This is a genomic window from Moorena sp. SIO3I8 (genome assembly GCF_010692325.1).
GTDB lineage: Bacteria > Cyanobacteriota > Cyanobacteriia > Cyanobacteriales > Coleofasciculaceae > Moorena.
The window spans coordinates 1-57,671 of sequence record NZ_JAAHHW010000037.1; the positions used below are offsets into that span (position 1 = coordinate 1).

At 42.8% G+C, this 57,671-nt stretch carries 47 protein-coding genes and 1 pseudogene; 14 read left to right on the plus strand and 34 right to left on the minus strand.

The window, feature by feature from the left end:
- Nucleotides 1-218 precede the first annotated feature (218 nt).
- The 8 genes from F6K51_RS16115 to F6K51_RS16150 all read right to left on the minus strand — a co-directional run bounded on the left by F6K51_RS16115 (nt 219) and on the right by F6K51_RS16150 (nt 7,037).
- The gene (locus F6K51_RS16115; protein ID WP_293021772.1) at nt 219-554 is read right to left on the minus strand and encodes a XisI protein; all 336 of its coding nucleotides are present in this window, start codon (nt 552-554) and stop codon (nt 219-221) included.
- A gap of 10 nt (nt 555-564) precedes the next feature.
- Nucleotides 565-987: a DUF29 domain-containing protein gene (locus F6K51_RS16120; RefSeq protein ID WP_293021774.1), complete on the minus strand. Its 423-nt coding sequence runs from the start codon at nt 985-987 to the stop codon at nt 565-567.
- Between the two features lie 83 nt (nt 988-1,070).
- Nucleotides 1,071-1,706 (minus strand): heme-copper oxidase subunit III, encoded by a 636-nt coding sequence (locus F6K51_RS16125; RefSeq protein ID WP_293021776.1) that lies wholly within the window; start codon nt 1,704-1,706, stop codon nt 1,071-1,073.
- Nucleotides 1,693-3,381, minus strand: coding sequence for a cytochrome c oxidase subunit I (gene ctaD, locus F6K51_RS16130; protein WP_293021778.1), 1,689 nt, complete (start codon nt 3,379-3,381; stop codon nt 1,693-1,695). The genes F6K51_RS16125 and ctaD overlap by 14 nt, the downstream gene beginning before the upstream one ends.
- Entirely contained in the window at nt 3,378-4,319 is a 942-nt protein-coding gene (locus F6K51_RS16135) for a cytochrome c oxidase subunit II transmembrane domain-containing protein (RefSeq protein WP_293021780.1), read from the minus strand. The genes ctaD and F6K51_RS16135 overlap by 4 nt, the downstream gene beginning before the upstream one ends.
- Nucleotides 4,320-4,327: 8 nt before the next feature.
- On the minus strand, nt 4,328-4,933 hold the full coding sequence (locus F6K51_RS16140; RefSeq protein ID WP_293021782.1) for a DUF2231 domain-containing protein: 606 nt from the start codon (nt 4,931-4,933) through the stop codon (nt 4,328-4,330).
- Nucleotides 4,930-5,430 carry a DUF2231 domain-containing protein gene (locus tag F6K51_RS16145; protein ID WP_293021784.1) on the minus strand — a complete coding sequence of 167 codons (501 nt, stop codon included), beginning with the start codon at nt 5,428-5,430 and terminating at the stop codon, nt 4,930-4,932. The genes F6K51_RS16140 and F6K51_RS16145 overlap by 4 nt, the downstream gene beginning before the upstream one ends.
- A gap of 1,109 nt (nt 5,431-6,539) precedes the next feature.
- Nucleotides 6,540-7,037 (minus strand): IS630 family transposase, encoded by a 498-nt coding sequence (locus F6K51_RS16150; protein WP_293021785.1) that lies wholly within the window; start codon nt 7,035-7,037, stop codon nt 6,540-6,542.
- Nucleotides 7,038-7,324: 287 nt separating this feature from the next.
- On the opposite strand from F6K51_RS16150, the pseudogene F6K51_RS16155 reads away from it, so the two are divergent.
- Nucleotides 7,325-8,502, plus strand: a pseudogene (locus F6K51_RS16155) (ISAs1 family transposase).
- A 32-nt stretch (nt 8,503-8,534) separates the two neighbouring features.
- Here F6K51_RS16155 and F6K51_RS16160 read toward each other — a convergent pair.
- Nucleotides 8,535-8,918: an IS630 transposase-related protein gene (locus tag F6K51_RS16160; protein ID WP_293021787.1), complete on the minus strand. Its 384-nt coding sequence runs from the start codon at nt 8,916-8,918 to the stop codon at nt 8,535-8,537.
- An 810-nt stretch (nt 8,919-9,728) separates the two neighbouring features.
- Between F6K51_RS16160 and F6K51_RS16165 the strand changes: the two genes are divergently transcribed.
- Both F6K51_RS16165 and F6K51_RS16170 read left to right on the plus strand, forming a co-directional pair.
- The gene (locus tag F6K51_RS16165; protein WP_293021788.1) at nt 9,729-11,150 is read left to right on the plus strand and encodes a transposase; all 1,422 of its coding nucleotides are present in this window, start codon (nt 9,729-9,731) and stop codon (nt 11,148-11,150) included.
- A 26-nt stretch (nt 11,151-11,176) separates the two neighbouring features.
- Nucleotides 11,177-12,685, plus strand: a complete 1,509-nt coding sequence (locus F6K51_RS16170) for an Ig-like domain-containing protein (RefSeq protein ID WP_293021789.1) — start codon at nt 11,177-11,179, stop codon at nt 12,683-12,685.
- 18 nt (nt 12,686-12,703) lie between these two features.
- Here the strand turns inward: F6K51_RS16170 and F6K51_RS16175 are convergent, their stop codons facing one another.
- The gene (locus F6K51_RS16175; RefSeq protein ID WP_293021790.1) at nt 12,704-12,886 is read right to left on the minus strand and encodes a hypothetical protein; all 183 of its coding nucleotides are present in this window, start codon (nt 12,884-12,886) and stop codon (nt 12,704-12,706) included.
- Nucleotides 12,887-13,243: 357 nt separating this feature from the next.
- Here F6K51_RS16175 and F6K51_RS16180 point away from each other — a divergent pair, with 357 nt between their 5' ends.
- The 3 genes from F6K51_RS16180 to F6K51_RS16190 all read left to right on the plus strand — a co-directional run bounded on the left by F6K51_RS16180 (nt 13,244) and on the right by F6K51_RS16190 (nt 15,507).
- Nucleotides 13,244-13,621: a VOC family protein gene (locus tag F6K51_RS16180; protein ID WP_293021792.1), complete on the plus strand. Its 378-nt coding sequence runs from the start codon at nt 13,244-13,246 to the stop codon at nt 13,619-13,621.
- Nucleotides 13,622-13,648: 27 nt separating this feature from the next.
- A complete protein-coding gene (locus tag F6K51_RS16185; RefSeq protein ID WP_293021794.1) occupies nt 13,649-14,965 on the plus strand; it encodes a recombinase family protein in 1,317 nt (438 codons plus the stop codon).
- Between the two features lie 308 nt (nt 14,966-15,273).
- Nucleotides 15,274-15,507, plus strand: coding sequence for a hypothetical protein (locus F6K51_RS16190; protein ID WP_293021796.1), 234 nt, complete (start codon nt 15,274-15,276; stop codon nt 15,505-15,507).
- 56 nt (nt 15,508-15,563) lie between these two features.
- On the opposite strand, the gene F6K51_RS16195 is transcribed toward F6K51_RS16190, so the two are convergent.
- Both F6K51_RS16195 and F6K51_RS16200 read right to left on the minus strand, forming a co-directional pair.
- Nucleotides 15,564-15,824 (minus strand): MoaD/ThiS family protein, encoded by a 261-nt coding sequence (locus F6K51_RS16195; RefSeq protein ID WP_293021797.1) that lies wholly within the window; start codon nt 15,822-15,824, stop codon nt 15,564-15,566.
- 852 nt (nt 15,825-16,676) lie between these two features.
- The gene (locus tag F6K51_RS16200) at nt 16,677-17,219 is read right to left on the minus strand and encodes a tachylectin-related carbohydrate-binding protein (protein ID WP_293021798.1); all 543 of its coding nucleotides are present in this window, start codon (nt 17,217-17,219) and stop codon (nt 16,677-16,679) included.
- 545 nt (nt 17,220-17,764) lie between these two features.
- Between F6K51_RS16200 and mutS the strand changes: the two genes are divergently transcribed.
- The 3 genes from mutS (at nt 17,765) to F6K51_RS16215 (ending at nt 22,711) form a co-directional block, all read left to right on the plus strand.
- Nucleotides 17,765-20,893, plus strand: a complete 3,129-nt coding sequence (gene mutS / locus F6K51_RS16205; protein WP_293021800.1) for a DNA mismatch repair protein MutS — start codon at nt 17,765-17,767, stop codon at nt 20,891-20,893.
- Nucleotides 20,894-21,241: 348 nt separating this feature from the next.
- Nucleotides 21,242-21,511 carry a hypothetical protein gene (locus tag F6K51_RS16210; RefSeq protein ID WP_293021801.1) on the plus strand — a complete coding sequence of 90 codons (270 nt, stop codon included), beginning with the start codon at nt 21,242-21,244 and terminating at the stop codon, nt 21,509-21,511.
- A 318-nt stretch (nt 21,512-21,829) separates the two neighbouring features.
- Complete coding sequence (locus F6K51_RS16215; RefSeq protein ID WP_293021802.1) at nt 21,830-22,711, plus strand: hypothetical protein; 882 nt, start codon at nt 21,830-21,832, stop codon at nt 22,709-22,711.
- 349 nt (nt 22,712-23,060) lie between these two features.
- Here F6K51_RS16215 and F6K51_RS16220 read toward each other — a convergent pair whose 3' ends face one another.
- Nucleotides 23,061-23,378: a DUF4359 domain-containing protein gene (locus F6K51_RS16220; RefSeq protein ID WP_293021803.1), complete on the minus strand. Its 318-nt coding sequence runs from the start codon at nt 23,376-23,378 to the stop codon at nt 23,061-23,063.
- Nucleotides 23,379-23,893: 515 nt separating this feature from the next.
- Here F6K51_RS16220 and F6K51_RS16225 point away from each other — a divergent pair.
- Together F6K51_RS16225 and F6K51_RS16230 are read left to right on the plus strand one after the other, a co-directional pair.
- Nucleotides 23,894-25,060, plus strand: a complete 1,167-nt coding sequence (locus F6K51_RS16225; protein ID WP_293021805.1) for an AAA-like domain-containing protein — start codon at nt 23,894-23,896, stop codon at nt 25,058-25,060.
- Nucleotides 25,061-25,285: 225 nt separating this feature from the next.
- A complete protein-coding gene (locus F6K51_RS16230; RefSeq protein WP_293021806.1) occupies nt 25,286-26,590 on the plus strand; it encodes a family 10 glycosylhydrolase in 1,305 nt (434 codons plus the stop codon).
- A 516-nt stretch (nt 26,591-27,106) separates the two neighbouring features.
- Here F6K51_RS16230 and cobN read toward each other — a convergent pair.
- From cobN to F6K51_RS16285, 11 genes are all read right to left on the minus strand, one after another.
- A complete protein-coding gene (gene cobN / locus F6K51_RS16235; protein WP_293021808.1) occupies nt 27,107-31,429 on the minus strand; it encodes a cobaltochelatase subunit CobN in 4,323 nt (1,440 codons plus the stop codon).
- 271 nt (nt 31,430-31,700) lie between these two features.
- Entirely contained in the window at nt 31,701-32,630 is a 930-nt protein-coding gene (locus F6K51_RS16240; protein ID WP_293021809.1) for an abortive infection family protein, read from the minus strand.
- 344 nt (nt 32,631-32,974) lie between these two features.
- Nucleotides 32,975-34,099, minus strand: coding sequence for a DNA (cytosine-5-)-methyltransferase (dcm, locus tag F6K51_RS16245; protein WP_293021810.1), 1,125 nt, complete (start codon nt 34,097-34,099; stop codon nt 32,975-32,977).
- Nucleotide 34,100: 1 nt separating this feature from the next.
- Complete coding sequence (locus tag F6K51_RS16250; protein ID WP_293021811.1) at nt 34,101-34,844, minus strand: hypothetical protein; 744 nt, start codon at nt 34,842-34,844, stop codon at nt 34,101-34,103.
- A 202-nt stretch (nt 34,845-35,046) separates the two neighbouring features.
- Entirely contained in the window at nt 35,047-35,250 is a 204-nt protein-coding gene (locus F6K51_RS16255) for an SDR family NAD(P)-dependent oxidoreductase (protein ID WP_293021812.1), read from the minus strand.
- A gap of 44 nt (nt 35,251-35,294) precedes the next feature.
- Nucleotides 35,295-35,543, minus strand: coding sequence for a type II toxin-antitoxin system MqsA family antitoxin (locus F6K51_RS16260; RefSeq protein WP_293021814.1), 249 nt, complete (start codon nt 35,541-35,543; stop codon nt 35,295-35,297).
- Nucleotides 35,533-35,814 (minus strand): DUF4258 domain-containing protein, encoded by a 282-nt coding sequence (locus F6K51_RS16265; protein WP_293021816.1) that lies wholly within the window; start codon nt 35,812-35,814, stop codon nt 35,533-35,535. The genes F6K51_RS16260 and F6K51_RS16265 overlap by 11 nt, the downstream gene beginning before the upstream one ends.
- A 98-nt stretch (nt 35,815-35,912) precedes the next feature.
- Nucleotides 35,913-36,188, minus strand: coding sequence for a hypothetical protein (locus F6K51_RS16270; protein ID WP_293021818.1), 276 nt, complete (start codon nt 36,186-36,188; stop codon nt 35,913-35,915).
- 80 nt (nt 36,189-36,268) lie between these two features.
- A complete protein-coding gene (locus tag F6K51_RS16275; protein ID WP_293021820.1) occupies nt 36,269-36,481 on the minus strand; it encodes a type II toxin-antitoxin system HicA family toxin in 213 nt (70 codons plus the stop codon).
- Nucleotides 36,478-36,678 (minus strand): type II toxin-antitoxin system HicB family antitoxin, encoded by a 201-nt coding sequence (locus tag F6K51_RS16280; protein WP_293021822.1) that lies wholly within the window; start codon nt 36,676-36,678, stop codon nt 36,478-36,480. The genes F6K51_RS16275 and F6K51_RS16280 overlap by 4 nt, the downstream gene beginning before the upstream one ends.
- Before the next feature lie 504 nt (nt 36,679-37,182).
- Nucleotides 37,183-37,692: a hypothetical protein gene (locus F6K51_RS16285; protein ID WP_293021823.1), complete on the minus strand. Its 510-nt coding sequence runs from the start codon at nt 37,690-37,692 to the stop codon at nt 37,183-37,185.
- A gap of 210 nt (nt 37,693-37,902) precedes the next feature.
- On the opposite strand from F6K51_RS16285, the gene F6K51_RS16290 reads away from it, so the two are divergent.
- Complete coding sequence (locus F6K51_RS16290) at nt 37,903-40,443, plus strand: UvrD-helicase domain-containing protein (RefSeq protein WP_293021824.1); 2,541 nt, start codon at nt 37,903-37,905, stop codon at nt 40,441-40,443.
- A gap of 400 nt (nt 40,444-40,843) precedes the next feature.
- Nucleotides 40,844-41,398, plus strand: a complete 555-nt coding sequence (locus F6K51_RS16295; RefSeq protein WP_293021843.1) for a choice-of-anchor E domain-containing protein — start codon at nt 40,844-40,846, stop codon at nt 41,396-41,398.
- Nucleotides 41,399-41,448: 50 nt separating this feature from the next.
- Here F6K51_RS16295 and F6K51_RS16300 read toward each other — a convergent pair whose 3' ends face one another.
- From F6K51_RS16300 to F6K51_RS16345, 10 genes are all read right to left on the minus strand, one after another.
- On the minus strand, nt 41,449-42,933 hold the full coding sequence (locus tag F6K51_RS16300; RefSeq protein ID WP_293021825.1) for a glycosyltransferase family 39 protein: 1,485 nt from the start codon (nt 42,931-42,933) through the stop codon (nt 41,449-41,451).
- A 22-nt stretch (nt 42,934-42,955) separates the two neighbouring features.
- Nucleotides 42,956-43,816, minus strand: a complete 861-nt coding sequence (locus tag F6K51_RS16305) for a sulfotransferase family 2 domain-containing protein (protein ID WP_293021826.1) — start codon at nt 43,814-43,816, stop codon at nt 42,956-42,958.
- A gap of 229 nt (nt 43,817-44,045) precedes the next feature.
- Entirely contained in the window at nt 44,046-45,311 is a 1,266-nt protein-coding gene (locus F6K51_RS16310) for a lipopolysaccharide biosynthesis protein (protein ID WP_293021828.1), read from the minus strand.
- Nucleotides 45,311-46,453, minus strand: coding sequence for a hypothetical protein (locus tag F6K51_RS16315; protein WP_293021830.1), 1,143 nt, complete (start codon nt 46,451-46,453; stop codon nt 45,311-45,313). Before F6K51_RS16315 ends, F6K51_RS16310 begins: the two co-directional genes overlap by 1 nt.
- Before the next feature lie 160 nt (nt 46,454-46,613).
- The gene (locus F6K51_RS16320) at nt 46,614-47,573 is read right to left on the minus strand and encodes a glycosyltransferase family A protein (protein WP_293021831.1); all 960 of its coding nucleotides are present in this window, start codon (nt 47,571-47,573) and stop codon (nt 46,614-46,616) included.
- A gap of 107 nt (nt 47,574-47,680) precedes the next feature.
- Entirely contained in the window at nt 47,681-49,174 is a 1,494-nt protein-coding gene (locus tag F6K51_RS16325; RefSeq protein WP_293021833.1) for an O-antigen ligase family protein, read from the minus strand.
- A complete protein-coding gene (locus F6K51_RS16330) occupies nt 49,158-51,377 on the minus strand; it encodes a polysaccharide biosynthesis tyrosine autokinase (protein WP_293021834.1) in 2,220 nt (739 codons plus the stop codon). Before F6K51_RS16330 ends, F6K51_RS16325 begins: the two co-directional genes overlap by 17 nt.
- Before the next feature lie 84 nt (nt 51,378-51,461).
- A complete protein-coding gene (locus F6K51_RS16335; protein WP_293021835.1) occupies nt 51,462-52,907 on the minus strand; it encodes a glycosyltransferase family 4 protein in 1,446 nt (481 codons plus the stop codon).
- 141 nt (nt 52,908-53,048) lie between these two features.
- Nucleotides 53,049-54,275, minus strand: coding sequence for a glycosyltransferase family 4 protein (locus F6K51_RS16340; protein WP_293021837.1), 1,227 nt, complete (start codon nt 54,273-54,275; stop codon nt 53,049-53,051).
- 528 nt (nt 54,276-54,803) lie between these two features.
- On the minus strand, nt 54,804-56,255 hold the full coding sequence (locus F6K51_RS16345; RefSeq protein ID WP_293021839.1) for a phospholipid carrier-dependent glycosyltransferase: 1,452 nt from the start codon (nt 56,253-56,255) through the stop codon (nt 54,804-54,806).
- An 832-nt stretch (nt 56,256-57,087) separates the two neighbouring features.
- Between F6K51_RS16345 and F6K51_RS16350 the strand changes: the two genes are divergently transcribed.
- Complete coding sequence (locus tag F6K51_RS16350) at nt 57,088-57,606, plus strand: hypothetical protein (RefSeq protein WP_293021840.1); 519 nt, start codon at nt 57,088-57,090, stop codon at nt 57,604-57,606.
- Nucleotides 57,607-57,671 lie beyond the last annotated feature (65 nt).

A 57,671-nucleotide genomic window follows, 5' to 3' on the forward strand; every position in this document is an offset into this window, starting at 1 on the left:
GATCGCTTTCGGATCATCTCCTATTCCCTTACCTTTTATCTCAGCTAGATTCAAGGGTTGATAACGAGATTTTTCTAACGCATCATCAGAGGGATTACAACCCATTAGGATTAAGCTAATAGTCAACCCTACTCCTATAAGCGGTAACCTGTCTTTTCTATCCATGGTCATTTGAAATTAAATTTGTTATAGCCTTGATTTTATCAAACATATCAATTTTAATTGACGGCAAATTCAGTTTGCTGACGCATTTCGGGAGGATAGAAAGCTAAAACAATATTTTCTTTCTTGATGCCAGCATTAATTAAATCAGTAGTGATACCCGTTTCTATTCCATCATATTCAATATAAATTTTCGTATTTTTTAGAGTAATATATATTAGGTTTACTCTGATTCTTTTTCCCTGTGACCATCCTACCTGCATTAATCCATAGTGCTCTCGTGTTTCGTCAAAAATGGGATCAAGTCGGATGTCTCCATGAGAGGGACGAAATTGAGCGTATTTTAGAATAACTTGTTTTATTATTTCTCGATAGGTCGTTTGGGTATCCATTGTTTGACTTCTAATTTGGAGGAAACCAATCCGATTGGATTTGCTCAGGGGAATAGGGACATTTGTCAGGAAAGTCCCAATCGGAAATTCCGGTTTCATTAGCAGCATCGGCTCTCGCATCACCATAAACCTTTGATAAATCTGCCCAGTATCGCTTTAAACTAGGAGTATCTCTGAGATAGCGTTTAAGGTTATTGCGCTCTCGTTTGATGGTTATTTCCCAAGACCTAGACCGTTTTTCAGGTTGATATTCCCATTTCAACAGATGTTGAATCGTTAAACGAATAGAAGATAAAAAGCGGTCTCGCTCTCGTTTACCCAAGTCTTCAATTTCTTCTAGGAGATTAATCCAGTCTACTTCACTATATCGTTGTTCTTTGATCAGATAAACTTGTTGTTCAACCCATTGGATGATATCAGTTTCATAGAGCATTTTGTTCTTGGAAATCTAACTAAACATGACAAAAGCCTTACCTGGTTGGGTTACGCTCCTGCTCACCCAACCTAGGAATAAGGCTACTGCCAGATGTAAATCAGCACAAACAAAATAATCCAAATGACATCGACAAAATGCCAGAACAGGGAGGTGGCAGCAACCCCAAACTCACCGTTGTCGTAGTTACCGGGAATGAAGGAGCGTCCCAGCATAATCAATTGCAACAAGACTCCTGTCAGCACGTGCAAACCATGAAACCCGGTGAGCAAATAAAAGGTGCCGCCAAATACGCCATCGGTAAACCCAAAGGGGAGACTGCTCCATTCCACTGCCTGACCATATAAAAAGTAGCTCCCCATTGCCATGGTCAGGAGCCAAAATGCCCGAAAGCCCCACAGATTGTTGACATGGAGATATCGTTCGGCAATATAAATTACGAAACTACTAGACACCAGCACTACAGTATTAATAGCTGGCTCTTTGATCTCTAGCCCTGTGACACCGGCAGGGAGCCAGTCGGCTGTGGTAGTCTTGTAAACAATGTATCCAGCAAAGAAGCTCAGGAAGATCACACTTTCCGAAAGCAAGAAAATGATGAAGCCAAACATGCTGTTGCCTGCTTCATCATGGCTATGTTCTGCTGTCCCATCAGAGGTATGGGTCTGACTCGGTATTACACCAGAGGTGAGTGATGGATCGATTTCAGTTGGGTTCATGGATAACTTCTAGCGCATCAGGGTTAGAAATCAAAGCTTCAGATTTGCCATAGCCATAGGGTTCGGCAATCACCACAGGCAACTGTTCAAAGTTCTCGTGACTGGGCGGGGAGGAGACAAGCCATTCTATCCCGATCGCCCGCCAGGGATTGGCTGGTGCTTTTTCTCCTTGCACCCAGGAACCGACCATATTGAGGATAAAGGGCAAAGTAGACATGCCCAACAGGAAGGCTCCAATGCTAGCAATCACATTCCAAAAGGCAAATTCGGGATCGTAGGACGCAACTCGGCGGGGCATGCCTTGCAGTCCTAATGGGTGCATGGGGAAAAAATTGAGATTGGCTCCAATAAAGGTCAGGGCAAAGTGGAGTTTTCCCAATCCTTCATTATACATGCGCCCTGTCATTTTGGGGAACCAATGGTAGAAGGCGGCATAAATCCCCATAACTGTTGCGCCATAGATAACGTAGTGAAAGTGACCAACAACGAAATAGGTGTTGTTGACGTGAATATCTACTGGAACGGCTGCTAACATAATGCCAGTAATGCCTGCAAATACGAACATCACTAAGCCACCTAGTCCGAAAAGCATAGCGCTGGTTAGTCTGAGTTTGCCTCCCCAAATGGTGGCTACCCAGGCAAAGACTTTGATGCCAGTTGGCACGGAAATCAGCATGGTGGAGAACATAAACAGCATCCGCATCCATCCGGGGGTGCCACTAGCAAACATGTGATGCACCCAGACTATAGCGCTCAACCCAACAATAATTAGGGATGAAATAGCAACTACTTTGTAACCAAAAAGGGGCTTGCGGGCGTAAACTGGGAATATTTCTGAAAAAATGCCAAAAATCGGCAGGATAATTACGTAAACGGCTGGGTGAGAGTAGAACCAGAAAAAGTGCTGGAACAGAATGGGATCGCCCCCTTTGGCAGGGTCAAAAAAGCTGGTGCCTAGGGTTAAATCAAACAACAGCATGATGGCTCCAGCAGTCAGGGCAGGTAAGCCAAATAATTGAATAATCTGGGCACTGAGTACAGCCCAGACAAACACAGGCATTCGGAATAAGGTCATTCCGGGCGATCGCATCCGAATAATGGTGGTTACGATGTTGACGGCTCCCAGAATAGAGGATACTCCCGAAAGCGCCACGGCTAGTAGCCACAGAAATTGACCGCTAATCAAAGCACCAGTAGGATTTTGCAGGCTCACGGGTGGATAAGACCACCAACCTGCCTGGGCTGGGCCTCCTGGAGCTAAAAAGCTTCCCATCAGGACAATCCCAAAGACGGGCACCATCCAGAAGGCCAGGGCATTTAGCCTGGGAAATGCCATATCCCGTGCCCCAATCATCAGCGGTACTAGGTAATTGGCCAGCCCGGCCAACACTGGAAAGGTCCACAAGAACAGCATTACTGTTCCGTGGAGGGTAAACATAGCATTGTAGACGGTGCGATCAACCAGATCGGCCTCTGGGGTAATCAGTTCACCCCGGACGATCATGGCAAAGATTCCACCAATGAGAAAAAAGAAAAAAGAGGTGACAATATACTGAATCCCAATCACTTTGTGATCGGTGCTGAAGCTGAAAAACCGTTTCCAGTCTTCAGGGGTACCTGGCGAGGGCTGTTTGCCCAAGGATGCGATCGCGTCAACCGAAGAAAGATTGGTCATAACCCTTTGTTTTGCTGATTTGAACCAGAGTAATTAACCATAGGAGGCGCAGCTGGAACCACCGTTTTCCAGCCTGCATTAATTGCTGTTTCAGAGGCTCGACGATATTCCTCGAAGGCTTGATTGTAGGCTGCTTTGGGGGGTTGAACCGCTGCTTGAGCAAGCCACTGCTGATAGGATTCCGGGGATTGTACCACCACATCCGCCTGCATTGCTGCAAAGTAAGTTCCACTGTATTGAGAATCCCGCAACCGATAGTTGCCTTCGCGAATGGGAGTAAATTCAAACTCGATCGCCTGATTTGGGATAATATCCTGCTTGACTCGAAAGGCGGGTATATAAAACCCATGTATCACATCCTCTGATTTCAGGGTAAGCTTGATGCGATGGTTGTTGGGTAAATGCAGTTCTGTGCTGCTGATACTTTGCTCGGGATAGCGAAATTCCCACGCCCACTGACGAGACAAGACTTCAATACGCTCTATTGGTTCGTTGGAGTCAGGCATTTGTGAGTCAGTACTTGGTTCAATTGGTGCAGCCTCAGCGGTTGCCATTTCTAGATGAACATGCTCCATCGGACCGAGAATCGACATCTGGTCGTAGACCTGGTAGCTGTAGGCTGCAATCCAAATTACTAAGGCTAAGGGAATCGCTGTCCAGACGATTTCCAGGGTGATGTTTCCTTCAATTGCTGGACCATCACTGATGTCATACTTGCCTGCTTGCTGAAACAAGACTGAATAGGTTAGGGTTCCTACTACTCCTAAGAAAATAAAGGTTCCCAGTGTCACTAGGAAACTGAATAAATCGTCAACTAGCAGGGATTCAGCTGAAGCTTGGGGAGGAAACCAAGAGTAAGCCTGTTGACCCATCCACAGACTAATCCCGGCTAATGCGATCGCAACGACAACCAAAGTCAAAATCCTGCGAATATTCATGAGCTTATTTATTTCAAGAGTAAGTTTGGATCTTGCCCCAGTCTCAACAGGCGATCAGCGCTAATGTGTAGGCCAAAATCTGCCGCCAGTTGCGCTCCCAGGGTACCGTGAACAAACATCAGTGCAAAAATCCCTAGTCCCGCTAACAAATAGGTCCATTGTACTTGTCTGGCCCTATCCTTATTCCAAACAAATCGCTGAAATCCTCGCCATACTGTCATTGCTACAATCAGCAGCAGCAGCAAGACTCCGCCAACTCCATGCCAAAGCATGGTTTCCATGGCTTGTAATCCCCAGGCACTTGTAACCTCTGTGGGTGGGTCTGCCAGCATGATTTCATAGAAACCCGCTGCAACGGTGAAGAAAGTAACCACTGCTGCTGCCAGCATGTTGTACCAGCCGACATCAAAAAAATTGGATCTTGTGGCAGGAATTGCCAGTATCTTAAAGACTGGCTTTTCCAGGGGAAACAAGACCCCAACAATATCAAAGCCGATGGCCACGATAAATAAACCAAGGGTTAGATGTACCAGATTGGGATGAATCGGAATCGGGTAAGGCAAGCCATTGGCTCCCAATTGGCTCCCCAGTTGGTCAATTAGGTTTGAACTCATTGCAACAAGCCCTCCCTAGTCCCTTCTACTACCGGAACAGTATGTAATCCATAGACCCAAACGAGTAAGTCACCCAGGTAGACCTGGACAAACACTAACCCTACTAACAACGCCCCCACCCCCAAAAAAGGTATGGGTAACTCTTTGGGATTGCGAGAACGAATAATGTAGCGCCATGCTGTCACCGCTGCAATGATGCCAGATAGAGACCAGCCAATCAGCGTATGCAGGTTCAATGTTGCCTCTGCTGCTGTGTAAGGCTCTGCTAATCCGGCTTCAATTTGCCCAAAAATAACAGCAATAAAGATAGAAATAGTCGCAAAAAATAAATTCCACCAACTTACCTCATACAGACGATAATTACGGCTAAAGTAGCCGACAGCGTCACACAAGACGGCAAACAATACCATGGCAATCACAAAATGAACCACGATCGGATGAATTGTATCGGGATACGGCAAGTTGTGATCGTTGAGTGGGGGGAGATACTCTAGCATATTGTTCTCAATGAGGTTTCAATGAGGAATTGTTGGTAGTGGTAAACAAGTAGTGATTTTCACACCCGAAACCTTCACGCTTACCGTAGCAAAATCACTACATATTTACCACTAACTTACTAAGTTTGAATTATACTACTCAAATAATAGTAAAATAATAGACTAACTAAAACGCTAGTATCAAATTATTAGGCATCTTTGACATTAGAGCCATAAAAACAATTATATTCAGGCTGAGCAGCAATAAAATAACATAAAATTGTTGGGGCTTTATTCCTTTCAAAAAAAACACTGCGATTCTCCTATTTTTTAGTTTTTACCTAGATATAAATCCTCATTAACTGAGGATTTACTTAGACTTGATCAGATATCTAGTTAGTGACTGCTAATTTTTAAGCAAACAACTAACTTTGTCAAATTGATTGACTCAAATTACAGGGTTTACAAAGCAAGCAGCTAGCTCCAGTTAGTAGATATAGCTACTAACTGGAGCAAGGATAGCGATACCTGACTTTAGATATATCACCTGGTTTTAGTATAGCCAGCTAACCCTTAGTATTAGTATATTTTCAGAAAGTTTTAAGATTTATTACAAAGCCAAAAAGGTTGACAATTTGTCTTATCTGACTTTGACGATTTGTATTGTTATAGCAAAGGTAAATTTGGCTCAGGTAAAAGGGAACAGGGAGTAGGGAGTAGGAAACTTTGGAATAGGGAATAGGTAAAAAAATGTATCCATAATTACTATTATAACCGCTAGATAAAGTATTAACTGTATAAATTGAAGGGGATTGGCTTTGGAAACTATAGGCTAGAACTGTTGAGTAATTTTACTTATGGTTTTCCTTCGATATCGTGCCAACGTGATTTCGACATAAGCAACGTTATCGAGGTGCGACCCGTGGCGAATTTAATTCGCCTAGCGATGCAGCGCGGTCTTGGGGAGGCAGCGCGGTCTTGGGGGTTTCCCCCATGAGCGACTGCCGTGGTTCCCCCCATGAGCGACTGCATCAAGACACGGAAAGCGCACCTCAGGAGTCAGGAGCTTCGAATCAGGAGCTTCGAGTCAGAAAAACTTAATTTTTTACTTATAGCGGTTTGCACTTAAGTTAGTTACAATAACAACAATAAGAAAACAATTTTTTTATGTCTTCTTTAGTCAAAGAATCACAACACTCTACTAGACCTTGTTCTAACTCATCTCTAGTCATCGGGACTAATGAACGCAAATATTCTTTCAAAATAAACCAAAACTTTTCGATGGGATTAAAATCGGGAGAGTAAGGAGGTAAAAAGAAAACACTAGCTCCAACTGTAGATAATATTTCTACAATTTTTTGACTTTTATGGGTGGGTAAATTATCCATAATTACCATAGCGCCAGGCCATAATGATGGTGCTAAAACTTGTTTTATATAAGTTAGAAAACTTTGAGTATTCATTGAACCATTTAACGTCATAGTCCCTAAGATACCTTCCGAAGAAAGAGCACTAATTATTGTAATATTTTCTCCTCTATAATAAGGACGATAATCGACAACTCTAGTTCCTCTTTGAGAACGGCCATAAATGCGTTTTTTGCCTAAATTAAACCCTGTTTCATCCAAAAAAACTAGGTTCTTTACTAAAAAATTAGTAATTTTTTGCCAATAAAGATATCTTAAGTTACCAGGGTAAGCGCATCTAATTTTGTATAAAAAAGTACAGATTTATTGATTAATATATGTATAAGTGCCAGTTTGAGTATTAATGATGTTAAGTAGTATCGTGATTAGCATTGTGTCTACTTTAGATTAGGGTTAGTCTCATGGGTAATGGTTTTCAATCTCGAACAGTTTCGAAATTAAACTCGAAAGCTTTAAGTGTAGCTAAAGCGACTGCGTTAACTGAAAAAATGGCATTAATTTTCAGCGAGATAGAAGACCCCCGTGTGGCTAGAACACGTGTCCATTTGTTAACAGATATTTTAATCATCGCAATACTATCAGTAATTGCAGGAGCCAAGGGATGGGAGGATATGGAAAATTATGGATTAAGTAAATATGAATGGCTAGAGCAATTTTTAGCAAAACCGAAAGGTATCCCAAGTGCAGACACATTTCGCCGAGTGTTTGTTCGCGCAGCGTCTCCGTTGGAGTTGCGTATCAACCCAAAAATATTCGAGAGATGTTTTAGACGTTGGGTCCAATCGATAGTTGAGACAGTAGAAGCACAGGTAATTCCCATTGACGGTAAAACTATCAAAGGCTCTTATGATAGAGTACTGGGAAAAACCGCTTTGCACTTAGTCAGTGCATGGAAAGCGTGAATATCGTCTTGTTTTAGGACAAGTAAAAGTAGCTGATAAATCAAATGAAATCACGGCAATTCCCGCCTTATTAGAATTACTAGATTTAGCTGGATGTATCGTAACAATTGATGCTATGGGTACGCAAACTGCCATTGCCTCTCAAATTATCAGTGCCAAAGCTGATTACGTTTTAGCTCTTAAAGCCAACCATCCTACCCTTCATAAACAAGTAAAAGATTGGTTTTATAAAAACCTAGAACAGGGATTTAAAGGGATTACTCATAGTTATGATAAACGGATAGAAAAAGGTCATCATCGGACTGAAACAAGGCAAGTGTGGTGTGTTCCAATATCTGAAATATCACCTCTACATAACCAAGATGATTGGGTCGGACTTAAGTGTATTGTCATGGTGATAAGAGTACGTCATCTGTGGAACAAAACTACACGCGAAGTTCAGTTTTACTTAACGAGTTTGGATTGTGATGCTCGTAAAGAGCGGGAAAGCTATCCGTCTCCACTGGGGTGTAGAAAATGGGTTGCATTGGACTTTAGATGTCACTTTTCATGAAGATGCTTGCCGTGTTCGTACTGGCCATGCTCCACAAAACTTATCATTGCTGCGACGAATTGCACTTAACGCATTGAATTTAGAGCAATCGTTCCGGCGTAGTAATCGTCAAAAATCGAATCGAGCTGCCATGGATAATAACTATATGTTGACGATTATCGCTGCTTGTTTATCTCATTATCATGATGCCTCAAAACCTTTATGTCAATAGGTTTTGAGATGCGCTTACCCTGCTTAAGTTACCTACCCTTTCCGTTTTGGCTTGAGTGGCATATAAAGTTTTTTTTTTCGGGTTATATTGAGTTTTTTTAAGAATCTACTTAAGGTAGTTATGTGGACAGTAATTTTTTTTTCGTTTTCAAGTATTTCCACTATTTCGGATAGAGTTAATGAGGGATAATCTGACAACATAGATTTGATAAATTCTGTGAATGGTTCTAATTTAGAGGCTCGGTTATTCCCTTGTTTACCTGGTGATAAATCTCCGGTATCTTTAAATTTTTTAATAATTATAAATACAAAATCACGACTCACTTTAAACCTTTTAGATAACTGCGTAATTGATCCTTCACAGTCTAGATAAGCTGTGATAATTTTAGTTCTTATGTCAACAGAATAGGCTTTCATAATTGGGATATATATATTATACTTTATTTAAACGCAAACCGCTATAATTTGCAATTAATCAAAGTTTAATCCTCTGATAAAATTAGCGATTGGCCGTAGGCCACGCTACGCGAACGCACTTTCGTTTTTCTACTTTGACTAGAAAATGCGATAAGTCTAAAATTACCAATTTTTGAACTTATATCCGATTTTTTGGGTCAATTACCCTGTTAGTGAGGATTGGACTGACTAATACTGGGGTATTGGCTTGAGGCGGTGACAGATTGGCTATCAAAACATCCAGAAATCTGAGAACCCTGCGTCTTTAGACCGGCTTAGAAGTTACCCCAGCGAGCAATCCCTCCCTGGGGCAGTCTTTATAGTTGGTCGGCTATGCATAAAAGAGGTGCAGAGACGCGCGCCAAGCGTGTAGGGTCGCCTTTATAAGTGACTGGCTATGAAGATGCATGGTTAAAACTATTGTATTAAGGCTCCACTACACTTACGGTAACTTCAAGACCCGTGGCGAATTTAATTCGCCTACGGAAAGCGCACCTTTGGTTAAAACTTATTCATTAAGGCTGCCCTATTCTAAGGTTTCGTCTCCCGGATGAAACAGAGCCACGGGGTAAACCCCGCCGTATCTCTTCGTGTGGGTTCAGGCAGTCTGGCTATCAAACTCCTAATCAACTCAGACTGAGTCATTCCCAGCCGTTCAGCCTCCTCCTTTAACTGCTGCTTCTGGCAAACTTGTGATCCTAATTTGTTTTCATATTTATATATGACAATATAGGCAGACATTTGTTATGATTATAGTAGGAGGTGATGAAGTTGTACAAAACCATTCCGGTAAGAGCAGAATTTACAGACGAAGAGGAGGCTTTTTGGGTCTTTCAGTGCCAGCGAGCGAATAGCTTGATAAATTGCGCTATTTATTACATCAAGCAGAAACATTACGATTGGTTAAAAGAGCAGCTAGAAGCTTATTCCACTTATTGGAGAGGTGACGAGTTAAGGCTGGGATGGAAGACTTACAAGTGTATTACAAAGTATCCAGAGTTAGACAAAGTCTTGAAGATGAATCCTCATTACAAGGCTATGGCGGCTCAATCAGCTCAACAGACTTTAAAATCAGTAGGAGAATCAATTTCTAGCTACAACCAACTAGTAGGTTCTTATTACAAAGGGGAAGTCGATAGGCCAAGGCTGCCTAGATACAGAAAAAAAGGTGGATTAGCTGGTGTCACTTTTCCAAGACAGTCACTTACCTACAAAGAAGGCATTTTTTACCCTTCAATCAGTAAAGAATCTAAGCCAGAACTAATTTGCAAGATAACGTTAACTCCGCCTGACTTTATAGATCCAGATTGGGTGAAAGAGGTAACCATTCGTCCTAACTTAGGGCAGTTGTGGATTGACTGGGTTATAGATGACGGGAAGCAGGCCGTTGAACATAATCCAGATCTGGACTACTCTCAAGCTTGGAGTTTTGATCATGGCGGAGACAACTGGCTAACTGGTATTTCGACCAAAGGAAAAAGCCTGATAATCGACGGTCGAAAGCTTAAATCAATGAACCAAGGCTATTCTAGGTTGGTCGCTAAGTACAAGTCAGGGAAATCCGAATCTTATTGGGATGCTAATTTGGATAGAGTGCAGCGTAAGCGCAACAACCAAATGAGAGATGCGAAGAACAAAGCTGCCAGGTTTATTATTAACCGTTGCCTTAACGATAAAATTGGAAATCTGATTATTGGATGGAATGAGCGGCAAAAAAATGCATCTAATATGGGTAAGCGAGGTAATCAAAATTTTGTTTTAATTCCCACTAAAAGATTAATCGAAAGATTAAAACAACTTTGCTATGAATACGGAATTAAATTGACAATTACTGAAGAGTCATACACTAGCAAAGCGTCTTTTCTGGATGAGGATCCATTACCTAGACACGGTGAAAAACCCAGTGAATGGAAGCCATCAGGAAAAAGAGTGAGACGTGGGCTTTATAAGACTTCTTCTGGATGCTTAGTAAACGCTGATTGCAACGGTGCCGGAAACATTGCAAGAAAAGTAGCCACACAGTTAGGTCTTGATCTAACCAAGGTGAGTAGGGGATCCTTGACAGTCCCACACCGATATGACGTTTTTAGTTCCTTGAAAAAATCATATCGAAAAAGAAGTGTTGGCGTTCGCGTAGCGTCGGCGAAAGCCGATAGAGGCTCGGTTTCAACCAGCCTCCTAACAACCTTTTAGAATCCCCCGTGTTTTAACCGGGGGAGATGTCAACAGTAGCAGCTCAAACCGTGAAGATTCAAACCTTTGTTCAACCCATTGACCGTACTGCTGGGGTAGTCATAGTTATACTGAGTCTACTGATTGGTATATTACTGTGGACTGGCGATCGCACTGCCCCCAGGGTACGGGAATTTTCCTGGCAAGATAAACAAATCGGTGCGGAGGATAAAGCATTTATCCTAACCTTCAGCCGTCCTATGGATCAGACTAGTGTGGAAGCGAATCTGAACATTGTTCCACCCATCCCGGGCAAAATTAGCTGGGCTGGACGCAAAATGGCTTATACTCCGCTGCTCCCTTTACCCTATGGCACCGAGTATCAATTCCAGCTCACTGGGGCAGTAGAGCAATTCGCTAAGCCTGGCAATAAGACTGCCATCGAACCGTTTAAGGCATCCTTCCGTACCCGTGACCGAGCCTTTGCCTATGTGGGTGTTAAAGCAGAAGAACAGGGGCGATTAATTTTCTATAATCTCACTCGCCAACAAAAAACTATCTTAACGCCTCCAGATTTGCTGGTTATGGACTTTAAGTTCTATCCTGATGGCAGCCGAATTCTTTTCTCTGCTGTTAGAAGTCAGAATAAAGAACAGGACTTGCTCTCTGCAAAATTATATACTGTGACCACGGGCATATCTACTCGTGCCCCAGCTCAAGAGACCGTATCCTCAGACTCTGGTGGTAAAGTTGAGCTGGTTCTCGATAGCAAAGACTACCAGAATCTGAAGTTTGATTTGTCTGCTGATGGTAAAACGATTGTGGTACAGCGGGTCAGTCGCAGTAATCCTTCGGAATTTGGGCTGTGGACCATACAAACTGGTACTAAACCGAAACCATTAGACCATGAACCAGGAGGAGATTTTATGATTACTCCTGACAGCAACGCTATTGCGATGGCTCAAGGTCAGGGAGTGGGCATTTTACCCTTGACACCAAATGCTCAACCCCTAGACTTTTTACCGAAGTTTGGCATGGTCCTAAACTTTGCTAAGGATGGTTCAGCAGCAGTGATGGTGAAGTTTAATAGTGACTATACGCGATCGCTATTTTTAGTCAAAAACCAGGGCTCTGAGCAAGAGATACTGCGCACCACTGGTTCTGTCCATAGTTGTGAATTCTCGGCGCAAAACCATATTCTCTATTGTCTGCTCAGCCAACTCATTGCTGGGGAAGAATTCAAAGAAGAACCTTTCCTAGCAGCGATTAGCCTTAAACCTAATGACAAGAATGAGTATACCTTAAAGCGCTTGGTACTTTTACCGGAGCAACAGGAAGTTCATATGAGTTTGTCCCCAGATGACTTAGGTATACTCTTTGATCAAATAGTCCCTGAACGGTCATCTGATGAAGGTTTGATCACTGATGAAGGACAAATAATTGCCAATGCTAGACTCTGGCTATTACCTTTAGTGGATGATACATCTTCAGATACTCCAGTGAAGCTGGAAGCGGAACCACTCCTAACTGGATTTAATGCTCGTTGGCTACCTTGAAGGTTAGCAGGTTTAAGGTTAGTAGGTTGAACGCGATCGCGTGGCCAATAGGCCAAGGTTAGTAGGTTGAAGGTTAGTAGGTTGAAGGTTAGCTGGTTGAAGGTTAGTAGGTTGAAGGTTAGTAGGTTGAAGGTTAGCTGGTTGAAGGTTAGCTGGTTGAAGGTTAACAGGTTGAACGCGATCGCGTGGCCAATAGGCCAAGGTTAGCTAGTTGAAGGTTAGCAGGTTGAACGCGATCGCGTGGCCAATAGGCCAAGGTTAGCTGGTTGTAAGCATTCAGCCTTCAGCGGTCAGCTGTCAGCAGATGAATAGCACTAACCTTAATTGGTAGTGCTATAACCTTAAACCTGTCGCCTTAAACCATCAAACCTTAAACCTGTAACCAAACAACCTTCAAACCAAACAACCTTCAACCTTCAAACCAAACAACCTTCAACCTTCAAACCAAACAACCTTCAACCTTCAAACCAAACAACCTTCAACCTTCAAACCTTCAACCTTCAACATTAAAACCTTCAACATTAAAACCTTCAACCTGTAACCTTAAAGTAAAAGATTATGGAAATTAATCAGTGTCTTCATGTTGCTGTTTTAGTTTCTGATTTGGAAAAGGCAGAGGATTTTTACGGTAAGATTTTGGGATTATCTAAAGTTGAACGAGAGCTGAGATTTCCTGGTGCTTGGTACCAAGTTGGTCAATTCCAAATTCACTTGATGGTTAATCCTAATGCTAAAGTTGACCTAAAAAATCCTGAAAAATGGGGTCGTAATCCCCACATTGCCTTTAGTGTCGTAAATTTAGATGAAGCGAAGGAATGTCTACAAGCTCATGGTTACCCGATTCAATTGAGCTCGTCTGGTCGTGCGGCATTATTTACCCAAGATCCAGATTGTAATATTATTGAGCTTAGTCAGATTAGTAAGATTAGCACTTAGGGGTTAAGGTCGGTATGGGGAAAATAGATGAAAACCATTGCCTACCTGTACAGCAATCCCCTACTTGACCCAGTGCCCGACCCAGAAGTTTGGGGTTTGGAGGTGGATCAGATCTATCTAGATTTAGGAGGACGTCAGCAGTGGCAGCAGTTAGTTGCGGATTGCCAAGCTCAACCCCCTGATTACTTGCTAATTCGTCGTCTGGAAGAACTGGGAGAGTGTTTAGCTGAAATTAGCGATCGCATTACCCAAATTGAAACCCTCGGTATTTGTTTGATTGCCACAGAGCAATCTTACAATTCTGCTCAGCTAACGGATGCTACCAACTACACTACGATTCGCGCTAGTTTACTGAAGCTCTTACACGAAATCCAGCAGGAAGTCAACAGCCGCCGCCTTCGGCAAGGGCACGCTCGTAATCGCCTCAAAGCCTTACCCCCACCAGGAAAAGCCCCCTATGGCTATCGGCGGGGCAAAGACCGCTATCTAATTGACCGCAGTACGGCACCGGTGGTTAAGGATTTTTTTGAACAGTTTCTGCTTTATGGTTCCTTGCGGGGTGCAGTACGGTATTTAGAGCAAAAATATGGTAAACGGATTTCCGTGACTACCGGGCGTCGTTGGCTAACAAATCCGGTTTATCGGGGAGACCTTGGCTATCAAAAAAATGGTGAGGTTATTTCCGATACCCATAGTGCTATTTTGAATCGGGAAGAAGCGGCACAAATTGACCGACTGCTCAGGCGCAACCGACAATTACCTCCTCGAACCGCTAGTGCTCCCCGTTCTTTGGCCGGGTTGGTGGTTTGTCAGGAATGTCAGTCGGGGATGACCGTTGTTAGTGTTACTCAATATCGTAAAAACAAACAATATCTCTACCTACGTCCGATCAATTGTCCTAAGCATCCCAAATGCCGTGCTCTTAGTTATGAACAGGTCTTGGAGCAGACTATTCAACTGATCTGTCAGGAATTACCCCGTGCTGTTGCTGCTATGAATGCTCCCAGCTTGGATGGGGTCAAGGAATCCCTTCAGGGTAAAATTACTCAAAAAAAAGATAATTTAGAGCAGCTAACCCTGTTAACGTCTAGTGGGGTGCTTGATCAAGAAACTGCTGATTTACGAGCATACAAACTACGGACAGAAATTTCCCAATTGCAGCAGCAGCTAGCTGCTTTGCCGCCAGTGAATTTAAAAGCGATCGCTCAGACAGTATCCATTCCTCAATTCTGGATTGATTTATCAGAATCAGAGCGTCGGTTTTACTTTCGGGAGTTTATTCAAAAAATTGAAATCTTGCGTCAGGTAAAAGAATTGCAGCTGCAACTTGTGTTTATTTTTTAAGTAAGCTATCAGCTATCAGCTATCAGCTATCAGCTATCAGCTATCAGCTATCAGCTATCAGCTATCAGCTATCAGCCATTTGCCACCGACACATTACTCCTACTTTAAGCAATGCCCTTTGGCGAGGCATCCTGTAAAGTTATCCAAAGATAAATTACATTAGCTCTCACAACGCTAGTGCTGCCCAGTTATTTTTGTAAAATTAAATACAGAAAATAGTTAAAGTTTACCCATTGTCTGGGAAGATTTTGGCTCGAAGCAGTCTCAGCTAGGGTAGACGGGAATTTTTTTACCTTGATGAGAGAACCATGAAACTTTTAGAATCGCAGACCCAAACCCCGACTTGGAACAGCTCCCCTAATCCCAACTTAGATCAGTCCCAGGAACCGTTCCAACCTGGGACTTGGGTACGTCTGTTAGAGCTACCTAATCCCTATAGCTTTGATGAAGCGCTACTGCTTTGCCAGATTTCACAAGACCAGTGGGTATCCTGGATTCCTGATCATGGCGAAGCAACCCTACATATCAGTCAATTTTTCTGAGTTTTTACTAGAAACACAGCCCTTGGAGGCAAAAGGCTTGCAGGCACAATAATCGATTAGCCACCGCTAACAGGAGGAATCAGAACCACTTCATCCCCATCTTGCAAGGGGGTATCGGGGGGAACGAATTGGAGATTGATGCCAAAGCGCGTCACTTCACGCCATTGCTCCAGCTCTGGGTGTTCACTCAGTAAACGGTCTAGCACGGCTGATACTGATGTTTGAGGGGGAAATCCTAACTGGAGTTCTGGCAAGCCATAGGTTTCTTGATAGGCAGCAAAAAGCTTGACTGTAATAGTAATTGATGATTCAGACATAGATTAATTTGTTATTGAGCTCGATAATTGCTATGAATTTGCTATTTTTTTGTGTGAAATGCTGTTTTATTATCTTCTCCCTGACGAGACTCAGATCCAAAAACTTGACCAATAAGATCAAAGAAAATCCAATAATATAGATGCACCCTGAGGATCAAAGCAGTATGTACCCTAATTCGGGAGTATTATAAAACCTAAGTGGCATTTTTGACCAAAATAATGGGTCTCAAGCCTTGCCCTTCTAGGGCGACTTTTCCAGAATTTATTAGAAAAAGGTGTATAATATATTAAGTGTGTAGCCTAGCACAGGTAGGATTCGTCGGTACTACCTCAATTAATAACGACGTAAAGCGATGCTAGTACACGAGGCGCGAAAAACCTCTAAAACGCATGGATCTTAACAGATACCGAAAACCAGTAAAGTAGCAAATTCAAAATATATAACGTACCGTGGGGCACACGGGAACGGGGAAATGCCCAACGCTTAGGGAGATAAGCCCACTGGGATTAGTTAAATTAGGCTCGATACTTGGTTATGCATGAACGGGTATTTGGCTTAAATATTGCCTTTCAGGATAGCTAATTTTAAGGCGTGTCGTAGAACTAAGAATCCCCGTCCTTCAAGGGCGGGGAGTGTCAATAGAGTAGAATTTATTAGTCCAGCGGCATTCGCATCTTATTTTTGTACATGCTGGCGGGGTGAGGATTTCAGCGATCGAGTCCTACCCATGAATCAATTGATGAAATCCTTACTGGATCAGGGTTTTGCAATTTAGATGCGAATGCCGCTGGTTCCTTTTGTCAAGCGTGTGATTGAGATGCTCTTACCCTGAGCTATAAACCTGGCTGACCCTAGAAGATATTCTGGTATTGGTTCCAACCGTCTGAAATAACCGTCTCCGCACCCCGATTCTGAAAGTTATTAGGATCCGGTAGACCACTATAGCTATAGTAGGACAGTTGACCATTGGGTTTTAGAGCAAACAGAACTCCAGAACCTCCAGAAAAAACTTTACTATATTCGTTCCAACCGTCTGAAATAACCTTCTCTGCACCCCGATTACGAAAGTTGTTAGGATCCGGTAGACCACTATAGCTATAGTAGGACAGTTGACCGTTGGGCTTTAGAGCAAACAGAACTCCAGAACCTCCAGAAAAAACTTTACTATATTCGTTCCAACCGTTTGAAATAACCTTCTCCGCACCCCGATTACGAAAGTTGTTAGGATCCGGTAGACCACTATAGCTATAGTAGGACAGTTGACCATTGGGCTTCAAGGCATAAAGAATCTGAACACCAGACTGACCTTGAGTCAAAACAGGGGTCAAGGTTGTTAGCCCGGTCATGGTAGCGAGTACAACCAAAAACCTTCGACGTCTGATGACACTTTTCATTTGTATAACACCTTTTAATTTGTATAAGTGTGATTCGATTCCCTCCCAACCTCTTAATAAACAGAGAAGATTTTAAATAAACACAATACTGTCATCAACAGCTCTTTAATTTCTTCCAACTTATAGGGGCATCAGCAAGGGAATTGCTTAGTATTAAACATACACATAATTAATTTAGAATAATTTAGTTCTAATAATTTAGAATAATTTAGAATAATTTAGAATAATTTAGAATAATTTAGACATTCTGGCTAGGCTATACAATGCCAGGGTAAGCGCATCTTGTCAACAAACTGGGGGTAGTTCTCAATAAACCCGGTATTATTGTGCTTATTGACAAGATATTTTCTACATATAGTGTTCAGGGAAATAAATAAACACTATATGTATGAATCAATCCATTAGATGTGTTTACTCTACTCCCTAGTATTTAAAAAAAACTATTGCGATAGAGTAATGTAAGCCCAGTGGAAATGAATCTAACAAACCGAGGGTGACTTGGATTAACCTCTTACTATAGAGTATTGGTATTTCTAGCTTAGTAAATGAGCAGATCCCCTCAAGCATCTACTCCCGAATCCAACGATAACCTTCCGAAAAGGGCAACTGAAGCAGCAAGGAAAGTTGCGCCTGAGAATACTGACCATCGGACAGTGGACCGCAGTAAGCTGACACCGATGATGCAGCATTTTGCTGAAGTAAAAGACCAGTATTCCCATGCTGTGCTGCTCTACCGAGTTGGGGACTTCTATGAAACCTTCTTTCAGGATGCCAGGATAATTGCTGAAGCCCTGGAACTGGTCTTAACCAGCAAAGAAGCAGGTAAGGGAGTGGGACGGGTGCCAATGACGGGGGTTCCTCACCATGCTTTGGACCGCTACAGCACCATGCTAGTGGAAAAAGGCTATGCGATCGCAATATGTGACCAAGTGGAAGATGCCTCAGTGGCAGCCAAAGAAGGACGTCAGGTGCGCCGGGAAGTCACCCGTGTCCTTACCCCCGGTACCTTGATGGAAGAGGAGATGCTCCATGCTCGTCGTAACAATTTCCTGGCAGCAGTAGTGATTGCTAAGAATCATTGGGGTTTAGCCTATGCAGATATTTCCACTGGGGAATTTCTGACTACTCAAGACCGAGAGTTAGACCTGCTGGTTCAGGAATTGATGCGCTTGCAGCCCTCTGAGGTATTAATTCCCACCAATGCTCCCGATTTGGGGAGTATGCTACGACCTGGTCAGACTTCTGAGAGTTTACCGGATTGTTTACCAAATTCATTTTGTTATGCACTCCGTCCCCAACGACACTTTACCTTGGCCGAAGCCCGACAGCGACTGTTGGAACAGTTCAGAGTGCGATCGCTTGAAGGGTTAGGGTGTGAACATCTCCCCCTTGGTGTCCGTGCTGCTGGTGGGTTGTTGGAATATCTCAAAGATACCCAAAAAGAAAATTATGTAGCGTTACAGATATTACGTACCTATACCATTGCTGATTATTTAATTCTCGACCACCAGACTCGTCGCAATCTGGAAATTACTGCTACTGTCCGAGATAACACCTTTAATGGTTCCCTGCTTTGGGCTCTAGATCGAACCAGTACAGCCATGGGAGGTAGAGCATTGCGGCGCTGGCTACTGCAACCATTACTAGAGATTAAGGGAATCCGGGCACGACATGATACGATCGCGGAATTGGTGGAAAATACTGGACTGCGCCAGGACTTACAGCAGCTGCTTCGGAAAATTTATGACTTGGAGCGGTTGACAGGTAAAGCAAGTTCTGGTAGAGCTAATGCCAGAAATTTAGTCGCCTTAGGGGATTCTCTGTTGAGGTTACCGGAATTAGCTGACCTAGCGGCTTATGGCTCTTCTCCCTATCTGAAAGTGATGCAGAATGTACCGCCACAATTGGAAGAGTTAGGGCACACAATCCAGGAGCATCTGGTAGAGTCACCACCGTTGCATCTGACTGAGGGGAAATTAATTCGGCCTCAGGTCAACCAGCAGTTGGATGAAATGCGTGCTCAAGCCGAGGAGGATCAACAGTGGATTGCCAATTTGGAAGTGACGGAGCGGGAAAAGACAGATATTCCCAAGCTGAAGGTAGGGTTTAATAAGACTTTTGGATATTACATTAGTGTCCCTCGTGCTAAAACAGCTCAGGTACCAGATAACTATATTCGGAAGCAGACCTTGGTTAATGAAGAGCGCTACATAACCCCAGAGCTGAAGGAAAGGGAAGCACGGATTCTGACGGCCCGGGAGGATTTGAATCGTTTAGAGTATGAAATTTTTGTAGGTTTGCGCCATGAGGTAGCGCTGGAAGCTGACAGGATTCGGGGTGTGTCTCGGGCAGTAGCAGCATTGGATGTGTTGTGTGGATTAGCAGAGGTCGCTGTTTATCAGGGATATTGTCGTCCCGATATGGATCAAAGCCGGGAAATTCGGATTATAGATGGACGGCATCCAGTGGTAGAGCAGTCCTTGCCCAGTGGTTTGTTTGTCCCGAATTCCGCGTCTTTAGGTCAAAACAAGTTGAAGGTTGACGGGGAGTTGAAGGTTGACGGGAAGTTGAAGCTTGAAGAGGAGTTGAAGGTTGACGGGGAGTTGAAGGTTGAAGGTTATTCTGAGTTGAACGTTGAAGAGGAGTTGAAGGTTGAAGAGGAGTTGAAGGTTGGAAGGTTGAAGGTTGAAGGTTCTTCCGAGTTGAACGTTGAAAATTATAACCAGCAACTAGATAACGAGCAACTAGATAACGAGCAACTGGATAACGAACAACCTGCTAACCTTGGCCAAAAGGCCACGCTACGCGAACAACCTTCTAACCTTGGCCAAAAGGCCACGCTACGCGAACAACCTTCAACCGTTCCACCTTCTAACCTTCAACCTTCTAACCTTCAACCTGCAACCGTCCAACCTTGGCCAAAAGGCCACGCTACGCGAACAACCGTCGAACCTGCCACCGAAACGGATAATCCTGATTTGATTATTTTGACCGGACCTAACGCCAGTGGGAAGAGTTGTTATTTGCGTCAGATAGGATTGATTCAGTTGATGGCACAGGTGGGAAGTTTTGTGCCAGCATCGGAAGCAAGTTTGGGGATATGCGATCGCATTTTTACCAGAGTCGGTGCGGTGGATGATTTAGCAACAGGCCAGTCTACGTTTATGGTGGAAATGAACGAGACAGCGAATATTCTCAATCATGCTACGGATAAGTCTTTAGTGTTGTTGGATGAGATTGGTCGAGGTACAGCAACCTTTGATGGTCTTTCCATAGCTTGGGCAGTGGGGGAGTATCTGGCCATGGAAATTAAGGCACGGACGATTTTTGCCACCCATTATCATGAGTTGAATGAGTTAGCCTCGATTTTGCCCAATGTCGCTAATTATCAAGTGACGGTAAAAGAGTTACCCAATGAAATCATCTTTTTGCATCAGGTACAGCCAGGAGGAGCTAACCGTTCTTATGGCATTGAGGCCGGACGTTTAGCGGGTTTACCAACCTCAGTGATTAAGCGGGCGAAGCAGGTGATGAAGCAAATTGAGAAGCACAGCAAAATTGCCCTGGGGTTGCGCAAGGGGATTGGCAAACAATTGTCAGCTAGGAACACAACTGGCCAAAAGGTGAGCGACCAAGAGGTGACCATCGAGCAGTTGGATATTTTTGATGACTAAGCCACCATGATTGTGATCTGATTAACAACTACACAGTCAACACAGCTGATCAGTTAACGCGGATGGGATGGGACCTAGGAGCCGCTACGCGAAAGCATTCCCGCCCCTGCCCTTACGGAAAAAAGATCCGATTGCATAAATTTTTAAGCTAGCCCTGATTAGTATATAGACCTTAACTAATCAATTTTGGGAGCAGCTCCGTGACTATAGACTACGCCACCTGTAGCTCTTGATAGGGATAAACCTTTAGTTTCTAAAGGGTAGCATCGTCGATTATAGCGCCATGTGAGCTATAAGTTTTGTGGATTTGTATTTTTTTTTTAAGTTATTGGATGAGCGAGGAAACTTATGAAAGTTAAAAACGTCTATCAAGATGAACAAGGAAATTGGCATATCGACTATGGAATCGATCATCTGATGGGGCTATCCATTAGGACTTATTTAGGACAGACACTGATCGGATTTATTATTTCGATTCCCATGAGTTTCTTGTTTTTTATGTTTTTACTTTCCGTTTTCGATGCCTTAATTGAATCAATACCGCAGGTAGATACCAGTATTCAACAGATAGTTCCTCAAGAAAATGGCTCTCCTAAAATGATTATAGTAAATGAGTAGTTTAAAGGAGCGATTACCCCTTAAATAGCCAGGGATTCAATAAACTAAAAATAAATTGTCTTGATGCCAGGGCTATTTCATTGTAAAAAGTTGCCTAAGCGTGTCTATACCAAAATAACAAAGTCGTTGTCTTGATGCAGCGTGGTTTCCCCCATGAGCGACTGGATCAATAGATAGATTGGTTTTTTATAAATAACCAGTCCCATCAGACCTAGTCAGCAATAAGCGTGGTTTAATACAAACTATGTTTCGTAGAGCTATTAAATCACAGATAATTTAACGTTTTGATTCTAAATAAATTTTGAGTAAACAGTCACTATGAATATTCTCTCTAAACTTAAAAACCGGAAACTCGGATTAATAGAATTAATGTCAATGGGGTTTGAGGTTTATATAAAAAACTTAAAACCTATCCTACTGATATTTTCTACAATATATTTACCTTTCCTGATAATTCTGTCAGGTAGGCAATTTCTGCTTTCAAATAATCCTTTAGAATCAATATTTGTTTTTAGTTTATTTATATGGAAAAACATCTATTTTATACCCATAGCTATTATTACCAATAATTATGTTTATGGAAGACATTATAACTATCAGAGTGTATTCAAAAAAATCTTAGCAAGCTTAGTTCCGTTATTATTGATGAGTTTGGAATTTATTATTGTAGTTTTTCTGATAGAGCTGCGAGCATTTATAACTGTATTATTAAAAATAATAATAATATCAATTATATCATATTTTGTATTTTTTTTATTATTAGATTTTCTATCTCATAATTACTTTTTTACGGTATCTATAGTCCTTGTATATCTGGTACTTATCCTTAGACTTATTGTACTTAAAAACCCTGTTATCCCTGTTATAATTTATATTATAAATAATCAATACTATGGGCTTGCTTTTATTCTGAGAGACCAATGGGGAGAAGACGCTTTCGCTTACAGTCGCTCTATAGTTAAAGATAATTGGTGGAGAGTATTCTTCTTCAGTTTTTTAGTTATGGTTATTGACTTTGGATTACAATTATTCAATATTATTCATTTCATATTACAATTCTTTAATAATATTCCTTTCATAAACGATTTTTGGTTTTCCTTACTTTCCCAAACCTTAGCCCAATTTATCGCAATAGGTATTGTCATTGGGAGTACACTGCTATTTCTCAACTTAGATTTCCACAAAAAATTAGATAACTAATGACAGTGTCATCATGATTAGTTTTAACTAAGTTTTTCTTCAATTTTCTCAATCTTTAATTCAAGTTAATCAAGTTGACATGCTCCCAGTTACCGTCCTATTCGCTAATTATTAGAAAGGTCACGAACATCGTAAACCAATTTACTGAGTGGTGTTGATAATTAACTATTCCTTCCCTAATAAACTGGTGATAAAACGTAAGCATTCAGCCGTGAGCCTTGCCCAAAGGCCACCCTAGGCGAATGGCTCACCCTAATTGAGGTGTTTTGTAGCGTGCCCATAGGGCATCAGCTGATAACTGAGAGCTGAGAGCTGAGAGCTGAGAGCTGAGAGCTGAATGCTTACATAATTAAAACACCAAAAATTTGCCCCCTAGCCCAACAGTGTGAAATTTTTTACCCCAGAAGTTGGTGGTATAGATACTGAAAAGGAAATAGTTTTGGTGACGAGTGTAGCTTTCGATCACTGGCTTAACTGCATCAGGTGGTAAAGGTTTACCGACAAAACAAGCTGCTTTTACCCCAAGAGGAAGGGATTTCTGCTGGCAGTAAGTATCATGTAAGTGCCATGACGCATGATCAAGATAAGCGTCTTTAGTGGGATTGGTGAGTGCCATAATGCTGGACACTAAAGCTAAGAAAACTGTGCTATTGATGCGCTGATACATAATTTTCTCTTAAAAAATCGATTATTAGTAATCAGTAATTAGGACTTGGTAATTAGTAGTTGACCATTACCCATCACCCATTACCTGCTCAGCCATAGGATGATTAGTCAACCAGATTTGGCTTGGCTGGCTATCCTCGACTGATGGGAAGCCCAGTTAAATTCCTTGGTTAAATATTTTTTTCGTTATGTTGTGGGTCTATTCCGGAAAATTTAACCTATTGATTGCTATTGCTGCTAAATCTGCTATTTTACAAATGATTAACGGGACTTGATCTAATTCTCTTTTCCGAGAGCCGAAGTTATCCTTTCCCTAGCTGAAATCTGAACGCGCACGCGTGCGCGTAGCGCATAAGCTGACAATTCCACTACCTATGATATTTTCACACTTTCTTCACAAGCTATGATTATATTTTTTATCTAGTAGCGTTATAGTAATTCGGTTATTTTTGTTTAAAACAAACTTAAATTATTTGCTGAATGTCTGTAACCTAAACCATAATTACTAACAATTTTATGATTGACAATTACCTTCTATACCAAGTCGGTGGTAGTCTAGCCAGTGATGCGCCTAGCTATGTAGAAAGACAAGGCGATATCCAACTCTATAACGCCTTAAAAAGGGGTGAGTTTTGTTATGTTATGGCTCCCCGACAAATGGGTAAGTCTTCTCTATCGGTGCGAATCAGACATCAACTACAACAAGAAGGTATAAGATGCAGCACTATTGATATGACGCGCATCGGTAGCGAAATAATTACCCCAAATCAGTGGTACAAAGCAGTGGTGGCTGAGTTAGTACGAGGTTTCAAGTTATTCGGTGACTTTAATTTCCAATCCTGGTGGCACCAGGAAGAGTATCTCTCACTGCTTCAGCAATTGAGTTATTTCCTGGAAGATATCCTGCTGGTCAAATTTCCTAATGAACGAATTGTTATCTTCATTGATGAAATTGATACTATTATCAACTTACCTTTTCCCGTTGATGATTTTTTTGCCCTAATCCGATTCTGCTATAACCAAAGAGTAATTAATCCCAACTATAATCGCCTTGTCTTTGCTTTATTCGGGGTAGCTAAGCCAAGGGATTTGATGACTGGCAAAAAGCCGACACCGTTTAATATCGGGAAAGCCATAGAACTAAATGGCTTTGAATTCGATGAAGCATATCCCCTTGCCAAGGGATTAGAGGAAACAGGGGGTAATGCTAAAACGATTCTCAAGGAGATACTGGCTTGGACAGGAGGACAACCTTTTCTGACCCAAAAACTATGTCAGTTGGTGGTAGACTCAGTAAAGGTCGGGTTGAGTATTCCTCCTGGTAATGAGGAATCTTGGGTTAGCAAAATCGTACATAATCAAATTATTGATAATTGGGAATCCCAGGATCAACCCGAACATTTGCGGAGCATCTCGGCTCGCCTTTTGAGTAATAATTTGACTAATAAATATTATGCTGATAAATTGCTGGGACTTTATCAGCAGATTTTAGCTGGAGATGATGTACCGATGGATAACAGCCAAGAGTGCAAGGAATTGCTGCTATCGGGTTTGGTGGTTAATCAACAAGGATGGCTGAGGCTGAACAACCCTATATATAAAGCAATTTTTAATGCTGAATGGGTTACCAAACAACTAGGGAATCTGCGTCCCTATGCTCAAAAGCTTGCCTCTTCCGGATAAAGTATGCTACACTATTAGTTTAAGCTGCTAAAACGCTAGCTATATCGTTTATCGCAGTTATGAGGTACGCTTCTCAACCTCAAAGTCCCCCTTATTAAGGGGGATTTAGGGTGATAATAGGTACCTTATGGGATATAGAATTGCTATATATCTCGATTTTCGGCTTCAGCCGCTTAAAATAACTTAAAATAATGTCCCAAACTCTTGCTAGGCAAGAATTTGACGATGTCGAATAAAAATAATGAAAACAGTGGATGTGGATGCGCAAATATTCCTATTTCTCTAATCTTACTGGTTTTAGGCGGTGGTTATTGGTGGTTGAACCATCAAGGAGGTTTCGCCATGATTAGCAAATTACCTCAAAACCTACCAATAGCTATTCCTAAAAATCTACCAATAACTATTCCTGGATTAAATTCGACACCAGCCGAACCACAACCTTCGGCTCCTACTCAGCCTTCTGTAACCACTGCACCTTCCTTACCAAATTCGCCAATTGTTAAACCTAATCATCAGCCAGCTTCATCAACACCTCAAACAGCTCAAAAACCTCAAACACCTCAAACAGCTCAAAAACTTCAAAAACCTCAAACACCAATTGTTAAACCTAATCATCAGCCAGCATCACCAACAACTCAAACTCCTTTGGATAAAAAAGCAATCAGAGGAATTTATATAAGTCGTTATAAGGTAACTAATAATGCTAGTGAAGAGAAGATTAGAAAACAAGTTCGTCATTATCATTCTCAAGGAATTAATACGATTATTCATGGTGTATGGGGTAATATTTGTCCTATGTACACTAGTGAAGTGATGCAAAAAACGTTTGGTTATAAAAGTTGTCCTAATCAGTTTCGCGACCTCTGGTTAACTTGGCTAATTGATGAAGCACACAAACACGGCATGGAAGTTCATGCTTACTTTGAAAAAGGTATCAAAATAGATAAAAATAGCCCGATTTTTGATTTAGCTATTGAACGAAAATGGGTTGTACCCGGCGTTGACCGCACCTATCCAGGAATCGAGCATTATATTCTTGATGTAGAAATTCCTGAAGTTGCTAATTTTTTTAGAGATATTTTAGTAGAGTTTGTCCAAAAATATCCTAAAATTGATGCAGTCCAATGGGACGATTATCTGGGTTACCATGCCGAGTTGCCAGGTAAAGTAAATCGCACTAATAAGCTAACCGCTTTTTCACAAGAAATGATCGGTGCTATGAAACAAGCTAACCCAAAGGTTAGTTTTGATCTTTGTCATCATAATCCTTATTGGGCTAAAAAATATTTTGCTGCTGACTGGCCAAAATGGAATGTAGATCGAGTTTTTATTCAAGCTTATAATGATAAAAATTTTACCAAAGAAGTAGATTATGCCGAAACCTATGATGGAATTGCTATTACTGATAAACAATTCCATCGCTTGCCAGAAATAGTTGCTAACAACAAAATTAAGGCTATTTTAGTATTTCCTGATCGGACAAATCCAGAAGACGTAGCGTCTAAGTTAAAGCAATTTTATGTTAAATAGACGTAAGCTCATATAGCGTTTATCATAGGTATGATGTACAGAATTTCGGGATTTTAGGGAACAGGGAACAGGGAACAGGGAACAGGCAAGAGAGAAGAAAGAAGAGGGAAGAGGGAATAGGGAATAGGGAATAGGGAATAGGGAATAGCGATGGGCTGCATCAAGAGGTGCGACCCGTGGCGAATTTAATTCTTAATAGGTCAAGCGCACCTAACAGGGAATCAACGTCAAAGAAGACTATACCTCATAACTGGCATAAACGCTATATAGCGATTTTTAATTAGGTGAGGTACAAATTTTTTGGTATTTTAGGGAGCAGGGAGCAGGGACTGAGGCCGTAGGCCAGGCTACGCGAAAGGAGCAATCAATTCATAAGAGGGAAGTCGGAAGTTGAAAGTCGGAAGTGGTAAAAAAATTTATGTACCTCATTAGAATAGAAATGCTATAGTAGTCGAAGTAAAGGTTAAAACATATTTCTGTTCCCTATTCCCAGATCCGCTGTTCCCTGTTCCCTAGCTATACAATGCCAAAATTTTCTCCTTCAATCACTGCTTCTGCTTGTAATGCGATCGCTCTCAATTTCTCTAAGGTCTCTGGTGCAACTGACTGCCACAATCCCCGCTGATTAGCTTCCAGTAACCGTTCTGCCATATCTCGCAATGCCCATGGATTCTTTTGTTGGACAAACTCTTGGACGTCTGGGTCAAATAAATACCCCTGAGCTACTCCTTGATACATATGGTCTGCGACACAATTAGCGGTAGCATCATAGGCAAACAAATAATCTACCGTTGCTGCCATTTCAAATGCTCCCTTGTAACCATGGCGCATCACTCCCTCAATCCACTTAGGATTCACGACACGAGAACGGTACACTCGGGCAATCTCTTCCTTTAGCTGTCGAACTTTGGGCTTTTCAGGGATAGAATTATCACCAAAGTAGGTTTGAGGATTTTTGCCAGTTAACCCCCGCACCGCTACGGTTAACCCCCCCTGAAACTGGTAATAATCATCTGAATCGAGTAAATCATGTTCCCGATTATCCTGATTGTGTAATACAATTTGCATCTGTTTCAGACGCTGCTCAAAGGCTTCTGGGGCTCCCTTGGGGGAAGATGAGCTGTAGGCGTAACTACTCCAGTTAATGTAAGCGCGAGCTAAATCCTGCTCATCTTGCCAGTTTTGAGATTCAATCAAACCCTGTAACCCGGCACCATAGGCTCCTGGTTTTGAGCCAAAGATGCGGTAGTGCGATCGCATTTGGGCTTGGGACTGACTCAACCCTACCTGTAACCAATCGTCTGTTTCCTGTTTCACCTGGGCTGCTAGAGGATTGTCTGATGGTGATTCATCCAGGCTTGCCACAGCAACTACTGCATTGTGAAATAGGTCGATTAAATTGGGGAAACTATCTCTAAAGAAGCCAGAGATGCGCAGGGTCACATCCACTCGGGGACGTTGTAACACAGACACTGGCAATATTTCAAAGTCTACCACCCGCCGTGAGGACCCATCCCAAATCGGTCGCACTCCCAACAACGCTAGAGCTTCGGAAATATCATCTCCCCCGGTACGCATGGTCGATGTGCCCCATACGGAAATTCCTAGGGTTTTGGGATACTCACCATTTTCCTGGGTATAGCGCTCCACTAGCACCTCAGCTGCCTTTCTGCCTACATCCCACGCTGTTTCTGTGGGTATGGCACGGATATCAACAGAGTAAAAATTCCGACCTGTGGGCAGAACATCCGGTCGTCCTCTAGTCGGCGCACCAGATGGCCCACTCGGTACATATCTCCCCTCTAATCCCCGTAACAATTGGGTAAGTTCTTGATTAGTTTGTTGTAGTGCTGGTAAAAGGCGATCGCGTATCCAATCTAATTCTTGTTTTGTTGTTTTAGTAATCGGTAATCGATCATCAGTAATCGCTAATGGATAATTAGTGATGATTTGTTCTACTAATTTAGACGCTTCTTCTTCTAATACTTCAACCAAATCACCAACAGTATATTTACCACTATAGCATTCCTCTGTTCCCTGTTCCTTATTCTCTGTTCCCTGTTCCCTTTCTATACTGCTTTTTGCTATCTCCTTAACCACTGAAAACTCTTCCGTTAGGGGGTCAAAACCCCAACCTAAATCCTGAGCTAAAGCACGAGTTAAGCCGATGCGATTCTTTCCTGGATGACGAGCAATTGCTACTATTAAATCCTGCAATTGACGTCCTTGGGGACATTGACTAAAGACATGTAATCCATCTCGAATTTGAGCTTCTTTCAATTCACAAAGATAAGCATCAATTTGATTAGTAATTTCCGATTCTCCAGCTTCGATGTCGTCTACTTCAATCCCCAAATCTTCGTGCAAGTGCTCATCAAGGATAAGTCTAACAATGCGATCGCGAATAATTGGCAAGCGAGACAAATCCAAACTCTGCGCTTCATAATACTCATCAACCAATCCCTCCAACTGTTGCAGAGGACCATAAAGTTCAGCACGAGTCATGGGAGGGGTTAAATGATCAATAATCACCCCTTGAGCGCGACGCTTTGCTTGAGCACCCTCCCCCGGATCATTGACAATAAATGGATACAAATGAGGCATGGCTGCCAACGCTACTTCTGGATAACAGCACTCTGACAAGGCCACACTCTTACCCGGTAACCACTCCAAATTCCCATGCTTGCCCACATGAACAATTGCTTGGGCACCAAAACACTTCCGCAACCAATAATAAAATGCCAAATACCCATCAGTGGGTTCCAAATCGGGAGCATGATAATTCAAAGCTGGGTCAAGATCATAACCCCGAGAGGGTTGAATCCCTACAAACACATTTCCCAACTGAATCCCTGAAATGGGAAATCCCGAAATCTCGGTTATCTCTCCCTGGCCATTTTTGCGGTCTTTACCGTTAAGATCAAACTCTCCCCAACGCTCACGGATTCCCTTTTGAACCCCTATCGGTAACCCTTGAAAATAGTCCCAATACTCCTGCCAACTCAACTCCTGTCGTACCAAACGTAACTGCCATCCTTCCGGATCATTGGTCACCCCAGCGGTCAACCACTCAATCAACTCATCCCCAGTTTCCGGAATCTTCTCAACCCAATACCCAGCATCCCGTAACCCTTTTAAAATCTCCACACAACTGGCCGGGGTATCTAATCCTACGCCATTGGCCAGCCTGCCATCTCGATTGGGGTAATTCGCTAAAATCAGAGCAACCTTTCTCTGATTCGGTAGGGTTTGCCGTAACCGTAGCCAATTCATGGCTAAATCTGCTACAAACTGAATGCGATCGCATACTGGTTCATAAACCACCACATCCGTTTCCAGAGCAGGATTCCACCGTTGCGCCGACTTAAAGGAAATCGCACGACTAATAATTCGCCCATCCACCTCTGGCAACGCCACATTCATGGCAGTATCCCTAGGCATCAATCCCTGAAACCCAGACTCCCACTGTTCCACCGTGCCACTACTTAAAATAACCTGCAACACAGGCACATCCAGCCCTTCCCACAACTCCAACTGATGTACCTCAGCATCCAACTTAGCCACCGAGAAACTAGTCGTATTCAGCAACACTGCGATCGCGTAGCGTGAGCAAAGCTCAATCGCACTACTAGAGCTATCGGGAGTTTGGAAATAGCCTAACAATTCCCTTTGTACCTCTAGATCCCGTAAAGAAGACACAAACACTGGCACCGGTTCCAAGCCCCGTTCTACCAAAGCCTGACATAACCCATCAATCGGTGCTGTATTTCCCGCTAAGTAATGGGCACGGTAGAACAGGATACCTACTTTAAGATTGCCAGCAGCTTGAAGGTTAGCAGGTTGAAGGTTTGTTTTGGTTGAAGGTTGTTTGGTTGAAGGTTGAAGGTTTATGTTGGTTGAAGGTTGTTTGGTTGAAGGTTGAAGGTTTGTTTTGGTTGAAGGTTGAAGGTTGGTTTTGGTTGAAGGTTGAAGGTTTGTTTTGGTTGAAGGTTGTTTGGTTGTTTGCCTTTGGCCTTCGAGTAGGGTAGGTTGTTCGCCCTTGGTGTTGCCTTCGGGTAGGTTATTTGGTTCCTGGTTATCCTCCCAACCTTGGCCAATAGGCCACGCTTTCGGCAAAGCCGACGCTGCGCGAACGCGAACAACCTTCAACCTGCTAACCTTCAACTTTTCAACCAACCTGCTAACCTTCAACCTGTTAACCTTCAACCTGTTAACCTTCAACCTGCTAACCTTCAACCTGCTAACCTTCAACCTGCTAACCTTCAACTTGCTAACCTTTATGCCCGATTGCCATGGATAAACCCCAACCCGAGGCACAGGTTTGGGTGGTGGTGGATTATTGGTTTGCTCCAGGCATACATCTGCCACAAATTTCAGAGCATTAGTGAAATTCTCAACACCGCCTTCTGTAAAGTAGCGCCATAATTGATTCACTATCGGAATAGTTTCTGTGGAGTGACTAGTTAAGGTAGGATCTGGTCGGTCATCTCCTGGTAAAACCAATAATGTAGCGCCAGTTTGTTCTACTGTTTCTTTCACCACTTCTAAGCCATAGGACCAGTAGGAGCGTCCACCCAATAATCTGATAATGATAATCCGTGCTTTGGCTAAAATATCCTCAGCATAGGTATCAATGGTTAGTTGTTGCTGCAACTGCAACAAGTTAGCGACTCGGATAGCTGGGAAATCTGGGGGAAGTTGGGATACTGATGCGGCTAGGGTTTGGATATCGGTGTCAGCAGCAGTGAGGAAAATAATCGGTGCTGGGGTTTGTTCGATGAAGATAACCCCTTCAGCTTCAGGGTTCCATCCTCCCGGAGTTGCGGCGATGCGATGCATAGTTTAGGGTGCGATTCGTTGATTCTAAATGAGTCTATTGGACTCAGGGAGAGATGGCAAGGCTCTAGGTGTTGTAACTCGTTAATAATCTCCAGGTTTTACCTGCCCATTGTCACCCTTTTAACATGGCTAGGGATGGTTGGGGTTTGGTGTGATTGTCAGGCACCAGGATGTTGAAGAGCGGGTGATGGTGATCGTCTCATGTCTGCTTTTGCAGCCAGGGGTCGGGGGTGACTCTCTGACTGAGTTTAATTAGCTATTGCATTGGGTTTTAATTGTTAGGTTTGTTGTTTTTCTGCATTTGATACTCCTTTGTTGCAAATAGAAAGTGGCATAGTGTTTTAGCCGAATTAACTGCTAGTCTGGCATGATGTTCCGACGGTTGATAGGATCTGGCGTGAGCATCGCTCATGTTATTTCGCAAAGTAGCCAAGCCATTAACTATCTTTGTTAGACCATTGAGAATTTCCTTTAAACACTTTGCAAGGTTTTCCTGTCCTGGAGAAAGATTAAGGTGTTTTTGAACTCTCTTATACCGTTCAGGTAAGTTTACCTTATAGTCCGATGGATTAGGATCAAACTCTTGTTCGATTGCCAACAAAACTGCCTCAACGAGAGAGCGTGCGTTAGTGATTGCACCATCAAAATCACTTTTAGCAATCTTATCGTCACATTTACTGATTTGCTCATCAATAAAAATATGTGTTACTTTCTGCGAATTTTCATAAGGATGTGATAATTCAATTTGAGAACCATCCAATTTAGAAACATCCCATTTGTTGTTTCCTGAAGATTGTAGTTTATAATTATCAAATTCAAGATATTTGTTAAGAAGTTCGACTGCCTCTTTATTATCACTTCCTTCTTTCCAAAAATGACGAGGATCAATAGCCGCGAGCAGGATATCTTTCATGATTAGCTTATCGTTAAACTCACGTAACTTCTCCTCAGCGTATTTCTTACGTGCAGGAAAACCTCGACCGTATTCATCGTTCGAACCAAATTGGTTAAAAAATTCAACCAATTGGGGACCACTTCGAGAGGGTGAACAATTTCCATCACCTGTAATGATATCACGAAGAACTAATATGGTTTCTTTTAATAATTTCACGCTTAAATCAACCTTTAAAACCTGATTACACAATTCTAAAGTACAGGTCATAGCAAGGAATATGCCACGATTGCTGCTACCTTCGATCACTATTCGCTGTGGTGAACAGTGTGGGAATCTTTCGTTATACATTAGGCTAACACACTCAAAGAAGGGCGGCAAGGTCTCGGACTTTTTACAACTGAATAACGGTGATAGTAAAGTTTACTCTACCCTGATACTGGGGTGACAGGATTACTGCTACAGTAGCGAATAGTTGTAAAGCGGGGTAAAAAGGTGGTAACTGGGAGCCTAACTGGGAATTCCTATAATAATCTCCAGCTTCTACATGCCCATTGTCACCCTGTTAAAACCGCTAGGGATGGCCTAGGTATTTTTGGGATTTGTCCTTCAAAGCAACCTACCAATCGGCATGATCATACCGAATTATTGAGTTATAAATTTAATTCCAGTTGTAATACCGTATTATTAGTAAATAAATTCATTGGTTGGCCTAAACACTGTGCTTGGTAAACTGCTTGAATAAAACAGGCAACTCGATAGGCAAATTGTACAGGAACAGCGTTGCCAATCTGCTGGTGGACATGACGTTTATTTCCTCCATGAAATACCCATGAGTCTGGGAAAGTTTGAAGTCGGGCATATTCACGATTAGTAAAGCGTCGCAGACGGCTTGCACTGATACGCCATAGCTTTAAGTTAATATTTGGATTCCTTACAAATTGCCCATTGACGCGATCTTTTTCCTTTCTTTCTGCCACCACATTTCCCTGAGCCCACCCCCAAATAGTTCCAGTATCAATAGCAGGAAATGGGGCATCCAAAGATCTTATTGGATGTCCGTCAGATCCAGTTCGAGAGAATCTACATGGTACAGGGGTCTCAGTAGGATCAAATTCCTTTCCAGTCTCCTCATGAACACGGCTTTTGAAGCCCCATTCAGGACAATGATTAGGAAGGGAAATGAATGGATTGGCAGCCAGATCAGCTAAATAGGCTGATGCTGGTGTATCTGGCTCTGGCGTGGGCCAGTGAAAAGCTGAGGGAAATCGGTCGAAGCTGGCAATAAAAATAAATCTTCTTCTCGTTTGAGGCACTCCAAAACCAGATACTCTGAAGACATTATATTTTATGTAGTATCCAAGACTCTTGAAATGCTCTGAAATTACGTCAACAAAAGGCTTTCCACTTTTGGGTTCTTTCATTGTCCTGAGATTTAGAACATTCTCAATTACGATAAAGCGAGGCTTCTTGATCTTTGCCATTCGGACAACTTCTTGAAACAGAAAATTCCTCTCGTCATTTTCCTTTCGATTCCCGCCCAGTGAAAAGCCCTGACATGGAACGCCTGCTAAAATTACATCACTATCAGGTAAATCTCTTTCTGATAGTTCTCGAATATCAGCTTCTTCAACATCCCATTCAGGTCGATTATTACGGAGTGTTTTAACGCTCCATCTATCAATATCTGTGGAGTATAGATGTTTAAAACCAGCCATTTCAAAGCCGAGATCTAAGCCACCTGCACCAGAAAAAAGACTTGTGAATGAAAGTTCCATATCAACGAAGAGTGACTGTTGGTCCTAAAGATTTTGCTGCACGAAAAACTTCAAATGTGTGTTTCTTTCCTGCGTTTGGATTATCTATATAGGAAGGTGTAAGCGTATGTTCAATCATATCAAAGTAATAACCCCTGATCAGCCTTGGAGTCTCTATACGTGTGATAGTACCCGAGTGTTTTAAATCTATACCACATTTAAAGCCAGTTGGAGCAATCAGAGTAACTTGGCGTTCTGTGCCATCCGTAAGGGCAAATGGTGTAGGTGCAACATACATTTTTCGGTCACGAATCATAATGTCTCCATAGCTACCGAAACCTTTAAGATTCTTATTTTTATGGATATAAGAATGGTCTGCATTTAAGAAATTGCCATGACACATGACAATATCATAGACTGGATAGTTCTTTTCCTTGGTTTTTGCTGGGTATCGTCCAAACACATAGTAAATTGTCCTGCCATTATGCAGACCTGAGGGCACTTGACTATTGCAGTCATAGTTTGCTTCCCTGCCTGGAAATCCTAATCCTTTTATCTCGAAGCCAAGGGGGAAATCAACAAGCCTGAAGTCTGGATAAGCATTTCTTGAAGGTTCATCGAAGTTCAAGGAAAGCCTTTCAAGACGAACAGCAAACCAATTTTGAAAGCTAAACTCTTTGTCCGTGGAAGAAACGCGACTTATCAACTCGCTGGCATCGATTGCGCGAACGCATTCTAAGAAAACCTTTGCTATGATTTGATCCATAATGATTTGTCTAGCCCAATGTTGCGATCGCTCTCACCTGTAGTTACACGCAACTGTAGTGCATTTGGTGCTTGACAATGGAAGCACATCCAAAAGACAAAGTCAATGTTAACAGTTCTGAAGACCATCTACTGATACTCAGCAAAGTCTAACGGTTAAGGTCAGCGGGGCGAGACCTTGCCATAAGTGTCTAGAATTTCATTCACCGCAGCCTGGATACTGGCCTCATCGGTGATGTCCAACGGAGTGGGTGAGCACCCAACTCTCTAAGGTCAGCCATTTTCTCAACACTACGTGCCGCCACTACTACGGTCAGACCATCCTTCAGCAGAGATTTGGCCATTTCTTTGCCCATACCCGATGATGCGCCGGTAATCAGTGCGACTTTGGATTTACCATCTGCCATGATATTGAAGTTCCCTGTGTTTAGTGGACTCGTTAATATTAAACTTAGAAACTAGCAACCTTCACAGATTTTGTTACTGCTACTGTCTTGCGATCGCGCTTAATACGGTCAATCTCTTTAAGAGTCAATGATGTTAAGTAACTCGTACCGCAACTAGGGCAGCTAACCATAGGTACATTTTCAATCACCAGTAGATCTTTTCCTTTCCCATAGGCTCGAGATCCATAGCGAGTTCTGGCTTCAGCAAAACCACAAACATCGCAAACAGTAAATTCTTCAATTTCAGAGTGCATAGACTGTGATGATTATAACCTTGCCAGATGAGCCTAGCTTAACAATTACTTCCACAGGATCGCCATCAGTTGAATATCCTTGAATCCGGTATTTGTACTCTGCGGTAGCTCTATCCTTCTGACGCTCGATAATTTCACCAGTGAGAATGGCCTGCTCAACATCCGCCAGCATCAGATTGTCGTCATCCATTTCTTCATCAGCATGGATCGTCATCACATACTGTTGTCGAAGAATTTTGTCCTGGATTTTTTCTAGGATAGCTGCAAACACTCTTACGGTTCTCAGAGTTACCCCTTAAAGGGTACATTTTAGGTTGAACTGATAATAGCAATAAACCGCTTCACAATTTTGGTTAACAAAGCCTTGCATCATACCAATTTCTTCAAGCTCCGAGAACCAAAACGATAAACTGCACGATGTCCGATCCGAATTACCCAAGGTTGGGCATCAGGGTATCGCTCATAGAGTTGATCAGTGGCCGCGATCGGAGTATCGGCAAGTTCAAAAGCTCCCGTTTCAATGTCGATCGCTACGATTTTTCCATAATTGCCTTTTTCTACCAAAGGACGTACTTGAATCTCATAAATATAATTGCCTCGTTGGGCAAATTCTTCTTTGCTATAGCGGGGCGGCCGTTCCACCATTCCTTTGACCTCTTTTCAAGAAGATCAGCGTCTATGGTGATTATAGATCGGAACCTGCTAGACCAATAGTAAACACAACTTTACTTACCCAAGTCTTCTTCCCTGAGATTAGCATCCCTCATGAGCTTACTTAAAATTCCAGTCGGTAAATCTCGGTTGCCATGAACAGGGATAGAGAGAATAGCTTGAACACCCTTCTTGCTATAAATGTGATGACTACTATTGATTCGTTTGAGAACCCATCCTCGCTTCTCAACAATTTTGCAGAGAGCCTTGCCAGATATAGACTTCATAGGGATAGTTCAACTAACTGCTTATCAGGCTCAAACTCTTCCCTTTCGCTCGCCACCTCAATCCAACCCTGGACAGCTTCTTCAAGCATTTCTATAAGGTGTTCATAGCTTTCACCCCATGTATGACATCCAGGTAGTGCTGGAACTGAGCCACACCATACCCCATGCTCTTGCCAAATAACTACTTTAATCTTCATTGCTGATCCTGTGATCCACTAGAACTCTACACTTTGAGTATAGAGTCATCTTTCGGAATCTTGGGTTGGAGCGGTTAACGCCAGTGAACTATCCTAAGGCTTGTGACCAGTGAAAGTTGAAATAAGGCTGATACAGCTTAACGGCATCAGGCGTGGAACCGGCATCTTGACGGTTATCAATATTCCCAGGCAGGATGCCCACCCCACTCATATTCATTCCGCCCCTCAGCAATGCCAATATGATTGCCTCGTTGGGCGAATTCTTCTTTGCTATAGCGGGGCGGCCGTTCCACCATTCCTTTGACCTCTTTTCAAGATCAGCGTCTATAGTGATTATAGCTTGGAAGCTGGTAGACCTAATTTTGATAGTTATTCGCTGATCATCCCAAAGGATTTTTTCTAGTTTGCTTAGTCTTCAGGGAACTCCGAACCAAATACTTAAATCGCCTGTGCCCCATCCATGGGGCACAGGCGACAGGGGTCAGAAAAAACCCCTAAGAGCGATTACTCACCGATAGCGATCCAACCTATGGTTTCAGTTGTATGTGGACCATCTGAGAGGGCCTGCCTTGGACCACCCCGAACTAATTCGTTCATTCTGAACTTAAAGCTCTCCGTGGTTACATCTGCGATCCTGACACCAGGGGTATCTGCTCCATTAAAGGTTTGAACCATTGGAATCACGATCACATCTGAGCCTTCCGGAAATGGGGTTGGGAATAACACTTCTGTAAATGTGCTTGTGTCACCATTTGTTGTTTCAGCTGGGCCTGAGGAATTCAGGTTAATCATCCCTGTTTGAATAGTCACTGCATAAGCTGGGGTAGCAATGAGTACCAGTGCAGCCATCAAGGACATGAAAAACATCGCAACTCGCTTCATAATCTCCTCCTTAAAATGAGAAAAGCGAAAGAAGTCTTTGAGAGTTTCCGTTCCTAAAATATCCTCAGCAGAACTAAAACTGCCAATGTAGTTTTGGCATGTTTTATGGATAAAAACGCATAATAAGCCCATTTTTGGCTCATTTTTGCGTAATTAGTGATCATTTTACGAATTTATGAAGAATGATTAAGCTACTCTAGGATCTGAGTTCCCTGTGAAAATCTGTCCCTACTCGCGAGGTCTAATGGTTGAATGACCAACCAGCTTAACCAAAAGCGATAGCGATTTGCAACCTGGGCTAATTACAATACCAAAAAATAGTCACTTGCAGCAAATCTCAACATGTCAGAGGATACAGATACCAAGTCAGGCTCACAGCAAACCCCCCTCGCCGCTTGGCGTGCCCAAGAACTACAACGACTCCGCAATAGTTTAAGACGGGGACAACAACCAATGGCCGACTGGCAAGGGGGAACCTTAGCGGTTTCTGCTGTCCCTGGTGCTGGGAAATCTACTGGCATGGCAAAAGCTGCAGCAATTGCGATCGCAAATTACCAACTCCATAGCAGATATCAATTGCTGGTAGTCACCTTCACTCGCTCTGCGGCTGCCAGTATTCGAGCTAAAATCCGCGATGACCTAAAAACCCTTAAGGTCCCACAAAATAGTTTTGTAGTCTATACCTTACATGGTTTAGCCCTCTACATTGCTAACCGTCATCCAGAATTATCGGGACTTAATCTAGACAGTAGTACTCTAGTAACTCCAAATCAAAGTCATCGCTTAATCCGTGCTTGTGTGGAACAGTGGATTGCTAATTATCCACGCCGGTATCTTACCTTGCTCGAAGGTCGAAGCTTTGATGGAGAAGAAACAGAACGGTTGCGCAGACAATCCGTATTGCGAACGGAAGTGTTACCTAACCTGGCCTACACTGTTATCCATGAAGCCAAAAGTTCTGGGTTATTACCAGCAGATTTGTGGCACCTCAGTGAACAGACAACCGATGAATATGGGATATTAGCGATCGCAGCAGGACTGTATCAACAGTATCAAACCATAGTGCGATCGCGTGAGTTTATCGACTACGATGACATGATTCTAGCCGCGCTGAGAGTCCTACAAAACGATGCCATCCGTCAGCTCTGGCAAAATCAATTTTTTGCCGTCTTTGAAGACGAAGCCCAAGATTCCACACCGTTACAATACCGACTCTTGCAAACCCTAGCCACATTCCCAGCTAGTTCCGAACCAAACCTTGAACCTTGGCCTATTGGCCACGCTACGCGAACAACCTCCCAACCTTCAACCTCCCAACCTTCAACCTCCCAACCTTCAACCTCCCAACCTTCAACCTCCCAACCTTCAACCTCCCAACCTTCAACCTCCCAACCTTCAACCTCCCAACCTTTAACAAATCTGATCCGAGTTGGAGACCCCAATCAAGCCATTAACTCTACCTTTACCCCAGCTGACCCGATTTACTTCAATTGGTTTTGCCAAAAATGTCAGGGAATAGGACGTTTAGCCACAATGGATCAAGCGGGTCGCAGTAGCCAGGTTATCATCGATGCTGCCAACTTTATCGTGAATTGGGTCAATAGCACCTATGGCAGCAAAAACTCTACCGAAACAGTACCACAGCCAGACTCTATCCCCCAAACCGAACCAGCGACGGAGCTACCCTTTCGTCCTCAAACCATTCGTCGAGTCGATGCCAATGACCCTCAACCGGATGCCAACCCAAATCCAGAAGGGAGAGGTTTAGAACTCTACACTCCTAAGGACATCTACCACACAGTCGAGCTGATTGGAAAGCGAGTAGTGGAGCTATTTGCCAAAAACCAAAACCATAACGCTGCTGTGCTGGTGCGGGAGAATCGACAAGGGACTTTTGTGGTGGAACAACTGGAGTATCTCAAACGCCAGCATGGGATTGAAGTGTATGATGTCCAAAAACGCGATCGCGAATCCCACGTTCCCAGTCAAATCCTAACACTGCTGCAATTTCTCGACCGTCCCCATTCTCCGGATTACCTAAAAGCTGCCCTAGATGTCTTGGTAAAACGTCAGTTAATTCCCACCCAAGACCTCAATGCTTTATCCACCTATCCCGAACAATTCCTCTATCCTGGTCCATTGGACCCACCCCAGACAAAAGCAGTTATCAAAGCTCGCCGCTACTGCTGTGATTTACTGCGTGCTCGTCTAGAACTCCCCAATTATCACCTAATTTCCTTCCTAGCTCAGACCTTAAACTATGACCAATCCGAGCTAGCCACAGCAGATAAATTAGCCGAACGGATAGCAAAACAGACCTTTGGCAACAGTTCTATCAGTGAAACTCTAACAGTACTTCAGGAAATCGTTAGCTCAGAACGTTTTGAACCTGTAGACCCAGACAATACAGACTCCCCTTATCTGCGTTCCCATCAACTGACTGTAATCACCATGCACAAAGCCAAAGGATTAGACTGGGACTATGTTTTCTTGCCCTTTCTCCATGAAGACACCCTTCCAGGTAATCCGTGGGTACCTACTGCTGCTCAGTTTTTGGGAGAATTTACCCTAGCAGAAGTAGCCAGAGCTCAAATTCGTGCCTACCTTCACGGTAAACCCTTACCCATGGCACCCGAGGCTTGGGAACAAGCCGCACAGCTTAAGACTGCTGAAGAATTCCGCTTACTCTACGTAGCCATGACCCGAGCTAAACGGTTGCTGTGGATGGCCGCCGCCGATTTGGGACCATTTCGGTGGAATACCTTTAGTGGTAAAGGAGATAACTTGCAGCAGAAGAAACCCTGTCCAGTATTGCCAGCATTGAAAGCTCAGTTTCCAAATTCTTTAATGGTTAATGATTACAGCGGTTGGCAATTCAATTAGGTACAAATTTATGGGTTTTTAGGGAGCAGGGAGCAGGGAGCAGGGAGTAGGAAAACAATCCTGTTTACCTGATAGTTATGCAAATCTAATGGTTAATGGTTAATTGAAGAACAATGACAATTTTTAAATTAACCATTAACCCATTAATAAAACTAGATTTTATAAGCTTTTAATTCTATGATTTAGATAATTAATCTACAAGATATAGCAGAAGTCAGAAGTCAGAAGTCAGAAGTCAGAAGTCAGAAGTCAGAAGTCAGAAGTCAGAAGTCAGAAGTCAGAAGTCAGAAGTCAGAAGTCAGAAGTCAGAAGTCAGAAGTCAGAAGTCAGAAGTCAAACTCTTGCGCTTACTTAGGTTTGAGACTTTTGTCATGTCCGCGCCTGCCCTGGCGACTGCTATATCAACCCGTTCGACACCAGTCTCGGTACCCTTGATTCCGTGACCATAGAATTTAACGGGCTAATGTCAGGGGACCCACGGAGCGAAAGCCTAGACGCAAAGCCAGCAACTCTGACTTGGAATCTGGAAGGCTTATTCACATTGGTCGGACCAAATAATACAACCCTGTTCACACAGACAGCAACAGTAGGAGATTCAGCCCAAGTCGCTGCCTATGATGGCACATTAGATTTTCAGGGTGAGTCTGCAGTTTCATTTATCGGACTAACCGTTAATGTATTCGGTGATAAGACCTTCACAAATGGTTCCGTGTTTAATGCATTCCTGGGCACTGAACCCGTAGACTTTTTGTTCTCTGCGAAAACCATATCAATTATTAACGGAACCGCTAATATACTCAATGCGATCGCAACAAAAGCCCAAGGGGATGTTCAGGTTACTTACAACTACACACCATCAGAGCCAGAGTCAGTACCAGAACCCGCGACTCCCCTTGGCTTAGGTTTAGTCCCAGGACTAAAACTGTTGTGGCAACGAAAGGCTGAAGATTGTTAATTGTTAATAGCCAATTTTAAAGTGGTTTAAGTGATATCTTTGAAAGCCACTTAGTCTAAGGCTGTTTCGGTGTCCTTAGGGGTGACCAAAAATACATCGATATAACTTTTATACCCGATCTCATTCTTGAATACTTGATGGTTTTGGATTTGAAATCTTTTCCTGAGCTCATTCTGTAATTGCTCAGTGCTATCTGGGTTTCTGTTATTATTATGTACCAGCCACAGGCGTGATGGAAATGGTGACAAACTTTGTTCCCACTCCTCTAAATCTAAAACCTGAATAGGTGCTGAACCCTGATAGTAATGATTTAAGGCAAGACGCGGGCGAGGATAACCGATGTGTAAAGCAATGACATCTTCCGGTTGCTCATTAATCGTAATCATTTGTGACACACTGCGCCAATCGTGACGGTACACCTTGGTATAGTAATGCTCCAACCCACCACCAACTGCCACGAAATACATCAGAGCGATCGCAATCCCTAATTTCCGTGCTCGATGCCAAATTTTGCTAAACCCTACTGCCAGCAAAATCAGCAGGTATGGAGCAATGAATAGCAGATAGCGTGGTAGCCAAACCGGACTAAAGATCCAAGACATTATAAACAGCACAGCTGTCGGTAAAAATCCCCAAGCAGCAAGCCAAAAAATGTGGGGTTTAAGCTGCCTATTAAATAGAGAAAAGCCCAGCAAACCAGCCAACATTATGGTATATAACTTGTAGAAATGTTCACTTACAGAGGACTGTAAAGACTTCAAGGGCCAATAGGCTGTAAATATCGTTAGTCGGGACAACACATTAACTAGGGTTGGTTTCGGGTTGTTAGCTGTCCAACCGTCAAAGAATGCAGATGAAGCAGTAGCGACCTGGAAAATCCATGGTAAGGACACAATACCAACAACTAGGAGTACTGCACCAACCCCTAACAAAACACGGTATCGCTTACGAAATTTCCACACCAGTAATAGACAATCTGGCAGTAGCAGCAAACAATTGAGTGGTGTAGTCAAAGTCGCTAAAAGCCGTGCAATCAGCCAGCAACTGATTGACACAGTGGTCATACGTTCCAGCCCATGAGTCAGAGCCAGTGTGCCTACTAGACCAAGGAAAGTACTTAAGCTGTACATCCGCACTTCTTGGGCATGGTTGATGAACACAGGCGATAGGGTTACTAGGAGAGCTGCAATCAGTCCAACTCGCTGTCCCACTAAACGACGACCAAGGCAATAAGTTAAGAAAACACTACCTAATCCAAACGGAATCGACAATCCCCGCAACCAGACATCACTCTCACCGAAAAACATCCAAAGCCGTAGAAGTATGAAATAGAGTGGGCGTGTCAGACGAAGCTTCTCTGGTATCGCTTTAGCGTCATGAATACTATAGAGTTCATCGATCCAAAGGCTCTCTGTACCAAGTTGATAAAAATACAACGTAACAGCTAATAGCAGAATCAAGGTAATGGGAATCCACTCCTGTAGCGAATTAACTCTAGCTAGTGGTGGCAAAAAAGATTGTGTTTTGGATTTCATATTCATATCAATTTGTCATTTGTTATTTGTCTTGATATTCAGAAGTATTTGAATTTAAAAAATTTTCGATTGCATACTCATATATTTCAAGATCAGGCTGACATATCCTTTGGATTTTTTCTAAATTTTTTTCAGTGATGACAGAAGATTGGTGCTTTTTTGATTTAGGATTACGATTTAAATTCCTAATCCTTAATTTTCTGCCAAAGCGCTCTTCAAACTGTTTCAAAAATTTTTCTGGGTACTCTAGGAATCCGATCAGAGCAAATTTATGCAAATTTTCTTTAGCTTGATTAACAGCTTGCTCTGGGCTGTAGTCTCCTATCTCATGGTTACCTCCTAAAAACGTTACATATTTATGTCCTTGTGCTTGACCAAACTCTGAGTCTAAATACTCTTCGATTTCCATATCTATTTTACAATGTTCATGGCTTTTATAACGATTATATAAATATTCGGAAATCCATCGTTTTACTGGATCTCGTAAAATAGTAATAAAGGCATAGTTTTCTTGAAAATGACGATGAGCTACTGAACTAAATACCAAGTGACCAGTAATGTAATTAACATTTTCCCGACACATAAAATAGACAAGTAAATTCTCTCGAAGCTTTAACACAACCGGGTCATCTACCCTACTCGATGATAAGTCTCGAGCAATCAGTTTCTGAGCAGCCTTCAAAGATGCAGCAGCATCCAGATGACATAAATTACGATCTCTGATATCCCAAGTAGCATAACAAGATTTAAGGGCTTTGCTAATTGACGACCCTCCACATTTAGGAATATGAATAAAAACAATATTTTCCTTCAAGCTTCCCTGAAACAAATTGCTAGTTCTGGCACTAACTTCCAGAAAGATACTATTGAACAAGTCATTCATTTTTTGTCTCCTATGTCATTAGAGTATTTATCAATTGGTTTAGAAAGTTATAGGTTTTAGGGAGCAGGAATCCCCCCTAACCCCCCTTAGTAAGGGGGGAAGGGAGCAGGGAGCAGGAACCCACCCCTAACCCCTCCCAGGAGGGGAAGTGAGGGAAGTGGGAAAAAAGTTTGTGTACCTCATAAGTATGGTAAATGCTATATAATACTGAATAAACGCGGACTTGATATTAATCAGACGACGCTGACCTTTTACCAAAGACGTATCGAATGATCCAAACCGCAAAAATTGGCATCGCTACTAATTGGGTGATCAGGACAGCTACAGCTACCCAAAAAATTCCTCCTTGCATGACTAGGAGTAAGGAAGTAGTAAACACAACAGTGAAAATCACGTTCCAGCCTAGATCAATGTGAGCTTTATCCAGCGCTTGAAGTAGCCGAGATGTGGAACGAGACAAGGCAATTGGCAAGGCTGAAAAGCAAATCAAGATTAAAACAGGAATTGCGGTTACCCATTTTTCCCCAAACACAATTGGCACATAAAATGGAGCCAAACTAGTTTGTAAAATAACAAGTGGTAAGACAATTGCTCCAATCATCTTGAAACTACCAAAGTATCGCTTTTTCAGCTCCTTTAAATCCTCACGAACTTGACAAAAATGAGGATACCAGGCGGAACCTAAGGCATTAAGAACACTCTGGCTAATCCCTAATCCAGCGTTGAAAGCAAAAAAGTAAAGTCCCAATACTTCCATACCGAGAAATCGACCCACTAGTAAATAATCGATGTTGAGTCTTAGCTTATTTAACAACTCAACTCCCAGCAGTTTGCTGCCAAAACTTGTAATGTTTTGCCATTGCTTCAAACTGACAGATTTAGGGGGTCGCCAAGGATGATTGGAATAGGTAATTACAATCCATACTGGATAGGATAAAACCATCGACCATACTACAGCCCAAACCCCCATATCCAACAGCGCTAAACCAACGATAATGATATTGCTGACTATTGCCTGTGCAGCATAACACCAAGCCCTAACGTTTAGTCGGTTTTCTCGTTCAATCAAAGCAGACTGAACCATGAAAACTGGAAACATTAAGTAAATTAGGGAAAGGGCACAGATGGGTAAAATCAGTTGGTTGTTGTCATAAAACCAAGCAATCGGATAGGAAGCAATACACTGAAGAATAGCTAGGGAAACACATAAAATCCAATTCAGCCAGTAGGCGGTATTACAGATAATCTCTAACTCTTGCTCATCAGCCTGAATCAGCTTAGCTCCAATCCCCGCTCTCAGGCTGAGAGTGTTAGCAAATTGAAAAGTAGTAACAATGACTGATACCATTCCATAATCATAGGGAGTGAAGACACGAGCTAGAGTAACCGTTGTCGCTAAACGGAAGATGCGCTGCACTAGTTCAGCACTTCCTAGCCAGCTAATGTTACGAATGAATTGGTCAGATGATAGCTGCTTGAGCTTTTTGATTAGCATTAGGATACAGGTACATTAGCAAAGGGAGGAGCTAAAGGCGCTCTAGGTCTACCGCCTCCACCTACGCGGTTTGGACTATTGTTAGTAACAATATGTAAAGATTGAAAGAGTTCCATAAAATCTTTGTAAAAGGGATTATTATGGTGAGCTTTAGCAAATAACCGATAACCATAAGCTGATTTAAACTCTTGTTTCACCCCTTTTTCCACAGCTAAAGCATAAGCATCTCTACCTGTTCCATCCACTACATAACCGCCATAATCTTGTAAAGCATGAAAAAGTTTTTTACCGGCTGGTGTAGTTATACCAAGACTTTCTTCTGTTACCTTAGGAGGAATTGCTAACAGAGATCCCATTACCAGTTGAGAATCCTTACCTTTATATTTAGATGGAGCTCTACGATCTGCTCTATCCGCAGGCCAGCGGTATCCAGGTGTAGGGCTTTGGGGATTGTAATTGAGGTATTTTCCCCAAAGTTCTATTTTTAAAACATGGCGAATTGGCTCGCTACCAGTCAACTCTCCCTTGCGTATCGTTCCACCTATAGAGGACAATCCAGAACCAAGATGACCTCCAGCAATACCTTGACTGTATAAATCTAAGTCTTTTTTTGGCCAGTGATAGCCATATACAGGACCACCTTTAACACAGCGAGCCATAGGTTCTAGTTGGATTATGGTGTGACCATCAGGCTGAAGCAAAGCAGCAGCATTATTGGGAGTAGAATACTTAGTGGGAGTGTTAATCGCATCCGGAACAATTAAATCATCAGGAATAGGAATAGATAAATTTTCATAGCTTGTCTGACCGCTACATCGCTTTGTCCAACTGCCAGGATTATACAAGGGTTGCAGTGGACTACCTGCGGGGATAATAAATAACAGATCAACATCTACAGAAGAACGGGCTGATCGAGGTAGATTAGCCGGTTTATACTTAGCATGACTACCAATCGGCATGTTCCAGATTGAGTCCTGAGAAAAGGGCCAGAGCCAGGGGTCACGAGTGGTAGGAGTGCTGCTCTTAGCATACATCAAATTGTTGGGTGGTAGATAATTAGCCAAACCAATGCTTATAGCTATTGTTACCAGCAGCAGTAATCCTAATAAATACCGTTTGAATTTCCAAGATTTGAAGATCATATAAGGCTTAGTAAAATGCCGTTTTATATCAAATCTATTAGCATCGGTATTGCCTAACACAAGAGTGTTCGTTAAAAAGCAAAACCTTGTGGAGCTCAAGACTTTTGATAAATGACAAATGACAAATGACTATAAATGAAGGAAACAAGCGAACTTGATATCATGCAAAATTTGATAGTCGCTGACGCACACTGTAAGCCAGCTCTAGCACTTTGCCATAGCCCTCAGGTCCGAACCACTGCATCAATGCGATCGCTATACTCAAACGGATGTACTCTCGGGAGAAGCGTAGCTGAGGGTAATGCATGAGAGCTTGACGACGAAAATGATTAGCCATTTTGTAATCTTGCTCACTACTTTGAAGACATTTCCACGCTAGGCAGAGATTAATATTGCCATAGCTTCGATTTCTTAAATGTAAGCTTTCAAAGGGAGCAGATTGAAAAGCTTTTTCAATGATTGTACGGAAGTCTTCTAGCCTTTTTACATAGTTTTTGGACTTATTATTTTGATGATGGCGATAGCGAACTAAGGCTTCTTTTACCACAGCAAAAGGATAACGTGAAGCAATCCGAAGCCACATGTCCCAATCTTGAGCCGCGCAAATAGTTTGATCAAATACCCCTAGGGTCTCAAAGCAGTGGCGACGAACCATTGCTACACTGCCACATTCAACTATATTGTGTTCAACAAGCTTCTCCCAAACATTACCCTCGGCGTGATGTTCAAACACTCTACCTGTGGGTTTTCCGGTTTCATTGATATAGGCAACCCAGGTATATACCAGACCGACGTCTGGATTTTCTTCCAGAACAGACAGTTGTTTTTCTAGCTTAGTGGGCTCCCAAAGATCATCAGCATCAATGAATGCTATATAATCCCCCCTAGCATTAGCAATTCCCTGGTTTCGTGCTGCAGACAAGCCTTGATTGGCTTGGGAAATCAGTTTAACTCGCGGGTCAGCTATCTGAGAAATCCATTGCTCAGTATTATCTGTACTGCCATCATTAACAACTATTACTTCAAAATCATCATAGGTTTGATTGAGAACACTATCGATAGTTTTGGGAAGATAAGTCATGGCATTGTAGGTGGGAATAACTACAGAAATCTTTGGCATATCTATAAACTCCTAAGTTTTCTAGTTAGGTCACTAAATAGTTAAAAAACTAAAGTTAAAAAACTAAAATTAAAACACTAAAATTAAAACACTAAAATTACTAACCCTCAGTTGCCAACTCTAGTTGAGAACCGACTTTGTTTCACAGTACTAGTAACAACAGTACTATCAGAAGGTGGACGCCTCTGCCAGTTCCAACCTGCAATTGCCAACAAGGTATACCAGTAGAAAAAGAAATTGGTATGACTCCAGATGTTCTCGGTAATCATCCCTACAGGTATAGCCATAAGAGTTGCCAACAGGATAAAACACAAATCCCGCTGTCCACTTCCAGCAGGTGCATACCGAAGCAACTGAACAAGACGCAAAAACTGAGCAAAGAGAAAAGCTAAAAAAGTCCCTAGACCCAGTAACCCACCTTCTACCAGACTCCGGACATAATCATTGTGGGGAAGAAGACCATTGGTACTAATGTGATCACTCAAACCCAGACCATAACCCAAGATTGGGACATGCTGCCATTGCGTCAGTAAGTAAGTCCACTGATCGAGCCGCCAATTAAAACTGTTGTGGTCTACCTTCGAGAGCAGAATCGCACGCCAGATATCAATGTCAGGATTGAGTAGCGGTGTGTTAGCAATTGATCCGAGGCGTTCTTGTCCAAACTCTGAACTTGCAAATAGTCCTATAACTAGGGCGAAAAATAGCAACCCACCGATTAGGTTAACTAGACTTAATCTAGGGGCAATCAAAACCAACACAAAAGTCGCCAACATCATCAAGCCAAATAGGGCTTTGGTACTCACAAAGAAAAAGGCGAGTAAACCTAGCAACAGAAGCCAGAGCAAACGCTGCTTTGAATGACTTAACTTCCAATAGGTCAGACCGATAAATAGCAATATAAAGGTAACGAAGGTATTGGGGTGACCCAGAGTCCCTCTGATTCGAGATGTTCCTCCAGAGATTGTGGCAGAGTGATTTGTAATTGGTGAAAGTATCGAAGGTAACACTGAAGGAATGATCATCTGGATCAAGGCTAATGTAAGTGGTAAAACAAGAGCCAAGAACAGCATATGGATAATTTTTTCAGGAGCAATCCGGTGTTTAAGCTGCATGATCAACAGGTAGACCATCAGCCATGAAAATAGGCGCACCCACTCCCGGATACTCACTGAAATATACGAACTATCAAGTCCTAATCCTCCCAAAGCAAGCAGGATAACCCACAAACCCTGTAACCCTACCCAACCAGCAAATAACCACCAAAATTTATCAGTTTGAACCCTCCGACCTGTTAATAACATTACTGTCACGTAGAGTAATGTTAGAGCATCAAGCCCGATGGCAAATAGTGCTGGTAACTGTTGCTTTGAGAAAATATCAAGAGAGCTACGCAGGATTAACATACCCAGTACAATTTGCTCAAAGCTGGCAAAGCAGTAGACCAGCACTGCTACCATACCTGCGCCAAGCGCTAAAACCAGTAAAAGGGGATTAATGCCAGCCAGTAACCCTGTAACTATACCAACCCCTACACCGGCTGACCCTACCAAAACGGTAGGGTTAGGGAAACGACTCCGACCGTTATTGCTCCACATCATCTGAACCCCGCGATAAAACAGACTTCCCAGACGCTACAGACTTGTTGAGGGAACCATTGAGATCGCTCAAACGCTTCAGGGATTTGGATAAAGACTGGTAACTGTGATCGGAATAGGAGTAAAATCTTTCAGTCTGAGCCGTCATCCCATTGATCACCACCCCTAGTATGGGCAAGCCATTATCTTTCAATTCTTTCAATTCTTCTCCTGCTTGAAGTAGGATGTCCTTTGGTGTGAAGTTGGGACGGGTAATCATGACTAATCCCTCACTATACCGACTCAAGGTATGAACATCGGCACAGCTACTAATTGGTGGAGTATCGATGATGACCAGATCATAATGAGTTGCTGCTTTGGCTAACAGATGTTTCATCGAAGCTGACTCTAGCACCCTAGAGGGGTTAGTAAACAGCCCACCAGAGGTCAAAATTGAGAGGTTTTCAATACTTGTGGGTTGCACTGTCTCAAACAGATTGATATCTCTGTCAATTACATCCGTCAGACCAGGCAATGGGGTTACCCCCAAGATCCGATGCTGCTTGGGCTTACGTAGGTCTGCATCAATAATTAATGTCTGCCGAGATAACATAGCTGACACAGCTGCTAAATGGGAAGCCACGATTGACTTACCTTCACCAGAAACCGTACTGCTGACCACAATCAGCTTCAACTTCTGTTGAGTCCGAAACTCTAGCTTCTTGAGGAGTAGGCGGTAAGGTTCAACTAAACTGAGATCATCCAAAAATTGTTCGGGATGCTTAAGACTCAGAGCAGATAACGGTATTTCCGGTAAGACTCCCAGTCTGGGAAGTTTCAGCAGTACCTCTGCATCAGAAACATCGTACAACTTGTTATCTATCACCTCCAGCAGTAGAATAATACCGATGGCTAGGGTAATTCCAGCAGCGGTAGCAAGTACTAGCACCACTTTCTTATTGGGTTCACTGGGTAAGGAGGGGACTTGAGCTTCAGCAATAATACGGATATTGCTAACGAGTTGAGCTTCAGCAATCCGTGCTTCCTCTAGTTTGTTTTGTAGAAATTTCAACGATTCAGTTGCTTCTTCTCGTTGGCGAACTAACGCCGTAAGACGTTGCTGTTTAATGGGTAGTTGCTCAAGATGATTCTGAAGTATAGCTCGCTCACGCTGTAAAACTTTTAGCTTCTCTGCCAGTGCTAATTGTTCAGTATTAGAAATAATATATCTGGAGGTAAGCTCCTGACTCAACTGATCAGATGCTACATCGCTAGGGCTTATGGTCTGAGGGTTGGGGGCAATAGTAGCAATTTTATCATTGTAGAGTGAACGGATAGCATCTCGCTCTTCCAGCAACGATAGTACTGTGGGATGATTCTCGTTAAAACGTGAACGAACCGTAGCTAACTCGGAATCCAAATCTGCTAGCTTATCCCGTAATTTATCTAGTTGTTCATCTTGACCAACCCTTCCACCTACGTAGGCATTATTAATAGTATTAAAGCCTGTTAGTTGCTCGATTGCCTTCAGCCGGGCATTGACCTCTTCAAGTTGGGCATACAGAAGACGTTCCTGGTCTTCTACCTTAGCAAGACTCTCCACCAAGCTTTCGGTTTGTTCATTAAAGGAGACTAAACCACTACTTTTTCTATACTTGCTCTCCGCCACTTCTGCTGCTTCAGTCAATGCCCGTTGCTGAGGAAGCTCCTTCTCCAAAAACTCCCGTACTGCTCTAGCTTCTTGGCGAATTGCTTCAGTACTTTCGTAAACCATTGCGTTGGCAACAGCATTAAGCAACACAGTAGCTAATTCCGGGTTTTGATTCTGATAGCTGATTTCAAGAATGTTAGTAGCAGGAATATTTTTTACTGTTAAATCCTTCTTAAGTTCTTTAGGAGTTATTTTTGTCACTAAATTACTGACGTATTGTGAAAATACTTGGTCAATTGCTTGCTGCAGAATCCGTTGGGACTTAACCAGTTCTGCTTGATTAGCAATTGGGTTAGCCCCACCCGGTCCCCGGTTAGGCAATTGGCTAAGGTCACGACCTAAGGGAGAAACACTTACCTGTTTATTGTCAAGCATTAGCCTTGCTTTCACCTCATACACTGGTGAAGTATAGACTAGATAGGCGATCGAGGCACCAATTACGGAAGCAAAGGTAGCCAGAGCTGGCCAAAACCGACGCTTCAAGACTGATACTAAAGATGAAAGGCTGGTCTCCATTACACGTTTTTTAAGTCATTTGCTAATTGCTAATTGCTAATTGCAGCAATTTTAAAGTTTAAATTTGCCTTTTACCTTAATAGTTCACTTTTCTAGGGGGACCTTATTGAGTTCCTGTGGCTTGCTAGACAACAACAGGTCAAGTTGGAAGTTGACTTGTTCTAAGATTTGTTTACGTAAGGTTTTTTCCAAATTCTCTGCATCAGTCGGTTCCCGAGAATTCGTTTCTTCGTACAGAAGAGTAGTGAGTTCTTGTAGACAAGCTTGTAGACGCTGCCGTTTTTCAGGTGTCATAGTCATTGCTTTAGGCTTGAGTGTTGACTGGAATTCCTTACCTAGACTCACCTTTAGTTCAGTGGTAGGCTGCTGAATTGAGTCGTTTGTTTGCTGTGTGATCACAACAGGTGAGTCGGTAACTTTGGCATACAGGGCTAAGTGATCAGCAGTGATTTTTTCCCAGTTGTAGTTAGCTTGCACATATCGTTGTGCCTTCTTAGCCATTTTTGCCAACTCCAGAGGTTGCTGTATGCCTTGGGCTAGACAACGAACGCAGGAGTTAGGGTTTCCAGTCTCGAACAGCAGACCTCGCTCTTGACCAACAAGTTGCCGATGTGGCGGAATGTCACTTGCCACCACTGGGATTCCTTCCCGCATCGCTTCTAGCATCACTAGGGGCATTCCTTCTAAATCAGAAGGCAAAACGAAAATCCCTGCTCCTCGCATGATCTCTGATAAGCGAGATCCTTGGAGTTCACCCGTGAAGAGTATATCGTTATTTCCAGCTGCCATATTGACCAGCTTCGAGGTAAACTCAGGCATTTCACTGATACCACCAGCTAGAACAAGTTTCCATCCTCTAGGCTTGAGGGATTGAAACGCCTCTATCAGTAAATCGGGTCGTTTTTCCGGTACCAGTCTGCCTAGGAATAGAATATAACGTCCCTGTTGTAGTGAGAGGGATTTAAGATAGGGAAATTTCGGGTCTGACTCAGCATATATCCCTGGGGCGTTGGGGATGTCAATTGTATCAATGCCGTAGGTTTTCCAAAAATAAGACTTGAGATTGTTTGATACTACAACCAGTTCATGGGCATAGTTCACTGCCACCTTTTCTCCCAAGTGGATGATACTACTAGAAAGTCGGCCCCACTTAGCTCGTTGCCAGTCCAATCCATGACAGGTAACCACAATCCCTGTAGAAGAGGTAATTCTGGGAATCCAGCTAAACAGGGCTGGACCGACAGCATGGAAATGCACAATGTCATAGCGTTTGATAATTGAAGCGATCGCAGCGAAAGCAGAACTGGTCAACGCATCTAGCCCTCTGAATGATAAGGAGGGTAGGCAAATCACTTGCACACCTTTGTATTTATAAGAGGAAAACCAGGGGGTTTGGGTATAACTCGGTCGAGCGAACAGATCTACCGAGTGACCTTGTGCAACCATTTTGGGATAAACTTCCTGACAGCAGCGCTCAATTCCACCCTGTTTAGCCGGTAAACCTTTTGCTCCAATTACGGCAATTTTCATGATTTGCGATTCTCTTTTAGAAACGGTAGATGTAATCAGACATTGGATAGTAGACCTCTTGCAAAAGTCCCAAACTAGTCTCCACAATCCGTATTGCCTATTGCCTGATCGGAAGTACCCTACTTATGCAAGAAGTCTAATTTAAATGCATTCTGCGGTAGTAGTAGATGACACAGAGCGCTGTTTCCAACGATGCAACATGTCTTTGTAGACATCGCTGACGACTGTGTGGGCTGCATAGGGCTGGGCATTCCTGACACAGGACACAGCCGGATAATCCTCGGCATGTTGCAATACATGACCCAGAGCATTTGCGATCGCATTTGGTGTTCTTTCGTAGGCCACCATCCCACTGTCAGCACGGAGCAGTCTAGGGGTTTCACCACAGTTGGTAGTTACTACAGGTGTTCCACTCGAGAGTGCTTCCAGGACAACCATAGGAAGACCCTCGTAGGCACTGCTCAGTACAAAGGCGCTGCTGATCCGGTGCAACTGGGCTAGTTTTTCAAAGGACACGGACCCGAGCATGGTGACTCGCTCACAGAGCGCCAAACGAGCAATTTCAGAACGGACTTCACCAGCTAATTCTCCATCCCCTGCTATGAGCAGATGAAGACTCGGGTCGTTGAGCGCTGCGTACGCTCGCACCAGTAAAATCGGATCTTTCTGGGGATGAAGGCGACCTGCGAACAAAACAAAACGTGTCTGTTCTGGTAAACCTAGCTGCTGGGCAAGGAGTTTCCTTTGCTTCTCCTGTTCCCTTGGTTCTAAGGGATAAAAAATCTCAGTATCAACTGTGTTTTTCAGAAAAGTGACGCGCTCAGCTACAGCGGGGTAACGTTCCTGGTAGAATTTTGCTGATTCCGTATTACAAGAATAAATCTGGTCAAATTGCTTAATCAGGAAGCGCTCCAGTGCAAAATACCCTGCCGGAAAATACTGCCATAGCATGGCCTTCTTACTAGTGCCAGCAGCAATCTGCTGCTGAATATCATTGTGAATGAAAAGGGTCTTATCTCCATACCAGTTGAGAGCTGCTAGAGTTGGTTCAAGGCGATGGAAGTGGATAAAATCAGATGCCAAGCAACGACCTAACAAAGCTGCTGTATACTTGACAGTAGTCGGTATAAAGCCCCTAACATTATCATTGAGCATATTAAATAGGGGCATGAATTGGATTGACCGACCAGCATACTCAGTCTTTTGCCATACCCCTGTCGATGATTTGGGTTCTCCTGTTCCTACCAACCGCACCTCAAACTCACTCGGAGCATATTTAATGAAGGAGCGGATCACTGTCTGAATGCCACCGATGCTGCTATTCCATGGATTGAACTGGTAGAAAATCGTCAAAATGGGCTTACGCATGAATTCAAGTTGAGACTTTAACTAATTGCCTGAGGCAACAAAATCAGAGTGATTTGCGCCAACCACTGGTTTGAGGGGGTTCAACTTTTCCTGAAACCAGATGGATTGCCAAGTTGGCAGGATTTTCTAGCCTCGAGAGTATATTATTCACAATTCTGTTCTTTTTCACACAAAATTACTATGAAGTTTCTGTCAAGTATCTGTATATTTTTTGTGAATTTATTGTGGACAATAGTATTGCGGTAAGCATTCCTTAGGAAAGGAATGCTTACCTCTTTTATTCAAAAACTGTTCGCGTAGCGTGGCCAATGGCTGATAGCTGATTGCTTACGTATTGGGATACTTCAGAGGGGCATACAGCAGGTTGGAATTTCTTGGAGTACAGTAGCTATAGCGGTTTTTTCAGCAAATGCAACAGGCAACAGAACAGAAATAACAGATGACAGGCGAGACGCCTGTTCTACGGAGCGCTGATAGCTGATTGTTCTTCTGGCTCAACATCTCAATTCAATACAACTCGGGATTACCCTAAATCCAGGAGCGGAACCACATCCGCAGGTGATACCCTGACCCAGACAAGGGTAGACCTAAGTAAATTGGTAACCAGAATATAAAAGCTAGTACAACTACCAAGATGACGGTGACACCAGCACTACGATACTGGTTTTGCTCACTGTGTAGCCAGCGGTCAACTAGCCAAGCCAGTGCTAATCCAGAAAACACTGAAGCTCCCATATAATGATAGAGAAACGTGCAGCGAGTCACTTTCGTCCAAGGCAATAGGTTAGCAGCGTAGTTTACGATCAAATAGAGGGTAATCCAGGTATAGGAAGTTGGTATGGATTTCCAGCCCACTCCTTCTAAAATTCGTTGGGTTAACAGCAGCAGCAGCAACAAAATTGCTGTAGTCGAGAGCCACCATAGGAAAGGATTGCCCATGGCATGGACATCATAGATTACATTGCTCGCACCAGCCGATAAGGGGGAGTCAGTGGCAACAGCTTCAGGGGTGTGACTAGCAGTCTGATAAAAGTAAGCAACCGGACGCCACATCAACAGCCAACTATACCACCTGGAACAGTAAGGATGGACGTCAGTGCCACTGCCCACATTTTGATGGAAGGTTAAAATTTTGACTTGAGACTCCCAGAATCCAGGGCTAGGATTCATCAGTAAGTGAGGAATCCAAAGGAAGCTGTAGGTGACAACTGGTAAAATCACCAAGTTTAGCACGATGTGCCCGACATTCAGTTCCGTCAGGTTCTGTAATGGATGGCGTCCCGATGCTATAGGGCGAGTACGGGTTTTCTGGCCAAAATAAGTTCTAAATAATTGCCATACCCAAGCGACAGCCCATACTATATAAATGCCTAACAAAAACCACAAGCCATTCCACTTAATCGCTGCGGAAGCACCAAAAAACACACCAGATAGGATTAGCCAGCGTTTTGCACCGTGATGATTCAGAGCCAGAAGGAAAAACAACTGACCGAGTAATCCTAAGATCACTAAATATATATTGTTCAGGGCATAGCGGGATTCTACCAGGAATAAACCATCAGTAGCTGCGAACAGAGCAGCAATCAAAGCATAGCTGCGACGTCGATTGAGTTGATAAGCCACAGCCGCCACTACGATCGGAATCAAAGAACCGGTCAGGGCATTCAGCCATCGGTAACTCCAGGTAGACCGTAAGGAACCAGTCAGGTCGTTAACCGTATCCTGCCCAAAGGGGAGGTGAGAGCCAATCCAGATGCCAATGGCAATGATGTACTGACTTAGGGGAGGATGGGGATTGAAAAAGGAAGTACCGGTTAAGTAGTTATTGGCAAATATAGCGTAGTAAACTTCGTCGAATACCAGGCGATTAAATCGACCCAGTCCCCAAAATCGCAGGGCGAGTGACAGTAAAACAATGGCAGTTATGCCAATGCTAAACCAGGGGATAGACGAATCAGACGGCTTTTTTGGCAAAATCATCACCATCGAGGCTTGGGTTATCGGTGAATGGCACACTCAATCTGGAGTAGAGGAGACCTTGATCAGAAATTCTTTTCTGGGGGAAGAGCGGGAAGAGAGATAAGAGTGGAAAGACAACACTGCCCCTTTATCCCCCCTTGTCTACCTTCCCTAATTCAGAAAGTATAAAATATGCCAATTAAATGCACACTAGCTTAATAACCTGTAAGCTGATCACCTGCAACCTGTAACTTATACCTGCTCAGCATCTGTAGCTCGAATCAATGAAATTGGTATAACTTACCCCTTTTAAGGCTTTTATCACTTTTGGTTTTTTTGACACTTTGTATACTTTAATCTCTTTAATCCCTTTAACTTTTTTGCACGCTTATCCTCCCTTCGTTTCTCCCTCGTGCCTATACAATTGTGATATAACCAAAAAAATTATCAGACAAGTATTCCTGATTTTCCTCTAACTGGATTGAAAAGTTAATAATAGGCATCACCACTTGACCTTTCCTTATTATTCTAAAATTGCTTCACATTTTTCACAAAAACTATCACTATTATTAAACTGTTGGCAAAGATGATAAATGCGGTATATTTTTAGGATAAAAAACAAGTTTATAGTGGTAAATATTGAGTTATAATATATCTGGTTTTTATGGACAAGGATAAAAATCGATTTTTATCCTTGTGGAGAGTTATTCCTGGGTGTGCTGCCACTCTAAACCATCAGTAGGAGTAAAGATTATTTTCTCGTTAATAGAGAAAAATCAGCCTCTGCTAATGACTTAAATGTCAATGATTAAAACAATCAAAAGCCCACGTAGTTAGCACATAGGAAACACTTATGAGAAACTCAGATGTTATTGTAATAAATGGCAGAAACAGTAATCAAATAAATGACACAGAGATTAATCAAATAAATGGCACACAGGACGACGACAACATCACACAAGGTACCGAAAACCGAGATCATATCTATGCCCTTGGCGGGGCTGACACTATAGTCGGAAGTGTTGGAGGTGACACTATCGACGTTGGTTATGATGATGATCCTGATTATGTCAAGTATGATAACTTTTCCCAGAGGACGGACCAGATCATAAACTTCGATCCCAACGATGAAGACAGTATTTATGTAAAATCTGATTTGTTTTCGGATCTTGTTGACAACGAAGGTTTGAATTCAGATGCCAATTTTGAAGATCGGTTGCAAATTTATCAGTTGGGTTCAGATGCTTATATTAGAGTAGATCCAGATGGTCTTCAAGGCAACACCCCCTTCAGAACATTAGCTACCCTGAAAAATGTTGATACAAACGATCTAACTATAGATATAGTTGATGGCGATTTTATCATCGGATGATTAACCACAGGTGATTTAGGATTGTCAAGATCAGCTTCGAGGTTACCTGTGGAACCAATCAGCAA

Coding starts and splice junctions, on each gene's coding strand:
- F6K51_RS16115 (WP_293021772.1), bottom strand. CDS start 554: ATGGATACCCAAACGACCTATCGAGAAATAATAAAACAAGTTATTCTA.
- F6K51_RS16120 (WP_293021774.1), bottom strand. CDS start 987: ATGCTCTATGAAACTGATATCATCCAATGGGTTGAACAACAAGTTTAT.
- F6K51_RS16125 (WP_293021776.1), bottom strand. CDS start 1,706: ATGAACCCAACTGAAATCGATCCATCACTCACCTCTGGTGTAATACCG.
- ctaD (WP_293021778.1), bottom strand. CDS start 3,381: ATGACCAATCTTTCTTCGGTTGACGCGATCGCATCCTTGGGCAAACAG.
- F6K51_RS16135 (WP_293021780.1), bottom strand. CDS start 4,319: ATGAATATTCGCAGGATTTTGACTTTGGTTGTCGTTGCGATCGCATTA.
- F6K51_RS16140 (WP_293021782.1), bottom strand. CDS start 4,933: ATGAGTTCAAACCTAATTGACCAACTGGGGAGCCAATTGGGAGCCAAT.
- F6K51_RS16145 (WP_293021784.1), bottom strand. CDS start 5,430: ATGCTAGAGTATCTCCCCCCACTCAACGATCACAACTTGCCGTATCCC.
- F6K51_RS16160 (WP_293021787.1), bottom strand. CDS start 8,918: ATGAAAGCCTATTCTGTTGACATAAGAACTAAAATTATCACAGCTTAT.
- F6K51_RS16170 (WP_293021789.1), top strand. CDS start 11,177: ATGTCAACAGTAGCAGCTCAAACCGTGAAGATTCAAACCTTTGTTCAA.
- F6K51_RS16180 (WP_293021792.1), top strand. CDS start 13,244: ATGGAAATTAATCAGTGTCTTCATGTTGCTGTTTTAGTTTCTGATTTG.
- F6K51_RS16185 (WP_293021794.1), top strand. CDS start 13,649: ATGAAAACCATTGCCTACCTGTACAGCAATCCCCTACTTGACCCAGTG.
- F6K51_RS16190 (WP_293021796.1), top strand. CDS start 15,274: ATGAAACTTTTAGAATCGCAGACCCAAACCCCGACTTGGAACAGCTCC.
- F6K51_RS16195 (WP_293021797.1), bottom strand. CDS start 15,824: ATGTCTGAATCATCAATTACTATTACAGTCAAGCTTTTTGCTGCCTAT.
- F6K51_RS16200 (WP_293021798.1), bottom strand. CDS start 17,219: ATGAAAAGTGTCATCAGACGTCGAAGGTTTTTGGTTGTACTCGCTACC.
- mutS (WP_293021800.1), top strand. CDS start 17,765: ATGAGCAGATCCCCTCAAGCATCTACTCCCGAATCCAACGATAACCTT.
- F6K51_RS16210 (WP_293021801.1), top strand. CDS start 21,242: ATGAAAGTTAAAAACGTCTATCAAGATGAACAAGGAAATTGGCATATC.
- F6K51_RS16215 (WP_293021802.1), top strand. CDS start 21,830: ATGAATATTCTCTCTAAACTTAAAAACCGGAAACTCGGATTAATAGAA.
- F6K51_RS16220 (WP_293021803.1), bottom strand. CDS start 23,378: ATGTATCAGCGCATCAATAGCACAGTTTTCTTAGCTTTAGTGTCCAGC.
- F6K51_RS16225 (WP_293021805.1), top strand. CDS start 23,894: ATGATTGACAATTACCTTCTATACCAAGTCGGTGGTAGTCTAGCCAGT.
- F6K51_RS16230 (WP_293021806.1), top strand. CDS start 25,286: ATGTCGAATAAAAATAATGAAAACAGTGGATGTGGATGCGCAAATATT.
- cobN (WP_293021808.1), bottom strand. CDS start 31,429: ATGCATCGCATCGCCGCAACTCCGGGAGGATGGAACCCTGAAGCTGAA.
- dcm (WP_293021810.1), bottom strand. CDS start 34,099: ATGGAACTTTCATTCACAAGTCTTTTTTCTGGTGCAGGTGGCTTAGAT.
- F6K51_RS16250 (WP_293021811.1), bottom strand. CDS start 34,844: ATGGATCAAATCATAGCAAAGGTTTTCTTAGAATGCGTTCGCGCAATC.
- F6K51_RS16255 (WP_293021812.1), bottom strand. CDS start 35,250: ATGGCAGATGGTAAATCCAAAGTCGCACTGATTACCGGCGCATCATCG.
- F6K51_RS16260 (WP_293021814.1), bottom strand. CDS start 35,543: ATGCACTCTGAAATTGAAGAATTTACTGTTTGCGATGTTTGTGGTTTT.
- F6K51_RS16270 (WP_293021818.1), bottom strand. CDS start 36,188: ATGGTGGAACGGCCGCCCCGCTATAGCAAAGAAGAATTTGCCCAACGA.
- F6K51_RS16275 (WP_293021820.1), bottom strand. CDS start 36,481: ATGAAGTCTATATCTGGCAAGGCTCTCTGCAAAATTGTTGAGAAGCGA.
- F6K51_RS16280 (WP_293021822.1), bottom strand. CDS start 36,678: ATGAAGATTAAAGTAGTTATTTGGCAAGAGCATGGGGTATGGTGTGGC.
- F6K51_RS16285 (WP_293021823.1), bottom strand. CDS start 37,692: ATGGGCTTATTATGCGTTTTTATCCATAAAACATGCCAAAACTACATT.
- F6K51_RS16290 (WP_293021824.1), top strand. CDS start 37,903: ATGTCAGAGGATACAGATACCAAGTCAGGCTCACAGCAAACCCCCCTC.
- F6K51_RS16300 (WP_293021825.1), bottom strand. CDS start 42,933: ATGAAATCCAAAACACAATCTTTTTTGCCACCACTAGCTAGAGTTAAT.
- F6K51_RS16305 (WP_293021826.1), bottom strand. CDS start 43,816: ATGAATGACTTGTTCAATAGTATCTTTCTGGAAGTTAGTGCCAGAACT.
- F6K51_RS16310 (WP_293021828.1), bottom strand. CDS start 45,311: ATGCTAATCAAAAAGCTCAAGCAGCTATCATCTGACCAATTCATTCGT.
- F6K51_RS16315 (WP_293021830.1), bottom strand. CDS start 46,453: ATGATCTTCAAATCTTGGAAATTCAAACGGTATTTATTAGGATTACTG.
- F6K51_RS16320 (WP_293021831.1), bottom strand. CDS start 47,573: ATGCCAAAGATTTCTGTAGTTATTCCCACCTACAATGCCATGACTTAT.
- F6K51_RS16325 (WP_293021833.1), bottom strand. CDS start 49,174: ATGATGTGGAGCAATAACGGTCGGAGTCGTTTCCCTAACCCTACCGTT.
- F6K51_RS16330 (WP_293021834.1), bottom strand. CDS start 51,377: ATGGAGACCAGCCTTTCATCTTTAGTATCAGTCTTGAAGCGTCGGTTT.
- F6K51_RS16335 (WP_293021835.1), bottom strand. CDS start 52,907: ATGAAAATTGCCGTAATTGGAGCAAAAGGTTTACCGGCTAAACAGGGT.
- F6K51_RS16340 (WP_293021837.1), bottom strand. CDS start 54,275: ATGCGTAAGCCCATTTTGACGATTTTCTACCAGTTCAATCCATGGAAT.
- F6K51_RS16345 (WP_293021839.1), bottom strand. CDS start 56,255: ATGATTTTGCCAAAAAAGCCGTCTGATTCGTCTATCCCCTGGTTTAGC.
- F6K51_RS16350 (WP_293021840.1), top strand. CDS start 57,088: ATGAGAAACTCAGATGTTATTGTAATAAATGGCAGAAACAGTAATCAA.